Annotated in this window: 43 protein-coding genes (2 of these 43 running past the window's edge); 22 read left to right on the forward strand and 21 right to left on the reverse strand. The window is 61.2% G+C overall.

All coding sequences use genetic code 11. From position 1 onward, the window contains the following. The 7 genes from mnmG to rpmH all read right to left on the reverse strand — a co-directional run. On the reverse strand, positions 1 to 1,741 hold the 5' portion of the coding sequence (mnmG, locus tag E4633_RS04105; RefSeq protein ID WP_135868981.1) for a tRNA uridine-5-carboxymethylaminomethyl(34) synthesis enzyme MnmG. Its footprint begins 134 nt before the window's first position; the window shows 1,741 of its 1,875 coding nt (coding positions 1-1,741); it begins with the start codon at positions 1,739 to 1,741; its stop codon lies off the left edge, out of view. A 4-nt stretch (positions 1,742 to 1,745) separates the two neighbouring features. Next, positions 1,746 to 2,402, reverse strand: a complete 657-nt coding sequence (locus E4633_RS20500; protein WP_198419380.1) for a ribosomal eL19 family protein — start codon at positions 2,400 to 2,402, stop codon at positions 1,746 to 1,748. Between the two features lie 187 nt (positions 2,403 to 2,589). Beyond that, positions 2,590 to 3,957 carry a tRNA uridine-5-carboxymethylaminomethyl(34) synthesis GTPase MnmE gene (gene mnmE, locus E4633_RS04115; protein WP_135868982.1) on the reverse strand — a complete coding sequence of 456 codons (1,368 nt, stop codon included), beginning with the start codon at positions 3,955 to 3,957 and terminating at the stop codon, positions 2,590 to 2,592. 18 nt (positions 3,958 to 3,975) lie between these two features. Continuing rightward, a complete protein-coding gene (gene yidC / locus E4633_RS04120) occupies positions 3,976 to 5,589 on the reverse strand; it encodes a membrane protein insertase YidC (RefSeq protein WP_135868983.1) in 1,614 nt (537 codons plus the stop codon). A 23-nt stretch (positions 5,590 to 5,612) separates the two neighbouring features. Next, entirely contained in the window at positions 5,613 to 5,813 is a 201-nt protein-coding gene (yidD, locus tag E4633_RS04125) for a membrane protein insertion efficiency factor YidD (RefSeq protein WP_216629319.1), read from the reverse strand. A 1-nt stretch (position 5,814) separates the two neighbouring features. Then, positions 5,815 to 6,168: a ribonuclease P protein component gene (rnpA, locus tag E4633_RS04130; protein ID WP_135868984.1), complete on the reverse strand. Its 354-nt coding sequence runs from the start codon at positions 6,166 to 6,168 to the stop codon at positions 5,815 to 5,817. An 8-nt stretch (positions 6,169 to 6,176) separates the two neighbouring features. Continuing rightward, positions 6,177 to 6,326: a 50S ribosomal protein L34 gene (rpmH, locus tag E4633_RS04135; protein ID WP_135868985.1), complete on the reverse strand. Its 150-nt coding sequence runs from the start codon at positions 6,324 to 6,326 to the stop codon at positions 6,177 to 6,179. A gap of 284 nt (positions 6,327 to 6,610) precedes the next feature. Here rpmH and dnaA point away from each other — a divergent pair, with 284 nt between their 5' ends. From dnaA to E4633_RS04225, 18 genes are all read left to right on the forward strand, one after another. Then, positions 6,611 to 8,002, forward strand: a complete 1,392-nt coding sequence (gene dnaA / locus E4633_RS04140; protein WP_135868986.1) for a chromosomal replication initiator protein DnaA — start codon at positions 6,611 to 6,613, stop codon at positions 8,000 to 8,002. Between the two features lie 219 nt (positions 8,003 to 8,221). Continuing rightward, entirely contained in the window at positions 8,222 to 9,340 is a 1,119-nt protein-coding gene (gene dnaN / locus E4633_RS04145) for a DNA polymerase III subunit beta (RefSeq protein ID WP_135868987.1), read from the forward strand. Between the two features lie 40 nt (positions 9,341 to 9,380). Next, on the forward strand, positions 9,381 to 10,475 hold the full coding sequence (gene recF / locus E4633_RS04150) for a DNA replication/repair protein RecF (RefSeq protein WP_135868988.1): 1,095 nt from the start codon (positions 9,381 to 9,383) through the stop codon (positions 10,473 to 10,475). A 117-nt stretch (positions 10,476 to 10,592) separates the two neighbouring features. Next, positions 10,593 to 12,983 (forward strand): DNA topoisomerase (ATP-hydrolyzing) subunit B, encoded by a 2,391-nt coding sequence (gyrB, locus tag E4633_RS04155; protein ID WP_135868989.1) that lies wholly within the window; start codon positions 10,593 to 10,595, stop codon positions 12,981 to 12,983. Positions 12,984 to 13,113: 130 nt separating this feature from the next. Continuing rightward, positions 13,114 to 15,627, forward strand: a complete 2,514-nt coding sequence (gene gyrA / locus E4633_RS04160; RefSeq protein WP_135868990.1) for a DNA gyrase subunit A — start codon at positions 13,114 to 13,116, stop codon at positions 15,625 to 15,627. Between the two features lie 136 nt (positions 15,628 to 15,763). Beyond that, a complete protein-coding gene (locus E4633_RS04165; RefSeq protein WP_135868991.1) occupies positions 15,764 to 17,281 on the forward strand; it encodes a HEAT repeat domain-containing protein in 1,518 nt (505 codons plus the stop codon). Positions 17,282 to 17,419: 138 nt separating this feature from the next. After that, complete coding sequence (locus tag E4633_RS04170) at positions 17,420 to 18,427, forward strand: NAD(P)H-dependent glycerol-3-phosphate dehydrogenase (protein WP_135868992.1); 1,008 nt, start codon at positions 17,420 to 17,422, stop codon at positions 18,425 to 18,427. 81 nt (positions 18,428 to 18,508) lie between these two features. After that, positions 18,509 to 20,776, forward strand: a complete 2,268-nt coding sequence (locus tag E4633_RS04175) for an ATP-binding protein (protein ID WP_135868993.1) — start codon at positions 18,509 to 18,511, stop codon at positions 20,774 to 20,776. Then, positions 20,763 to 22,295, forward strand: a complete 1,533-nt coding sequence (locus tag E4633_RS04180; protein WP_135868994.1) for an ATP-binding response regulator — start codon at positions 20,763 to 20,765, stop codon at positions 22,293 to 22,295. The genes E4633_RS04175 and E4633_RS04180 overlap by 14 nt, the downstream gene beginning before the upstream one ends. A gap of 173 nt (positions 22,296 to 22,468) precedes the next feature. Beyond that, the gene (locus tag E4633_RS04185) at positions 22,469 to 23,545 is read left to right on the forward strand and encodes a PAS domain-containing sensor histidine kinase (protein ID WP_135868995.1); all 1,077 of its coding nucleotides are present in this window, start codon (positions 22,469 to 22,471) and stop codon (positions 23,543 to 23,545) included. A gap of 211 nt (positions 23,546 to 23,756) precedes the next feature. Next, positions 23,757 to 25,919 carry a hybrid sensor histidine kinase/response regulator gene (locus tag E4633_RS04190; protein WP_135868996.1) on the forward strand — a complete coding sequence of 721 codons (2,163 nt, stop codon included), beginning with the start codon at positions 23,757 to 23,759 and terminating at the stop codon, positions 25,917 to 25,919. A 19-nt stretch (positions 25,920 to 25,938) separates the two neighbouring features. Beyond that, on the forward strand, positions 25,939 to 26,865 hold the full coding sequence (locus E4633_RS04195) for an ABC transporter ATP-binding protein (protein ID WP_135868997.1): 927 nt from the start codon (positions 25,939 to 25,941) through the stop codon (positions 26,863 to 26,865). Positions 26,866 to 27,013: 148 nt separating this feature from the next. Then, positions 27,014 to 27,769, forward strand: a complete 756-nt coding sequence (locus E4633_RS04200) for an ABC transporter permease (protein ID WP_135868998.1) — start codon at positions 27,014 to 27,016, stop codon at positions 27,767 to 27,769. Between the two features lie 211 nt (positions 27,770 to 27,980). Then, complete coding sequence (locus E4633_RS04205; protein WP_135868999.1) at positions 27,981 to 29,057, forward strand: radical SAM/SPASM domain-containing protein; 1,077 nt, start codon at positions 27,981 to 27,983, stop codon at positions 29,055 to 29,057. Between the two features lie 253 nt (positions 29,058 to 29,310). Next, positions 29,311 to 30,330, forward strand: a complete 1,020-nt coding sequence (gene hemE / locus E4633_RS04210) for a uroporphyrinogen decarboxylase (protein WP_135869000.1) — start codon at positions 29,311 to 29,313, stop codon at positions 30,328 to 30,330. 120 nt (positions 30,331 to 30,450) lie between these two features. Further along, positions 30,451 to 31,404 carry a magnesium/cobalt transporter CorA gene (gene corA / locus E4633_RS04215; RefSeq protein ID WP_135869001.1) on the forward strand — a complete coding sequence of 318 codons (954 nt, stop codon included), beginning with the start codon at positions 30,451 to 30,453 and terminating at the stop codon, positions 31,402 to 31,404. Between the two features lie 116 nt (positions 31,405 to 31,520). Then, complete coding sequence (locus E4633_RS04220; RefSeq protein ID WP_135869002.1) at positions 31,521 to 32,744, forward strand: OmpP1/FadL family transporter; 1,224 nt, start codon at positions 31,521 to 31,523, stop codon at positions 32,742 to 32,744. A 279-nt stretch (positions 32,745 to 33,023) separates the two neighbouring features. Then, complete coding sequence (locus tag E4633_RS04225) at positions 33,024 to 35,894, forward strand: hybrid sensor histidine kinase/response regulator (RefSeq protein WP_135869003.1); 2,871 nt, start codon at positions 33,024 to 33,026, stop codon at positions 35,892 to 35,894. On the opposite strand, the gene E4633_RS04230 is transcribed toward E4633_RS04225, so the two are convergent. The 11 genes from E4633_RS04230 to E4633_RS04280 all read right to left on the reverse strand — a co-directional run bounded on the left by E4633_RS04230 (position 35,887) and on the right by E4633_RS04280 (position 48,366). Next, entirely contained in the window at positions 35,887 to 36,924 is a 1,038-nt protein-coding gene (locus E4633_RS04230; protein WP_135869004.1) for a cytochrome-c peroxidase, read from the reverse strand. The two genes, E4633_RS04225 and E4633_RS04230, sit on opposite strands and share 8 nt — an antisense overlap. 381 nt (positions 36,925 to 37,305) lie before the next feature. Further along, positions 37,306 to 38,715, reverse strand: a complete 1,410-nt coding sequence (gene gltA / locus E4633_RS04235; RefSeq protein WP_135869005.1) for an NADPH-dependent glutamate synthase — start codon at positions 38,713 to 38,715, stop codon at positions 37,306 to 37,308. Continuing rightward, entirely contained in the window at positions 38,712 to 39,560 is an 849-nt protein-coding gene (locus E4633_RS04240; protein WP_135869006.1) for a sulfide/dihydroorotate dehydrogenase-like FAD/NAD-binding protein, read from the reverse strand. Before E4633_RS04240 ends, gltA begins: the two co-directional genes overlap by 4 nt. Positions 39,561 to 39,749: 189 nt before the next feature. Continuing rightward, positions 39,750 to 40,625, reverse strand: a complete 876-nt coding sequence (locus E4633_RS04245; protein ID WP_135869007.1) for a DMT family transporter — start codon at positions 40,623 to 40,625, stop codon at positions 39,750 to 39,752. Positions 40,626 to 40,840: 215 nt separating this feature from the next. Then, positions 40,841 to 41,683 carry an FAD/NAD(P)-binding protein gene (locus E4633_RS04250; protein ID WP_135869008.1) on the reverse strand — a complete coding sequence of 281 codons (843 nt, stop codon included), beginning with the start codon at positions 41,681 to 41,683 and terminating at the stop codon, positions 40,841 to 40,843. Between the two features lie 134 nt (positions 41,684 to 41,817). Further along, positions 41,818 to 42,825: a 4Fe-4S dicluster domain-containing protein gene (locus E4633_RS04255; protein ID WP_135869009.1), complete on the reverse strand. Its 1,008-nt coding sequence runs from the start codon at positions 42,823 to 42,825 to the stop codon at positions 41,818 to 41,820. A 145-nt stretch (positions 42,826 to 42,970) separates the two neighbouring features. After that, the gene (locus E4633_RS04260; protein ID WP_135869010.1) at positions 42,971 to 43,915 is read right to left on the reverse strand and encodes a 4Fe-4S dicluster domain-containing protein; all 945 of its coding nucleotides are present in this window, start codon (positions 43,913 to 43,915) and stop codon (positions 42,971 to 42,973) included. A 210-nt stretch (positions 43,916 to 44,125) separates the two neighbouring features. After that, a complete protein-coding gene (locus tag E4633_RS04265) occupies positions 44,126 to 44,641 on the reverse strand; it encodes a hydrogenase iron-sulfur subunit (RefSeq protein WP_135869011.1) in 516 nt (171 codons plus the stop codon). A gap of 158 nt (positions 44,642 to 44,799) precedes the next feature. Then, positions 44,800 to 46,797, reverse strand: coding sequence for a CoB--CoM heterodisulfide reductase iron-sulfur subunit A family protein (locus tag E4633_RS04270; RefSeq protein WP_135869012.1), 1,998 nt, complete (start codon positions 46,795 to 46,797; stop codon positions 44,800 to 44,802). A 31-nt stretch (positions 46,798 to 46,828) separates the two neighbouring features. After that, the gene (locus tag E4633_RS04275) at positions 46,829 to 47,785 is read right to left on the reverse strand and encodes a CoB--CoM heterodisulfide reductase iron-sulfur subunit B family protein (protein WP_135869013.1); all 957 of its coding nucleotides are present in this window, start codon (positions 47,783 to 47,785) and stop codon (positions 46,829 to 46,831) included. Continuing rightward, on the reverse strand, positions 47,782 to 48,366 hold the full coding sequence (locus E4633_RS04280; RefSeq protein ID WP_135869014.1) for a 4Fe-4S dicluster domain-containing protein: 585 nt from the start codon (positions 48,364 to 48,366) through the stop codon (positions 47,782 to 47,784). The genes E4633_RS04275 and E4633_RS04280 overlap by 4 nt, the downstream gene beginning before the upstream one ends. 242 nt (positions 48,367 to 48,608) lie before the next feature. Here E4633_RS04280 and E4633_RS04285 point away from each other — a divergent pair, with 242 nt between their 5' ends. The 4 genes from E4633_RS04285 (at position 48,609) to selB (ending at position 54,657) form a co-directional block, all read left to right on the forward strand. Further along, entirely contained in the window at positions 48,609 to 48,881 is a 273-nt protein-coding gene (locus E4633_RS04285) for a hypothetical protein (RefSeq protein WP_135869015.1), read from the forward strand. 66 nt (positions 48,882 to 48,947) lie between these two features. Next, positions 48,948 to 50,657 (forward strand): ABC transporter ATP-binding protein, encoded by a 1,710-nt coding sequence (locus E4633_RS04290; protein WP_135869574.1) that lies wholly within the window; start codon positions 48,948 to 48,950, stop codon positions 50,655 to 50,657. Between the two features lie 161 nt (positions 50,658 to 50,818). Continuing rightward, positions 50,819 to 52,624 carry an ABC transporter ATP-binding protein gene (locus tag E4633_RS04295; RefSeq protein ID WP_135869016.1) on the forward strand — a complete coding sequence of 602 codons (1,806 nt, stop codon included), beginning with the start codon at positions 50,819 to 50,821 and terminating at the stop codon, positions 52,622 to 52,624. Between the two features lie 122 nt (positions 52,625 to 52,746). After that, positions 52,747 to 54,657, forward strand: coding sequence for a selenocysteine-specific translation elongation factor (gene selB, locus E4633_RS04300; RefSeq protein ID WP_135869017.1), 1,911 nt, complete (start codon positions 52,747 to 52,749; stop codon positions 54,655 to 54,657). A gap of 81 nt (positions 54,658 to 54,738) precedes the next feature. On the opposite strand, the gene E4633_RS04305 is transcribed toward selB, so the two are convergent. The 3 genes in view from E4633_RS04305 to E4633_RS04315 are tightly spaced (at most 9 nt apart) and all read right to left on the reverse strand, a layout consistent with a single transcriptional unit that may run on beyond the window. Next, a complete protein-coding gene (locus E4633_RS04305) occupies positions 54,739 to 56,691 on the reverse strand; it encodes a TraB/GumN family protein (RefSeq protein WP_135869018.1) in 1,953 nt (650 codons plus the stop codon). Positions 56,692 to 56,700: 9 nt separating this feature from the next. After that, a complete protein-coding gene (locus E4633_RS04310) occupies positions 56,701 to 57,519 on the reverse strand; it encodes an AAA family ATPase (RefSeq protein ID WP_135869019.1) in 819 nt (272 codons plus the stop codon). Positions 57,520 to 57,526: 7 nt separating this feature from the next. Beyond that, on the reverse strand, positions 57,527 to 57,671 hold the 3' portion of the coding sequence (locus E4633_RS04315) for a hypothetical protein (protein ID WP_135869020.1). It continues 35 nt past the right edge of the window; the window shows 145 of its 180 coding nt (coding positions 36-180); its start codon lies beyond the right edge, outside the window — the gene reads right to left on this strand; its stop codon occupies positions 57,527 to 57,529.

The following is a 57,671-nucleotide window of genomic DNA, read 5'->3' on the forward strand; positions in this document are numbered from 1 at the left end:
GGCCGGAAACGCTGCCGTAATCCATGTCGGCAGGGATCTTCGTCGTCTCCAGTTTGGCGGAGCGCTCCACCTGCTCAAGCTGGCGCTGAATGTACCCTTGATATTTGATCTGAATCTCGATCTGCTCGCGTACCTGTTCTGGCAGCGCCATGATCTCCGGGTAGATGCGGGAGAGGTCCTGACAGGTGAACTCGGGGCGGCGCAGCAACTGCTCATAGCTGATGGCGTTCTGCATGCCGACCAGCCCCCATTCCTCCAGCAATTCCTCACCAGCAGCCGACGGCGCCAGCCTTTCGCTGGATAGGCGCGCCAGTTCGGTATCGATCAGCTCTTTCTTTGCCAGGAAAGAGTTGTAGAGGAACTCCGGCACCAAACCGATCTCGTGCCCCTTCTCCCTCAGGCGCAAATCCGCGTTGTCCTCGCGCAGCAGCAGGCGGTATTCCGCACGGGAGGTGAACATACGGTACGGCTCTTTCGTGCCGAGGGTGACCAGATCGTCGATCATCACACCGATATAGGCTTCGCTGCGGCCCAGAACCAGCGGTTCCCTTCCCTGGACCCGAAGGGCTGCGTTGATGCCGGCCATGAGCCCCTGGGCAGCCGCCTCCTCGTAACCGGATGTCCCGTTGATCTGGCCGGCATGGTAAAGGTTGCGCACCAGCTTCGTCTCCAGCGAGGCGTGCAGCTGGATCGGGTTGACGTAGTCGTACTCGATCGCGTAGGCCGGTCGCATGATCTCGACGCGCTCAAGCCCCTCGATACTCCTGTAGAAGGCCCATTGGATATCAATGGGGAGCGAGGTGGACATGCCGCTCGGATAGACCTCGACCGTCTCGCGCCCTTCCGGCTCGATGAAGGTCTGGTGACGGTCCTTGTCCGGGAAGCGCACGACCTTATCCTCGATGGATGGGCAGTAGCGCGGCCCGATCCCCTCGATGATACCGGCATAGAGCGGGGAGCGATCGAGACCGCTACGGATGATCTCGTGGGAGCGCTCGTTGGTATAAGCAATGTGGCAGGGAACCTGGCTCTGTTCGATTCTCTCGGTCGAGAACGAGAACGGCACCGGGTTCTCGTCGCCGTACTGCTTTTCTAGCCTATCGAAGTCTATGGTTCTGCCGTCGAGGCGCGCAGGGGTACCGGTTTTCAGACGGCCCACGTCGAAACCGTAATCTTTCAGTCCGTCGGACAGGCCGATGGAGGGAAGGTCCCCTGCCCTGCCGCCCGGGTAATGGATCAAGCCGATATGAATCAGGCCGCGCATGAAGGTACCGGTGGTGAGAACGACGGTATTACCCATGAAGCGGACGCCGCCCTTGGTATCCACGCCGACCACCGCACCGTCTTCGATGACGAGCCCGGTTACTTCCACCTGCTTCAGATCCAGGTTATCCTGCTGCTCCATCACGTGCTTCATGCGCAGACGGTACATCTGCTTGTCCGCCTGGGCACGGGACGCACGGACGGCCGGCCCTTTCTTCGTGTTCAGCACGCGGAACTGGATGCCGGTCGCATCGATGTTACGCCCCATCTCACCACCCAGGGCATCGATCTCCTTCACCAGGTGACCTTTCGCCAAGCCGCCGATGGCCGGGTTGCAGGACATAAGGGCGATGGCGTCCAGGTTGATGGTGAGCATAAGGGTGGACTGCCCCATCCTGGAAGCAGCAAGCGCAGCCTCACACCCGGCGTGTCCCGCGCCGACCACAATCACGTCATATTTCTTGTCGTAAACTATCAAAACCTTACTCCATTCGCAGTTTGAGCCTTAGGAACGCATTACGAACCCGCCAGGGTTCCCTCAACGGGGATGTTACTGATCCCGATGCATGTTCCACGTGAAACAATGTTAAAAATACCTGTCTATTCAGCGTGTTGCACAACAACACCAAAAACAACAGCCTCATGTAACCGACGAAAGACTTACCCGGAACGATCAATGACTCATCGGATGCGTCCAACGACTCGTCATGTGCGTCCAACGACTCGTCATGTGCGTCCAACGACTCGTCAGGTGCGTCCAACGACTCGTCATGTGCGTCCAACGACTCGTCAGGTGCGTCCAACGACTCATCAGGTGCGATCAACGACTCGTCAGAAGCGATCAACGACTCGTCAGAAGCGATCAACGACTCGTCAGATGCGATCAACGACTCGTCAGATGCGATCAACGACTCGTCAGGCGCGATCAACCACTCGTCAGGCGCGATCAACCACTCGTCAGGCGCGACCAACGACTCATCAGGTGCTATCAACGACTCGTCCGGTGCGTCCAACGACTCGTCCGGTGCGACCAACGACTCGTCCGGTGCGACCAACGACTCGTCAGGTGCGACCAACGACTCGTCCGGTGCGACCAACGACTCGTCCGGTGCGACCAACGACTCGTCAGGTGCGGTCAACGACTCGTCCAACACGGCCGGTGATTCGTCACCACTGTTAACTGGTGAGCGAATCAGGTTCCGCAGTCATGTCCCTTCCCTTGGGAACTGGGCCGCCACAGCAAATACGTAATGCGTTAGAACCGGCGTAAGCCACTATAGTTTCGGTGAAAAGATAACCTGTTTCACGTGAAACATCAGCGTGCCTCTACTTCCCGATACAGAAGCTCGAGAAGATCCTATCGAGGATATCGTCCGCGGTGGTCTCCCCGGTTACCTCACCTACCGCGTCGAGCGCATCACGCAAGTCTACAGGAAGAACCTCCAGGTTCATACCGGCTTCAAGATTGCTGACGAAGGAGCGCAACGAGGTACGAGCCTTGAGCAGCGAATCCCGGTGCCGCGCCTTGGACACTGCGACATACTCGCGGCTGTCTATGGCGTGGCCATGCATGAAAGCATTGGTGATCGCGTCGCGCAAGGAAGGAACACCGGACCCGGTATGCGTGGAGATAGTGACCACGGGCGCGGAGAAATCTGACGGGAGCACAGCCACCGATGGCAGATCAGACTTGTTCTCTACCACGATACAACTCTTCGCACCAATGGCACGAAGAATGGTCGCATCGTCCTCATCAAATGGTGCGGAGCCGTCGATGACAAAAAGAACCAGGTCGGCTCTGGGTATGCGGTCCAGAGACAGCCGTACGCCTTCCTGCTCGACCTGATCATCCGACTCGCGGATGCCGGCAGTATCGAGGAGTTTGACGGGAAGGCCGTTTATGTTGACCACCTCTTCTATCAGGTCCCTGGTAGTGCCCGGTACCGAAGTGACGATGGCCCGCTTTTCCTTCAAGAGTGTATTGAGTAGACTGGATTTCCCTACGTTCGGCTTGCCGGCGATGACGACCGAAACCCCGTCGCGCAGCACCCTCCCCTCGTCAAACCCCTCTATCAATGAGTCCAGTTCAGCCAGTGCAGGCGAGACCTTACCGAGCACATCGGTTTCGACGGCAATATCGACGTCGTCTTCCGGAAAGTCGATAAGCGCCTCGACGTAGGCCAAGGCATAGACGATCCCGTCCTTCACCGTAGCGATCCGTTTGGACAAGAGCCCTTCGCGCTGGTGTTGAGCAAGTGCCAGGGAGGCATCGGTCCGGCTGGATATGACGTCCATGACGGCTTCCGCCTGTACCAGGTCGATCCGCCCATTAAGAAAAGCGCGCTTGGTGAACTCGCCGGGTTCCGCCAGACGTGCCCCTTCACTGATAACGAGATTGAGGATCCTGGAGACGACGAGAGTGCCACCGTGGCACTGGATCTCGACCACGTCTTCCCTGGTGTAGGAATTGGGCGCCTTCATATAGACAACCATGGCCTCGTCGACTAGGTCGCCACTTTCCGGAGTTACCACAGCGCCATAAGAAAAACGGTGGCTTTTTAGGCCACCGTTCGACTTAGCTTTGAAGATGCTCTCGGCGATCGGCAGGGAGGCAGGGCCGCTGATCCTTACGATCCCGATCCCCCCCTCACCTACCGCTGTGCTGATTGCTGCGATTGTGTCACGTACATACATTGTCGTATCCGTTTCGTGCTAGTCCGTTACCGTCTTGTTGATGTACATCTGCTGCGCGATGGTAAGCACGTTGTTAACCAGCCAGTAGATAACGAGGCCGGACGGGAAATTCAGGAACATGAAGGTGAAGACCACGGGAAGCATCAGCATCATCTTCGCCTGGACCGGATCCATGTTGGTCGGTGTCATCTTCTGCTGGATGAACATGGTGGCGCCCATGATGAGCGGGGTCACGTAGTACGGGTCCTTAGCGGAAAGGTCGGTGATCCAGAGGTAGAACGGCGCGTGCCTGAGCTCGATGGAGTACATGAGCGAGCGGTACAGGCCGAAGAACACCGGGATCTGAACCACCATCGGGAGGCAGCCACCCAGCGGGTTGACCTTGTGGGTCTTGTACAGTTCCATCACGGCGCGGTTCATCGCGTCGCGATCGTTCTTGTGCTTCTCCTTCAGCTCGTTCATCTTGGGCTGGATCTTCTGCATGTCCTTCATGGACTTGTAGCTCTTGTGCGTGAGCGGGAAGAACAGCGCCTTCAGGATGCAGGTGATGATGATGATGGCGATGCCGTAGTTGCCGGTGTACTTGTAAAGGAACTTGAGGAAGACCACGAGCGGCTTCGCAATGGCTGCGAACCAGCCGTAATCAATCACCTCTTCGAGCCGGCTCCCCTGCGCCTTCAGGATGTCGAGATCCTTCGGGCCGTAGTAAAGCGCGTAGCTGACGGAAGCGCTCTGCCCGGGGGCGACGCTGACGGCCGGAGATACGATATCCCTCAGCATGGAGTCGCTGCCGGGACGGGAGAGACGCACCTGCGCGATGCTCCCCTTCTCGGCGATGACGCTGTCCATGAAGTACTTGTCGGCGAAGGCGGACCAGAGAACACCCTTGTCGAATTGCACGGGGGCCTTGAGCAGGTTGTCGAGCTTCTCGCTCTTGACAGCATTGTCGGTGAGCGTGGACGGGCCGTAGACCTCGTAACGCCCCCCGCCGGCCTTCTGGTCAACGACACGTGCGTTCTGCAGCAGGTGCAGTGTACCGGATACCTGAGCGGCACCGGCATTCTGAACCTGCTCCACCAGGTCGATCCGGTAGGAATCACCGGAGAAGGTGTAGGTCTTCTTGAACACGACGCCTTGCGGGGTCGTCGTACTGAATTCGAGGGTCCCCTTGTTGGCGTTGGTCAACTGGAGATCATTGCCTGCTACGGCATACATCGAGTTCGGATTCAAACCGAGCTCGCGGGAGTCGCTCAGGAGGCTGAAGCGGTTGGCGGCTGTCTCGTCAACGAGAACGATCCCCTTACCCTTTGCCCCGGCAACGTCCTTGTACTTCTTAAGGACGAACTTCTTCAGACCGGCACCCTGGGTGGAGAAGACCGCGCTGTAGAGATCGGTGTCGACGGTGATGTCACGCGCGGTGGAAGCAGGCTGTGCGGGAACTGCTATGGGAGCAGTCGGTGCAGCAGCTTGCGGTGCCGCGGCAGTAGCTGAGGTGGCTACCGTAGCGGAACTGACGGCCCCCTGCTTGGCTACGTTACCGGTAGGTGCAGGCTTCGCGGGAGGAAAGACAAAGGTATAAGCGTACAGAACCCCGATGGAGAGCAGTATCGCTACGATAAGACGTTTTTCCATTATATGCTCCTGGAGAGACTAGACTATTTGACCGGATCGTAACCGCCCGGGTGAAACGGGTGGCATTTCAGAATGCGCACTGCCGTCAGCCACAACCCTTTCAGAGGGCCGTATTTTTCCAATGCTTGTAAGGAGTAATGCGAACAGGTGGGGTAAAAACGGCAGGATGGGGCCTTGAGCGGAGATATGAATCTCTGATAGAGAACGACAAGGCCTTTGAGTATGCTAGTGACCATGTTTTTTACGCAGCCGCCCGAAGGCGGCTGCGAGCTCGGTTGAGATCTGGTGAAAGTCAAGCAAGTCCGCCCCTTTCTTGGCAACGATGTTGAAGTCGGCCAAGATGAAAAGAGACTTGTTCTGCCTGTAAAACTCCCGCAGCCTTCGCTTGATGAAGTTTCTGGCTACGGAGTTACCCACCTTCTTGCTAGCGGTAAACCCGACCCTTGTGACGCCACCGTCTTTCACCTTCCATAACAGCAGAAAATGCGGCGTGTGCATCTTCGATGCGCCGTCATTGAACTGCAGGAATTCGGGGCGTCTGCGCAGGCGTTCAGCTTTGGGAAAATCCGAGCAGGACAAAAAGTAGATTACTTGGTAGCAATGCCTACGGAAAGGCGCTTGCGCCCTTTAGCCCTTCTCCTCTTGATGACGAGACGGCCGTTCTTGGTGGACATGCGAACGAGGAAACCGTGGGTCCTCTTCCTGGAGGTGTTGCTCGGCTGGAAGGTTCTTTTCATCTTTATCTACTCCTTAAGTCTTGAGGTAACAATGCTTTTAAAGGCAAGTGTCGAACTTAAACATAAACGCCAATTCTTGTCAAGGGCTTTTTACTGAGCCATTAGCTGCGTCAAGTTTTGCCTTGCCAACAAAGGGGACGGCATGTTAGTCTGACACGCTAAAAAAATTAACATAGGCTTAGACTGTTTAAAATCAGATAAGCCACTGAAATTACCTATCTTATTTCTTATCAACAGTTGTTGATAAAGCTGTTTAAAAACAGTGAAAAAAAAGGCCTCTCTCCATGGAAAACATTTGGCTGGAAGCCCAGGCAAATCTGAAACAAGTTCTAACGGAACAGACTTACACGACCTGGATCGAGCCGTTGAAGTTTCTCGGCGCCACAGCCGACACCGTAGTCATCGAAGTACCGAGCGTCTTCTTTCAGAAATGGGTTACCGAGAAGTACCTCTCCATGATCAAGGAAGTTCTCTCCGCGATCACCTCGAAGAACTACCACATAGAGTTCCACGTCGCCGACCCCCAGCCGGAGTCCGCCGAACCTAAGGTGGAAAAGGAACCGAAGGCAAAGGGGAAGGAAAAGGATAAAGAGAAGGAGCAGGACAAAGAAAGGGAAAAGGATAAAGAGCCGGTGAAGGACAAGAAGAACGATCTCGTCCCTAACCTCAACTCCAAGTACACCTTCGAATCCTTCGTCTCGGGGCCGAGCAACCAGTTCGCCTATGCCGCTTCACAGGCGGTGGCGAACAAGCCGGCCACGAACTACAACCCTCTCTTCATCTACGGCGGCGTGGGTCTGGGCAAGACGCACCTAGTGAATGCGATCGGGAATCAGATCCTGGCCAAGAACCCTAAGGCCAAGATCTGCTACTACTCGTCCGAGAAGTTCATGAACGAGATGATCAACTCGCTGCGTTACAAGAAGATGGACGAGTTCCGCAACAAGTTCAGGAAAATGGACCTGCTGCTCATCGACGACATCCAGTTCATGGCGGGAAAAGAAGCGACCCAGGAAGAGTTCTTCCACACCTTCAACGCGCTCTACGAGTCGCACAAGCAGATCGTGGTGACCTCGGACAAGTTCCCGAAGGACATCCCCGGTCTGGAAGAGCGCCTGAGATCGCGCTTCGAGTGGGGTCTCATCGCAGACATCCAGCCGCCGGGCGTGGAAACCAAGGTCGCCATTCTCAAGAAGAAGTCGGACATGCACGCGGTAAACCTCCCGGACGACGTGGCGCTCTTCCTCGCCGAAGGGGCGACGAGCAACATCCGCGAGCTTGAGGGGATGCTGATCCGCCTGGAGGCCTTCGCGAGCCTCACCGGCCAGGAGATCACCCTAGGCATGGCCAAAGAGGTGATGAAGGACATCATCGTCGAGAAGACCCGCGACATATCCGTTGAGATGATCCAGAAGACGGTGGCGGAACACTTCCGCATCAAGCTCTCGGAGCTCAAATCTGACAAACGCATCAAGACGCTCGTGGTGCCGCGCCAGATAGCCATATATATATGCCGGGAGCTCACCAAGGCGTCCTACCCGGAGATCGGCGAGAAGTTTGGCGGCAAGGATCACTCGACGATAATCCACTCGGTGAAGAAGATCGAGAAGCAGTTAGCGGCCGATGCGGACCTGAAAGCGACTGTGGAAGACATCAAGAAAAAGCTGTTCACTTAGTGGGGAAAACTGTGCATAACTCGGCGGGATAAAGCCGTGTCAAAAAAAGCTGTGCAGAAACTGGAAAAACGACTGAAGTTTTCCCGCACGATTTCCAGAGGCGAAAACGCAGCACTTTCAAAGGTTAAGCATGGTTGTCCACAGTATCAACAGGACACTATCTACTACTACGATCATTACTTATAAACATAATAATAAAAACAGAACCGGAGAGAAGACATGGAATTCAGAATCAGCAAAGAGATTTTTATGAAAGCCCTCCAGAGAATCCAGGGTATCGTAGAAAAGCGCAACACCATGCCCATTCTCTCCAATGCCCTGCTTGAGGTTCAGAACGACCAGCTCTTCATCACGGCCACTGACCTCGAGGTCGGCATGAAGAGCTCCTACCCGACCAAGGTCATCCGCGAAGGGAAGATCACCGTCTCGGCCAAGAAGCTTTACGAGATCGTCAAGGAGATGCCGGACGAAGAGATCCTCTTCACCACCAAGGACAACGACTGGGTAGAGATCACCTGCGGCAAGGCCCGCTTCAACATCGTCGGTCTCTCCTCCGAGGAATTCCCCTACTTCCCCAAGGTGAAGGAGGAGAGCTTCCTGATCTTCAAGAACGAGATCCTCGCGGACATGATCGAGAAGACCTCCTATGCCATCTGCTACGACGAGACGAAGTACAACCTGAACGGTGTCTTCATCAAGGCGTTCGAGGAGAACGGCGCCAATGTCCTCAAGATGGTCGCCACCGACGGCCACCGTCTTTCTGTTTCCCAGAAGGCGATCAACGGCAACATCACCGCCGAGCTCTCCAAGGGGGTCATCTTCCCGAAGAAGGGTATCTTCGAGTTGAAGAAGATGGTCGAAGAGGAAGACGGCGAGATCATGCTCGGCTTCATGGACAACAGCGCGGTGATCAAAAAGGGTAACACCGTAGTGGTGATGCGCCTCATCGACGGCGAGTTCCCGGACTACACCAAGGTCATCCCGATGAGCAACGACCGCATCGTGCAGATCAGCCGGGACAAGTTCCTCCATTCCCTGAAGAGGATGTCGATCCTCTCCAGCGAGAAGTTCAAAGGGGTGAAGATCGACGTGAGCCCCGAGCAGGTCATCATCTCCTCCAGCAACCCGGAGCTCGGCGAGGCGCGCGAGGAGATCGAGATCGATTACGAAGGCATCAACATCTCCGCCCGTTTCAACGCCAAGTACCTGATCGACGTCCTCTCCGTCATGGAGCAGCGCGAGGTTGAGCTGAAGCTGAAGGACGAGCTTTCCCCGGTGATCATGAAGGCGGTGGAGAGCGAGGAGTTCCTGGCGGTCATCATGCCGATGCGGCTGTAAAAGGGGTGAGAACTAGCCAGCCTGTGTTTTTAAGGCCCTGATGAAACTGATAAAACTCAAACTTGCTTCCTTCCGTAACCTGCAAAACTTGGAACTTGCTCCGGGCAAGAAGTTCAACGTTTTCTACGGCAACAACGGCCAGGGCAAGACCAACCTGCTGGAATCGATCTACCTCCTTGCGACGATGAAGTCTTTCAAGCAGGCGAAAAACGTCGAGCTGATCGCGTTCGGCTCGGAGTTTGCCCTGGTGAAGGGATCGGTCGAGCGGGACCGCGTCACACGCGAGATCGCGGTCCTTCTGGAGAAGCAGGGCAAAAAGGCGAAGATAGACAGCAAGCTCGCGACGCGTCTGGATGATTTCTTCGGCAACCTGAACGTGGTTCTCTTCACGCCGGAGGAGATCTCCATGGTGCGCGGGGGACCCGATTTGCGGCGCAGGTACCTGGACCGGGCGGTATTCACCTGCGATCTCAGTTACCTGTCCGCCTATCACGATTACTCGAAGATCCTTAAGAACCGAAACGCCCTCCTGAAGATCGGCGAGAGTTCCGGGATCGAAGTCTGGACCGAGCAGCTGATCCAGGCGGCGCAGCTCGTGATCGAGAGAAGAAAGGCGTACCTCTGCGAGATAGGAAAGCTGTTGCAGGGGTTCTACAGCGAGATTTCCGGCAACGACGAGACGGTGCAGATCGAGTACCGGCTGCACGGGGTGAACGAGGAAGCCTTCCTTCGCGATCCTGTGGCGGCGCTCGCCGATGCCCTGAAGGCACACGCGGCGGAGGAAAGGCGGCGCATGACCACCGCGATCGGACCGCACCGCGACGACCTCTACTTCGGCTTGAACGGTCGCTCGGCACGTCACTTCGCCTCGCAGGGACAGCAGCGCTCCTTCGTACTGGCCCTGAAGATGGCGGAGATCGAGTACATAACGAGATGTTTCGAGGCGCCTCCGGTACTCCTTCTGGACGACATGACGAGCGAGCTCGACCGGGAACGCAACAGGAACCTGATGGATTTCCTGAAGAAAAGGGAAATGCAGGTCTTCATCACCACGACGTCGCTTGCCAACGTGGCGATCGATGAGATGGAAGAGAACAGGACCTTCCGGATCAAGGAAGGAAGCATTTCGCAGTAGCTGTCCAAAAAGCATCCCCCTCCCTGCCCTCCCACTCCGGGCTACGCCCACCATAGGGCTTCGGTCCGCAGGCGGGGGGAGGAATTGGTTAACTGAAATTTCTTGAAAGAGGTAACGATGAGCTCAGAAGAACAAAGCGATTACGGGGCGGATAAGATCCAGATTCTCGAAGGACTGGAAGCGGTAAGAAAGCGTCCGGCCATGTACATCGGTTCCACCGCTGCTCAGGGTCTGCACCACCTGGTTTACGAACTGGTGGACAACGCCATCGACGAGGCGCTCGCCGGCTACTGCGATGCCGTGCAGGTCACCATCCATCTGGACGGGTCGGTTACCGTCGAGGACAACGGCCGCGGCATCCCGACCGACATGCACCCGACCGAGGGAAGGAGTGCAGCGGAGGTCGTCCTCACCGTGCTCCACGCCGGCGGCAAGTTCGACAACACCTCCTACAAGGTTTCCGGCGGTCTGCACGGCGTGGGTAGCTCCGTCGTCAACGCGCTTTCGACCAAGCTCGAGCTGGAGATCCGCAGAAACGGTCAGCTCTTCACCCAGAGCTACCGTAGGGGCGTGCCCCAGGCGCCGCTCGCCGTCACCGGCGAGACCAAGAGGCGCGGCACCAAGATCACCTTCCTCCCCGACGGCGAGATCTTCGAGACTACCGATTTCTCCTTCGATGTCCTCTCCAAGAGGCTCAGGGAGCTCGCCTTCCTGAACGCCGGCGTGCGCATCAAGATCCACGACGAGCGTACCGAGAAGGACCACGACTTCTTCTACGAGGGGGGCATCAGGAGCTTCGTCGAGTACCTGAACAAGAACAAGAACCTGGTCAACCCGGAGCCGATCTACATCAAGGGTGAGAGAAGCGGCGTCGATATCGAGATCGCCATGCAGTACAACGACTCGTATGACGAGAAGATCTTCTCCTTCGCCAACAACATCAACACCCACGAGGGTGGGACGCACCTGATCGGCTTCAAGGCGTCGCTCACTCGCACCATGAACAACTACGCGACCGCCAACAACCTGTTGAAGAACGTGAAGGTGGCGATCTCCGGGGACGACCTCAGGGAGGGACTCACCGCCGTCATCTCGGTCAAGATATCTCAGCCGCAGTTCGAGGGGCAGACGAAGACCAAGCTCGGCAACTCCGAGGTGAAGGGGTACGTCGAGACCATGATGAACGAAAAGCTCGCGATGTACCTGGAAGAGAACCCGGCGATGGCGAGAAAGATCCTGGAGAAATCGATCGACGCGGCGCGTGCCCGCGAGGCGGCCAGGAAGGCGCGTGAACTGACCCGCAGGAAGGGGGCGCTAGAAGTGGGGACGCTTCCGGGCAAACTCGCCGACTGCCAGGAGAAGGACCCGGCGCTTTGCGAACTGTTCCTCGTCGAGGGCGACTCCGCAGGGGGCTCCGCGAAGCAGGGGCGCGACCGCAAGTACCAGGCGATCCTTCCCCTCAAGGGTAAGATCCTCAACGTCGAGAAGGCGCGCTTCGACAAGATGCTCGCCTCCCAGGAGATCAGGACGCTGATCTCGGCCCTTGGCACCTCGATCGGCAAGGAAGACTTCGATATCGCGAAGCTTCGCTACCACCGCATCATCGTCATGACGGATGCGGACGTCGACGGCTCGCACATCCTGACGCTTCTGCTCACCTTCTTCTTCCGCCAGATGATGGAACTGATCGAGCGCGGCTACCTCTACATCGCCCAGCCGCCGCTGTACAAGATCAAGCGCGGCAGGAAGGAACAGTACCTGAAGAACGAGGCCGCGCTCCAGGCCTACCTCCTCGAGGAAGGGACCGAGGATATGACCCTGAAGCTCGGCTCGGGGACCGACGAGCGCGTCTACCGCGGCAAGCAGATCATCCCCATCCTGACCCAGCTCATCGACTTCAACGACCTGTTGGACAAGGTGGTCAAGAAGGGGATCAACGACCAGCTCTTGCGCGTGTTCCTCAAATCCGGCGTGAAGCAGGGGCTGGAGGAAATGGCGGACCTCGCGGCACTGCTGCCGAAGATGAAGGAGGCCTGCCCCGAGACTGACGCCCAGATCTACACGGACAGCATGCTGTTCGCCTTCGGGAACCTGCGCGTGAAGATCGACCAGCAGATTTTCGAGGTGCTCGAATCCTACGAGTACGGCATGCTGCTGGAGAACTACAAGAGGGTGCGCTCCCTCATGGGAGCGGGCCCCGCCGTCATCATGGGACCGGAAGACAAGGTCATCTTCGAGAGCGAGAGCCAGGGCGAGATCCTTGCCTGGTTCATGGAGAGCGCGAAGAAAGGGCTCTACATCCAGCGCTACAAAGGCCTGGGCGAGATGAACCCGGAGCAGCTCTGGGAGACCACCATGCACCAGGAGAACAGGGTGCTCCTGCAGGTGAAGATCGAGGACGCGGTCGCCGCCGAGGAGATCTTCACCGTGCTCATGGGCGACCAGGTCGAGCCGCGCCGCGACTTCATCGAGCAGAACGCGCTCAACGTCTCCAACCTCGACGTTTAAAGAAAAAAAATTTCCCCTCCCGCCGGGAGGGATAGCGTTTTGCATATATTCTCTGCAAATCAATTGTGATGGCATATTTCGGGGCATTTCACCCAAATCTGCCGCCTTTTGACCGGAAAGGGTTTTCTAAATGCTGAATCAACTGAACAAGGTATCGGTAAACATCGAAGACGAGATGAAGCGCTCCTACATGGACTACGCCATGTCGGTCATCGTCGGCCGCGCGCTTCCTGACGTACGCGACGGACTTAAGCCGGTGCACAGGCGCTGCCTCTACGCCATGTACGACATGTCCAACGACTGGAACAAGCCGTACAAGAAATCGGCCCGCGTCGTCGGCGACGTCATCGGTAAGTACCACCCCCACGGCGACACCGCCGTCTACGACACCCTGGTCAGGATGGCCCAGGACTTCTCGCTCAGGTACCCGCTGGTCGACGGCCAGGGGAACTTCGGCTCCATCGACGGCGACTCCCCGGCGGCTATGCGTTACACCGAGATCAGGATGGAGCAGCTCGCCCACGAGCTTCTGAACGACCTGGACAAGGAAACGGTCGCTTTCGGGCCGAACTACGACGACTCCTTGAAGGAGCCGCTCGTCCTTCCGTCCAAGTTCCCGAACCTCCTGGTGAACGGCTCCGCAGGCATCGCGGTCGGCATGGCGACCAACATCCCGCCGCACAACCTCTCCGAGGTGATCGACGCGATCGTCGCCATCATCGACAACCCGCAGCTCACCTTTGAGGAGCTGGTGGAACTGGTACCCGGCCCGGACTTCCCGACCGGCGGTTTCATCTATGGCCGCGAAGGGATCATGAAGGCCTACTCGACCGGGCGCGGCATCATCCAGATGCGCGCCAAGGTACAGATCGAGACCCAGAAGAAGACCGAGCGCCAGTCCATCGTGGTCACCGAGATCCCGTACCAGGTGAACAAGGCGAGGCTGGTAGAGAAGATCGCCGAGCTGGTCAAGGAGAAGAAGATCGAGGGAATCTCGGACCTCAGGGACGAGAGCGACCGCGAGGGTATGCGCGTCGTCATCGAGCTCAAGAAGGACGAGAACCCGACCATCATCCTGAACCACCTGTACAAGCAGACCCAGATGCAGTCCTCCTTCGGCATCATCATGCTGGCCATCGTGCACAACCGGCCGCGCGTCCTGACGCTCAGGGAGACCATCGACTTCTTCATCGAGCACAGAAAAGAGATCGTCACCCGCCGTACCATCTTCGATCTGAAGAAGGCCGAGGCGAGGGCCCACATCTTGGAAGGCCTGAAGATCGCCCTCGACAACCTGGACGAGGTGATCGCCCTCATCAAGGCGAGCGCGTCGCCGGCCGAGGCGAAGGTCGGCCTCATGGAGAAGTTCGGCCTCTCCGACCTGCAGGCCCAGGCCATCCTAGACATGAGGCTGCACCGCCTGACCGGTCTCGAGCGCGAGAAGATCCTCGAGGAACTGCGCGAGATCCTGAAGTACATCGCCCGCCTGAAGGAAATCCTCGCTTCCGAGGCCGAGATCCTGAAGATCATCGTGGGCGAGTTGCTCGAGCTCAAGGACAAGTTCGGCGATAAGCGCAGAAGCGAGATCGTCATGCAGACCGCCGACATCTCGCTCGAGGACACCATCGTCGAGGAAGACATGGTTGTCACCATCTCCCACACCGGCTACATCAAGCGTAACGCCGTCACCCTCTACCGCGCGCAGCGCCGCGGCGGCAAAGGGAAGACCGGGATGAAGACCAAAGAGGAGGATTTCGTGGAGCAGCTGTTCATCGCCTCCACCAAGGACTACCTCATGTTCTTCACCGATGCCGGCAAGGTGTACTGGCTCAAGGTGTACGAGATCCCGGAGGCGGGTCGCGCCGCGCGCGGCAAGGCGATCGTGAACCTTCTGAACCTTGCCAACAACGAGAAGATCACCACCATCCTCCCGGTGAAGGAGTTCGTGGACGACAAGTTCATCATGATGGCGACCAGAAACGGCGTCGTGAAGAAGACGAACCTGATGGAGTACTCGCACCCGAGGGTGGGGGGCATCATCGCCGTCAACCTTGACGAGGGGGACAAGCTCATCTCGGTGGCGCTCACCGACGGCAAGCAGGACGTGCTCTTAGCCACCGCCACCGGCAAGGCGATCCGCTTCAAGGAAGACGACGTCCGCACCGTGGGTCGTGTCTCCCGCGGCGTGCGCGGCATGACGCTGGAGGATGACGACGTCGTGATCGGCATGGAGATCCTGAACGAGAACTTCACCGACTCCACGATCTTCACCGTCACCGAGAACGGCTACGGCAAGCGCACCGAGATCAGCGAGTACCGTACCCAGACCCGCGGCGGCAAGGGTGTCATCACCATCAAGACCACCGAGAGAAACGGCCAGGTGGTCGACATCAAGCAGGTGGTGGACGACAACGACCTTATGCTGATCACCGACCAGGGCAAGATCCTGCGCGTGTCGGTGGCGGGCTTCTCCATCATCGGCAGGAACACCCAGGGGGTGCGCCTCATGGTGAAAGAAGAGAACGAGCGCGTGGTAGCCGTGGCGCGTCTCGCCGAGAAAGAAGACCAGGACGAGAACGAGGACGACTCCGAGCTCGACGATATCGTGGAACTGGAGTCGGAGGGTGGTGAAGGGGAGGAGTAAGCACCTCCCTCACCCCGACCCTCTCCCAAGGGGAGAGGGAGAACAACCAGAAGCACAGACAGTAACCAGCAGCAGCCGGACATGCAATTTTTGCCCTCCTTTGGAGGGGTGCCATGCAGTGACAAAAGGTAGGCCCATGCAACAGAGCGAGAAGGTGGATAACTCCCTGAAGGAGCGCCGCGACATTCTGGATCTTCTGGGGCGGCTCAAAGGGGAAGGCATCTCCATAGAGGAGATGGAACAGATCGGACGCAGGTTCCAGGAGGCAGGGAAAAGGGCGCTGCGCCCGCTCGTGCGCGAACTCTGGCGCGAAAATTCCGGCGAACTGATCGCTAAGTACGCCTACATCCTGGACTTCTTCGACTCGGAGCACTGGCTGGACCAGCTGATCCAGATCGCCCTGAAGCGCCAGGATCTCGCGGCGGACGGCAAGGCGGCCCTCATGATCGCCTTGGAAGGGTACGGCGTGGACGTCGGTTCGGCACCCTTCAGCGACGGGAAATCCGGTCCCGGTGCAAGCTCTCTGGGGCAGCAGGTGCAGGGAGCGATGCAACTCGGCGAGGAGGGGATGGTTACCTTCCTTGACGATTTCCTCTCGCACCCTCCCGAGGTGCAGCAGATCGTCATCCGCGAACTGTACCGCTCCGGGGACCCCCACGCACCGCTCATGCTCCAGGCGATGCTCTGGCACCCGGAGCTTGAAGTGGTGCATGCCGCACTGCAGGCGCTCGGCCGGATCAGGGACCCGCAGGCCGCAGGCGTGCTGCAGGACTTCATCGCACAATGCGACCAGGACCTCCTACCCGTTGCCGACAAGGCGCTGCGCCGCCTGCGTTTCCTGGGCGTTGCGGTACCGCCTCCGCGCGAATACCTCCCCTTCCATGCCGGTTACGCCACTCCGCCGGACGGCGACGGCTACCGTTCCCTGCTCCTGTCACGCTGGGCGGGTGCTGACACGGTGAGCGTCCTTTACATGCAGGTACACGAACGTCGCGGGGTACTGGCGGCGTGGGGCGCCGGGGAACTGACGGTCGAGAATTTTCTCGCCGAGGTGGAGGGTTTCCGCTTGCAGGACGACCTGATCGAGGTCGCTCCCGAATACCTCATCGACCTGATTCGCGACGCCCTGCACTGGAGCCGCGATCTCTGCTACCTTCCCGCCGACTTCTACATGAGGCGCGGCATCTTCGCCGGCGTCGACCTCTCCCCTGCCCCGCTGGCCGAGCGGCTGACCGGGCTTCCAGCGCCGCGTGCCCTTAGCTTTCAGGAGGGAGAAAGGCTGGCCCAGCGCCTGTTCGAGGATCCCTTCTTTTCGGGGTGGTACATGGCGGCCCAGCGCGTCTACGACTTCGCCGAGGATTACCGGAAAGGGAAGGATTGCGAGCAGGTCCTGGAGCACTTCTGCGCCGAACTGATCACGCCGGAGCTGGAACTGATCCGGGAACGCCTCCTTATCAGCGCGGACCTCATGCTGCATTGCGGCAGGGACTTAACCGAGGTTGCCAAAGTAGTGGGTCTCGCGGACAGTATGGTCGACAACCCGCTGCCGGCATACCTGCACCCTTTCCTGCGCCGCTTCGCCCTCGAAAGCATGGAGATCGCGCGCGAGTCCCTCGAGCGGGGCGACGAGTTGCCGCTCAGGGCGGTCGAGTAGACCCCGGAGCGCCGCTCACAACGGTAACTTCTCGTAAAATCACTTCCCCCTCCTTGACGGGAGGGGGAATTTTCATTATATCTGCTACGGTAAATGTCCTCATGAAGGGCTACGGATACAACGAGAGGGCTTGAAGACATGCTGGAAAAAATCGCCGTCATAGGAGCGGGAAGCTGGGGCACCACCCTTGCCGACCTCTTGGCCAAGAAGGGACACCAGGTAACCCTGTGGGCGTACGAGCCGGAGCTGGTGCAGACCATGCGCGACACCCGGGAGAACAACCTCTTTCTCCCAGGCATCACGCTCGATGAAAAGCTCGCCTACACCAACGACCTCGTGGAGGCCTACCGCGAATGCACCATGGTGCTTAGCGTGGTGCCGTCGCAACTGGTGCGCCGGGTGATGGGGCGGTCCGTTCCCTTTATCCCGAGCGATGCGGTGATCGTCTCCGCTTCCAAGGGGATCGAGGTCGACACCCTCGCCACCGTTTCCGAGATCTACCGGGATATCCTCCCCGAAGCGATGTACCAAAGGTTCGCGGCGCTCTCCGGTCCGAGCTTCGCCCGCGAGGTCGCGCAGGAGATGCCGACCGCGGTTACCGCTGCCGCGGCATCCGAAGAGATCGCCCGCCGTGTGCAGGAGGCCTTCACTACCAACTTCTTCCGGGTCTACCGCAACAGCGACGTGGTCGGGGTTGAGCTTGGCGGGGCGATCAAGAACGTCATCGCCATTGCCGCAGGTATCTCCGACGGTCTGGGCTTCGGCAGCAACACGCGCGCCGCCCTGATCACCCGCGGCCTTGCCGAGATGACGCGTCTGGGCGTCGTCATGGGGGCGCAACCCGCCACCTTCGCTGGGCTTGCCGGCATGGGCGACCTCGTGCTCACCTGCACCGGCGATCTCTCCCGAAACCGCAGTGTCGGCATCCAGATAGGCCAGGGGCGCCGCCTCGAGGAGATCCTCGGCGAGATGCGCATGGTGGCCGAAGGGGTGAAGACCACGGAATCCGCCTACAACCTGGCGAAGAAGCTCGGGGTAGAGATGCCGATCATCGAGCAGATGTACCAGATGCTCTACCAGGACAAGCCGGCCCGCGAAGCGGTTCTTGAGCTCATGACCAGGAACCTGAAGGCCGAAGGAGCTTAGCCACAGATCAAGATCGAGCCCCGGATCGGGACGGTTTTCCGCCGCGACCCGGGGCTTGGTCCGCCTTTTAAGGATGGGTTGATGCAACCACGCTTTGGCATAAGATCCAAACTGCTCCTCTCCATCCTCGCCATCCTGCTCATCTCGTATTCCACCCTGATCTACTCCACCATGACGACCATGAGCGCCTCGCTGCGCTCGGAAATCGACCGCAATCTCGAGACCTACCTCACCTACGCTCGCAGCCAGCTTTCCGACCGCGCGAAGATCGTCAAGTATTCCCTGCTGCAGCCGGCTACTTCCAGGACCGTTCACGAACACATGAAGGACCGGGACCGCGCGTGGCTGACGGACCGGTTGCGGGGGGTGCACAAGGTGCTCCCCTACCTCGAATTCCTCGTGCTCCTCGACGCGGACAAGCGTGTGATTGCGAGCCTTAAGGATGACCAGCCTGACGAGAGACTGGAAGTGCCGGGGGTGGTGGAACAGGCCCTCGTCGGCAAACGCGTCGTCATCTCCACCGAGATCCTGTCGGGGGCGCTCTTGTGCAGGACGGGGGTGGAGCGTTACTGCGACCGGGGCGGGGAAAGCGAGGCGTTCGTCACGACGGTGGCGGTTCCGGTCCTTGCCGAAGACGGCCGGGTGCTTGGGTGCATGGTGGCCGGGGAGGTGCTGAACGACCGCCCTACCCTCCCCGACGAGCTTCAGGAAGTGTCGGGCCGCGACGTGGAGATTACCATCACCCAGCGCGACCTGCGCATCGCGAGCAGCCTCCCGAGCACCCTGCGCGATTCTTCCACGCTGGAGCCGGAGGTCATCGACGTGCTGGAACGCGGAGAGGTGTACCGCGGCGAGGCCATGATCGGCGCCAGGTCGTTCGAAACCGTCATCGATCCCATCCTGAACAGCCGCGGGGAGTTCGTCGGTTCGCTCTCCGTTGCGGTCGCCACGGAAAGGTTCAAGCAGAACAGGAGGCAGAACCTCGAGAACATCCTCGCCGCCGCCGCGGTCGGGATACTCTGCTCCTTCGGCCTTGCCTTCCTCGCCTCCCGTCACCTGACCCGCCCGCTAAGGGAGCTCGCCTCCAGCGCGAGCAGGATCGAGGAAGGGGATTTCGACCAGCGGGTCGAAGGGGACCAGGACGACGAGGTCGGCATGCTGGCCTCCTCCTTCAACCAGATGGTGCAGGCCCTCAAGGAGCGCGACGCCATCATCAACAGGAAGACCTCGGATCTCCAGGAGTTGAACGAGCAACTGGAGCGGATGGTCGACGAGAGAACCTCCGCCCTCGCCATGGAGATGGGGCGGCTCGAGGCGGTGCTCACGAGCCTTGCCGAAGGGGTCGTGGTGACGGACCTCGACAACAAGGTGGTTCTCTTCAACCCGGCGGCCCAGCAGCTTTTCGAGATGGTGCCGCACAGGGTGGTAGGAAAGCCGATCGAGCAGGTCTGCGAACTGGTGGGCTTCACCCCCCTTCTCGCGCGCATCAGGGAGTTCACCCAGGCGGGAGCCGGAGGGTGCAGGGAAGAGCTGACCGTAAAGGGGAAAAGGCTCCACGTCTACCTCTCCTCGCTCACCGACGAGAAGGGTAACTTCGCGGGTATCGTCTTTTCCATACGCGACGTCACCGTGGAACAGCAGGTGGACAAGATGAAGACCGAGTTCATCTCCACGGTGTCCCACGAGCTGAAGACACCGCTCACCTCGATCAAGGGATCGCTGCAGCTCCTTTTGACCCGCAGCAAGTGGCTCACCGACACCGAGAGGCAGCTCCTAACCGTCTGCTTCCGCAACACCCAGCGCCTGATCCGGCTCATCGGCGAGATCCTCGACATCTCCGGCATCGAGTCCGGCGGCATGGTTTTCAAGTTCAAGCCGGTGTCGATCGGGGAGCTCACCGTTTACGCCGTCGAGGAGATCAAGTCCTACGCCATGGGGCGCGACATCACCATCGTCAACACGGTCGGGGAGCACCTCCCCATGGTGTACGGCGACAGCGACCGCCTGATCCAGGTGCTCACGAACCTCCTCTCCAACGCGGTGAAGTTCTCGCCGGAGGGAAAGGTGGTCATGATCAGCGCCGAGCAGGAAGGAAACTACGTGGTGGTCTCGGTCGCGGACAAGGGGCGCGTCATCCAGTGGTCGGATCGCGACAGGCTTTTCAAGAAATTCCAGCAGATAGAGTGCCAGGAACGCGGCAAGGTGGGTGGGACAGGGCTGGGGCTCGCCATCTGCAAGGAGATCGTCGAGCGCCACCACGGCAGGATCTTCTACACCGCGGCGCAGGAGCGCGGCAACACCTTCAGCTTCACCGTTCCAATCATAGGGGAGACCGATGGAAAAAAATAAGATACTGATCGTCGACGACGAGGCGGACATCGCCCTCATCCTCAAGCTGCAACTGGAGGATGCCGGGTTCGAGACGGTCCGCGCCCGCGACGGCGTGGAGGCCCTGGAGGCGGTCGCCGCGGAGCGGTTCGCCCTCATCATGCTCGACATCAAGATGCCGCGCATGGACGGCCTCGAGGTGCTGAGCCGGATAAGGACCGACGAGACGCCGGTGGTGATGATGACCGCCCACGGCAGCGAGGACATCGCGGTGGAGGCGATGAAAAACGGCGCCCTCGACTACATCTCCAAGCCCTTTTCCGCCGACGACATGCTGCAAAAGGTGGAGCGGGCCATAAGCATCGACAGGACCCGCAAGGAGAACGCGAGGCTGCAGCGCCAACTGGACGAGGAGCGCCTGAAAATGGCGGCGGTGCTGCAGGGGATGGCCGATCTCCTGCTGGCGGTCGACCTCGAAGGGCGCATCATCACGGCAAGCCGGGAGGCGGAACGCGTCCTGAGCGCGGAGGGGAGCATCGGCGGTAGACCGCTCGAGGAGGTGCTGCATGCGGAGGTGCCCGGCGGCGAGCTGCCGGCGCGGACCGTACTCAGAACCGGCGAGTCGTGCCTCGACGTCTCCTACACGTTGCACGTGGGAGGCCGCGCCGTTCCGGTACTTTCCTCGGCGGCGCCGCTTAGAAACGCCGAGGGTGATCTGGTGGGAAGCGTCGAGATCATCAGGGACATCTCCAAGCTGAAGGAACTGGAGCAGGAGAAGGAAGATTTCGTCAGCATGCTCTCCCACGACCTCAAGTCCCCTATTACGGCCGTGGTCGGTTCCATCGACCTCGTGCGGGAAGGAAAGCTCGGCACGGTGACCCCGGACCAGCGCGAGTACCTGAATGCCGCCATCGAGAGCTGCGAAGAGATGGTGGAGATGATCGACACCCTGCTCGGCATCCACAAGTTCGAAGCGGGCAAGATGAAGCTCACCTTCAGGGAGGAGGCGCCCGGTGCCCTCGTCGGCCGCAGCGTCGGCAAGTTCCAGACCGTCGCCGAGCGTGGCGGCATCCGGCTCTTCACCACCATCGTCCCGGATCTCCCGGCGGTTTCGGCGGACCGCTCCTCCTTCAACCGCATCATAGGAAACCTCCTCTCCAACGCGGTGAAGTTCACCCCCGAAGAGGGGGAAATCGAGGTTTCCGCCGATCTCGTGCGGGATCCCTCCTCCATCACCGGAGAAGTTCCCGAGGAGATCTACGCGGACGATCAGCTCCCGAAAGAGGGGGACTTCGTCAGGATCCGCGTGCGCGACAGCGGCGTCGGCATCCCGGAGGAGGCCATCGGCTCCATCTTCGACCGTTTCGTGCAGGCAAGAAACCGGCGCCAGGGAAAGACCCGCGGCACCGGCCTCGGCCTCGCCTTATGCCGCAAGGCTGTGGACGCCCACGGCGGCTACATCTGGGCCGAGAGCGAAGCCGGAAAGGGGAGCGTCTTCACCATCCTGCTTCCGGCGCTTCCCGAGGAGCCTGAAGAATAGGGTTAATTAGCCACGCATCCCCCAAAGCCCCATAGGGTTTTTCGAAGGTACTTTTAATTATTCTATTTTTTGTTTTGTGATTTGTAGTAAAGTATGTCCTCGTCCGAGAGGGGGTACCTTCTCATGGGAAAACCCGGCACTATGCAGATGATCCTGGGAGTATAGGGGGATAAGTGGCGCTGCGAGAAAGCGACGCGGGTTACCGCGAGTTGTTCGAGGAAAATCCCGAGCCGATGTGGGTATGCCGTCGGGAGGACGGCCGGATCCTTGCGGTGAACGAGGCGGCGCTCCGCCTGTACGGCTACGCGCGCAGCGAGTTCCTTGCCCTGGGGCTGTCGGGGCTGTCCGTCGATCCTTGTTCCGCCCCGGCCGGCGAGGGGGCTCTTGAGCGTACCTGCAGGCAGCGTCATCGGGACGGGAGGGAGCTGGAGCTGAAGCTCACCTGGCGCCCCTTGTGGTTTCAGGGGGAGCCGGCGCACCTGGTGCTTGCACGCAGCAATCCCGCCGTTTCCCCCGGCGAGGAGTCGCTGCGTCGGCAGTTGGAGGAGAGGCTCGTGCAACTGGAGGCGGCCCACCGGGAGATGGAGGCGTTCAGCTATTCCATCTCGCACGACTTGAGGGCACCGCTAAGGCACATAGACGGCTTCAGCCGCGCCGTTTTAGACGACTTCGGCGCTACGCTGGGAGATCAGGGGCGGGAGTACCTGACCCGCATCTGCCAGGCCACGGGAAAGATGGCGCAGCTCATCGACGCCATCCTGCAGTTTGTCCGGGTGGGGAGGTGCGAACTGATCCGCCAGCCCATCGACCTGAGCGTGAAAGCCCAGGTGATCTCCCTCGAACTCAGGCACAACGATCCGGCGCGGCAGGTGGAGTTCGATATTCCGGAGGGGATCAAGGGTGAGGCGGACCCGAAACTCGCGAGGCAGCTCCTCGAGGTGCTGATCGGCAACGCCTGGAAGTTCAGCTCGAAGGTGAGCTCGGCGCGCATCCGGCTCGGGGGCAAGGAGGAGAACGGAGAGACGGTCTACTTCGTTGCCGACAACGGCGCCGGCTTCGACATGGCGTACGCGGGCAAACTCTTCACCCTGTTCAACAGGCTGCACCGCACCGACGAATTCGAGGGGAGCGGTGTCGGGTTGGCCATCGCGCATCGCATCGTGACACGCCACGGCGGCAGGATCTGGGCGGAGAGCACGCCCGGCAAGGGCACTACCATCTTCTTCACCCTGGCGCCGAGAGGAAATTGACGACGGATGCTAACAGTGACGCGGGTGATTGACAAATGACGATTGACAATTGACAATGGAAAGCCCGGCACTGAAACGAACAGCTTTTATTGGCGGTACGAAGGCGGGAATGGAGTCATGGTGATGGGGCAAGTGACAGTGGAGGCCGTTGGTGCTGCCATTGTCAATGGACCATCATCAGCTGTCAATTGCTGGAGGTAGTGCGTTGTCAATGGTCAATCTTCAATCGTCAATTCCCTTGAAGGTTCTGCTCGTCGAGGATTCCCTGGAAGACAGCCTGCTCCTGGTACGCGAGCTGGTGCGCGGCGGCTATCAGCTGGAGCACCGCCGTGTCGAGACCGCGGAGGGGATGCGCCAGGCGTTGCAGGATAACAAGTGGGACGTGGTGATATCCGATTACCGGATGCCCGCCTTCGACGCGCTCGGCGCCCTGCAGATCCTGCACGAAAGCGGAGAGGACATCCCCTTCGTCATCGTCTCCGGCAAGATCGGCGAAGACCTGGCTGTAGCCGCCATGAAGTCGGGGGCGAACGATTACCTGATGAAGGGGAACCTGGCGCGCCTCGTGCCGGTCGTGGAGCGCGAGCTTCGCGAGGCGGAGGAGCGCCGGACGCACCGGCTCACCCAGGACAAGGTGCGCCGCGGCAAGGCGGAATGGGAATCGGTCTTCGACGCGGTCTCCGACCTCATCATCATCACCGACAACGAAGGGGTCATCTCGCGCTGCAACGGCCGGGTCTTCTCCTACTTCCCCGGCGGGTACGACGCCATCCTCGGCAAGCGCATCGACGAGGTTTTCTTCGGATCGGAGGTTCCCGAGGGGAAAATCTTCCGCTTCCTGCACATGCAGGGTGAAACCGAAGAGGACATCCGCTTCCCCAACCTGAGCGGCTGGTACAACGTGGCGAGCTACCCGATGCGTATCGAGGGGAACGACCGCGCCGGCTTCGTGCACATCATAAAAGACATCACCAAGAGGCGCGAAGTGGAGGAAGAGAAGCGGACCAGCGACCGCGAGCTCCTCACCCTCTACGCGGTAGCCTTCCGCCTGCAGTACACCAAAGGGGTGGAGAAGGTGATGGGCGACCTCCTCTTCCAACTGCACAACATGCTGCAGATGGACTTTTCCTGCATCCATCTCTTCGAGGGGGGGGAGCGGCTCAAGATGCGCGCCTCGCTCGGACTCTCCGCCCCCTTCGAAAAGGCGATGAAGACGCTTCCCGCCGATGCGGAGTGGACGAGACTCGCCCAGGTCGGGCGCCCATTCCTCGGCGAGGAGCCCGATTCGCGCTTTCCCGAGAAGGCGAAGAAGGCGGCCGTCGCCATGGGGCTGCACTCCTGGTGCACGGTGCCTTTGAAGATCGGTCAGGAAGTGATGGGGGTGATGACGGTCGGGACCATCTCCGGGCGCAACTACAGCGACCGCGACGTCTTCCTGCTTTGCTCCATCGCCGGACAGCTCGCCGTGCTCATCGACAACTACAGCCTCTACGACAAGATGAAGGAGAAGGCGGAGGAGCTCTACAAGAGCAAGATGGAGCTCAAGGAGAACCTGCAGAAGGTCAAGAGGGCCAACATCGAGCTTGGGCGTCTCAACACCGCCAAGAACAACTTCATCGGCATCGCGTCCCACGAGCTCAAAACCCCGATCACCTCGATCATGGGAGGGGTTGAGTTCCTCCTGAAGTACGCGGGGATACCGATGACCCCCGAACAGCACAACATCTTCACCTCGGTGTACGAAGGAACGGTGCAGTTGAGAAAGCTGGTCGAGGATCTCCTTTCCATCTCGAGGATCGAGGCCCAGGGGCCGCTGGCGCAGAAAAGGCCTGCAAACCTGATCCAGCTCTGCCGCGAGGTGCACGACCTCTTCGCGCTGCCGCTTTCCGAGCGACACATCGCCGTGAAGATCACCGGCGAGGAGAGCTTGGTTCCGGTGGACGAAGGATTCGTGACCCTGGCGGTGCGAAACCTCATGGAGAACGCCATCAAGTTCACGCATGACGGCGGCGAGGTACGGCTCACCGGGCGGACGCTGAAGCATGCGCGCCTGAAGGAGTTGACCCCTTTAGTGCGCCAGTTCTACTCCTCCTTCCCCAACAACATCGCTGCGGTGAAAAGTTACTACCTGCTGCAGGTGAGCGACAACGGCATCGGCATCCCCGTCGACGAGCGGGTCCGCGTGTTCGACAAGTTCTACGGCGTAGGCGACATCGCCCACCACTCGAGCGGCGACACCGCTTTCATGTCCAAGGGGAGCGGGCTCGGGCTCTCCATCGTGCGGGGCATCATGGATGCGCACGAGGGTGTGGTGTGGGTGGAAGCGGCCGAAGGAGGCGGGAGCACCTTCTCCCTGCTTTTCCCGCTGGAGTAACAAAAAGACCGGGGCAATCATGAGCCACGCCATCAAGCTCCACGAGATCACCAAAAGTTACGACGGTTTCACCGCGGTGGAGCGCTTCTCGCTCGAGGTAGCGCGCGGCACCGTCTTCGGCCTTCTAGGCCCGAACGGCGCCGGCAAGACCACCCTCATCAAGATCCTCACCACCCTCATGCGTCCGACCTTAGGGGACGCCTTCGTAGAGGGTCACAGCGTGCTGACGGCAGGCAAGGAGGTCCGGCGCCTGATCGGCGTGGTTCCCCAGGAGAACAACCTGGACCGTTACCTGACCGCGCGCGAGAACCTCACCCTGCATGCGAGGCTGCACGGCATGCGCCCCGCTTCCTACAACCCCCGCATCGACGAGCTTTTGGAGATGACCGGGCTCGCCTCGCGCGGGAACGACTTCCCCGACACCTTTTCCGGCGGCATGCAGCGCCGTCTCGTGGTGGCGCGCGCCCTGGTGCACGAGCCGCGGGTGCTCTTTCTCGATGAACCGACCACCGGGCTCGATCCCCAGTCCCGGCGTGCGCTTTGGGATTACATCCGTGGTCTGCGCCACAAGATGACCGTGTTTCTCACCACGCACTACATGGACGAGGCCGACGCGCTTTGCGACCGGATCATGATCATGGATCACGGCGAGTGTCTCGCCGACGGGACCGCCGCGCAGCTGAAGGACGCCTATTCGAGGGCGCACACCTACCAGGTGGAGTTCAAGCGTGATGCCGAGCGGTACGAGGGGGTGCTGGCCGGGTTGTCGTTCGTGAAAGGGGTGGAGAGGGAGGGAGCCGTTTTCCAGATCACCCTGGCCGACGAGGAGTCGATCAAGCCGCTCATGGACCATCTGGGCGGTGCCGACATCCGCAGGATCTGTCTCAAGGAGCCATCCCTGGAGGATGTGTTCATCGCGCTGACCGGGGAGAGGGTCAGGGAATAAAGGCGGTTCAACGTTCGGCGTTCGACGTTCGGTGTGAAACCGGTTTCCCCCCCCGGGGCCTGCGGCAATGTCGCGGCACCGAGGCTTGGTGGTTGGGGATTGTACGCTTGAAAAAACGTTGAACGTTGAACGTTGAACGGAGGTTTCGGTGTTCAAAGGTGCGTTTTCCATCTGGGGCAGGGACATGCTGGTCTTAAGGCGCAGCATCGTCTCTGAGCTCGTCTCGGTGGTGGCATACCCCCTCACCCTCTACCTCGCCTTCGGCTTCGGGCTCAAAGGGTACATCACCGCGGTGAACGGGGTCCCCTACCCTCTCTTCATCGCCCCCGGCCTCATCTCGATGACCGCGGTCAACGCGGCCTTCGACGAGAGCTCCTGGAGCATGTGGTTCCACCGCCGCGTGCAGCGCACCATCGAGGAGTACCGCGTCACCCCGGTGACCGTCTACGACATCGTCATCGGCAAGATCTTCTCCGGCTTCTCACAAGGGGCGGTAAAGGGTTCGGTCGTCTTCCTGGTGATCCTCGCCCTCACCCCCTTCCGCATCGACTACACGCACCTCCCAAGCTACTTAGGCTGCATCGCACTCTCTTCCATGACCTTTTCCTGCCTCGGCACTATCTGCGGCACTGTCATAGACAAGCCGGAAAACATAGGCCGGGTGCAGTCCGTGATCATCGTCCCGCTCATCTTCATGGCGGGTATCTTCTTCCCTCTCTCATCCTACCCTTCATCCATACTGCCACTGATTGAGCTGCTTCCCACCACGGCTATTTTCGAGGGGGCGCGCGACGCTCTCCTAACTGGAGCCGTCCCCACTCACTACCTGGTCAATCTGGTTCTGAGTGCGGCCCTATCTTTCGCCGTCGCCGTATACGTCTTCAACCGTAAAATGGCGGAATAAGCGATTCTTCTTGAGTTCGTCGCGCCTTTCATAGTAAAGTTCGCAGTAAACTTTTTACCTCCTGGATGCCCCTTGCGACGCCGTGTCGGGAAGGAGGCAGCCGAAGCGTTCCTTGTCGCAGAGCCGACCGTTTTTGGCGCGAATTCGTTCCCTGCCCCCGAGTCGATTCCCCCCCGCACTGCACGCTTTCCAGGGTCACATTGGAGATACCATGGCCGAAGAGTTCGTACCGAAATGGATCGCCTGGGAGACCACCCAGCGCTGCAACCTCAAATGCGTGCACTGCCGCTGTTCGTCCGAGCTGACCTCGTCGGAAGGTGACTTCACCACCGAGGAAGGGAAGAAGCTCCTGAAGGAAATCGCCGATTTCTCGAAGCCGGTCGTGGTACTCTCCGGCGGCGAGCCTCTCATGAGGCCGGACATCTTCGAACTCGCCGAGTACGGCACCTCGCTCGGCCTCAGGATGTGCATGGCGACCAACGGCTCCCTCGTGACCGACGAGGTGTGTGAGAAGATGAAGAAGGCGGACATCAAGATGGTGTCGCTCTCCCTGGACGGCTCCAACGCCGCCGTGCACGACAACTTCCGCCAGTGCCCGGGCTCCTTCGAAGGCGTGATGAAGGCCGCCGAGCTCTTCAGAAAGCACGGCCAGAAGTTCCTGGTCAACTCCTCCTTCACCAAGCGCAACCAGACCGACATCGCCAACACCTTCAAGGTGGCGAAGTCCATCGGCGCCACCGCCTGGTACATGTTCATGATCGTTCCGACCGGTCGCGGCGAGGACATCATGAGCGAACTGATCTCCAAGGAAGACTACGAGGAGATCCTCGACTGGCACTACCACCAGGAGAAAAACGAGGACGACATCCTCATGCGCCCGACCTGCGCGCCGCACTACTACCGCATCGTGCCGCAGAAGGCGAAGGCGGAGGGTGAGAAGTTCGAGCGTCGTTCCCTCACCTTCTCCACCGGCGGCGGCAAGGGGTGCATCGCGGCCCAGACCATCTGCCTCATCGACTGCTTCGGCAACCTGAAGCCCTGCTCCTACTTCCACAGGACCGCAGGGAACGTGAAAGAGACTCCGTTCAAGGAGCTCTGGGAAAACTCGGAGATCTTCAAGGACCTGCGCGACTTCAAAGCCTACAAGGGTAAGTGCGGCGAGTGCGAATACCTGAACGTCTGCGGCGGCTGCCGCGCCCGCGCCGATGCGGTGTACGGCGACTACATGGAAGAGGAACCGTTCTGCAACTACGTGCCGATCAAGGTGCAGAGAAAAGAGCAGAAATAATTTGACGATTTGCTCCCGCCCCCCTTTGCGAAGGGGGGCGGGGGAGATTTGCCTCTCCCCAAGCAAAAGCAAATCCCCCTAAATCCCCCTTCGCAAAGGGGGACTTTTAAAGCGGCCCCTCTCTAGATGGGAGAGGGACCGGTTGTGCCATGCTCTCATTGAGCTTTTTTTGACGATGGCAATCAAAGTTGTGGAATGTGTGTCTCACAACTTTGATACTTGATCCCTCAAAATTTCACCCAGGAGGATTACTATGAATACTCGATTTTTAGACGCATGTTGGGGTAAGCCGGTCGACATCGTACCGGTATGGCTTATGCGTCAGGCCGGCCGTTACCTCCCCGATTACATGCGCGTCCGCTCCAAATGCACCTTCCTGGAACTCTGCAAGACGCCGGAACTCGCCGCTGAAGTCACCATCCAGCCGGTGGACATCCTGGGCGTCGATGCCGCGATCCTCTTCTCCGACATCCTCACCCCGATCGAGCCGATGGGTATGGAGCTCGACTTCACCCCGGGGCCGGTGTTCACCAAACCGATCCGCACCATGGCCGACGTGGAGGCGCTCAAGATCCCGAAAATGGAGACCGACGTCCCCTACGTGCTCGACGCCGTCAAACTCCTCAGGAAAGAGCTTGCCGCCAAGGTACCGCTGATCGGCTTCGGCGGCGCCCCCTTCACCCTCGCCTGCTACATGGTCGAAGGCAAGGGCTCCAAGGACTTCGCCGCACTCAAGAAGATGATGTACGCCGAGCCCGAGATCTACGCGGCGCTCATGGACAAGATCACCACCATGGACATGGAGTACCTGAACGCCCAGATCAAGGCCGGCGCGCAGGCGATCCAGATCTTCGACACCTGGGGCGGCATGCTCTCCCCCGCCGACTACGAGCGCTACGTCCTCCCGTACACCCAGCGCCTCATCAACGGCCTGAACCGCACCAACGTTCCGGTGATCCACTTCGTGAAGGGCGCAGGCACCATGCTCGAGATCGTGAAAGAAGCAGGCGGCGACGTCATGGGCCTCGACTGGCACGTGAACCTCGGCAAGGCCCGCGACATTCTCGGCGACATGGCGGTACAGGGTAACCTCGATCCGACCGTCCTCTTCGCACCGGAAGAGATCATCGAGCGTGAGGTGAAGCGCGTGCTCGACGAAAACGCCGGCAGGCCCGGTCTCATCTTCAACCTGGGGCACGGCATCCTCCCCACGGTACCACCGGAAAAGGCGATCTTCATGGTCGACTGCGTGCACAGGCTGTCGCAGAAATAATTCAGGACCACAGACTGGGGCGGCCGATAAGGCCGCCCTTCTTGTTTCAACCGGGCAAGGGGGCCGGTGCCAGCAGTGCCACGGCCGGCACCGAGGGCGCGGACCAGGCAGGAGCGCATCATGCTGAGGCTTTTCAAGATAGAAAGCGGACTCATCACGGAGATGGAGTTCGAGCGGGAGGACCTCCCCAACCAGATCCTAAAGGCCGACTGGATCGACGCCCACGAACCGGACGACGAAGAGAGGGATCTGCTGGAGCTCCTCCTGCATACCGACATCCCCGAGTACGACGAGGTCGACGAGATCGAGATCTCCGCCCGATGCTTCGTCGACTCCGCCGGGATCCATGTCCACCCGCTCTTCCTCTCCCAGAGCGAGGGGCGTCACATGACGCTTACCGTCGCCTGCATCCTGCAGACGAACCACCTGATCACCATCCGCGAGGGAGACTTAGCGGACTTTCGACTGCTGCGCATGCGCGCCCGCCGCGGTCACGTCGAGTGCCGTTCCGCAGCGGAACTGCTCGTCATCCTGCTGGATCAGAAGGTGGAGAACCACGCCGACACCCTGGAGGACATCCATCGCCAGCTCGAGGGGGTGAGCCACATGGTGCTCGAGGACGAGGACGCGGAACTCGAGGACGCCATCGACAAGCTGGCGCGGCTCGAGGACAGTAACGGAAAGATCCGCCTCTGCCTCATGGATACCCAGCGCGACATCTCCTTTTTGCTGCGCCACTTGCGGGATCGGACCGACCAGGCCGAAACGCTCAGGGAGATCGCCCGCGACGTCGAGACCCTCATGTCGCACACCACCTTCCTGTTCGAGAAGATCAACTTCCTGATGGACTCGACCCAGGGCTTCATCAATATCGAGCAGAACCAGATCATTAAGATCTTTTCCATTGCTGCGGTGGTCTTCCTCCCCCCTACCCTCGTCGCCAGCATCTACGGCATGAACTTCGACTACATGCCCGAGCTGAAGATGGGGCTCGGCTACCCGTGGGCCCTGGCCCTGATGATCCTGTCCGGCATCGCACCTTACTGGTATTTCAAGCGGAAGGGGTGGCTGTAAGTCTTTTTTCCCGCGTCTAATGGTTTTTATATCTGTATACGGAAAAATGGATTATTTACACCCTGTAAGAAAAGTGCTATAAGGTCCGCTTGAAATTCATTAATTGAGGCGGGCTTATGGCAAAGAAGGCGGTACTTGCGGCAGCAGCACTGTTACTTTCTATCTCCTCACCCGAAGCATGGGCAACCAACGGCGATACCCTGATCGGCGTGGCGCCTGCGTCTCGCGCCATGGGAGGGGCCGGCGTCGCCGCCCCACAGGACGCCATAAGCGCCATCTTCGCCAACCCCGCCGCGGTCTGCATGGGGCCCTACTGCCCCGGCACCGAGGTGGTCTTCGCCTCGACGATCTACAACCCGTCGGTAAAGGCCACCGTGACCATGGGGCCCCAGGTCGTCAGCGCGAAGAGCGACATGAGGCCGTTCATCATCCCCGCTGTCGGTATGGTCACTCCGATCAGCGACCGGTTCCGTTTCGGTCTCGGCATGTTCGGGATCACCGGTATGGGGGTCGACTACCGGAACAAAGGGATCGACCTCAACCCCGGCTCCCCCGGGGCCGAAGGTGACATCTACACGCAACTCCAGATCCTCAAGTTCGCCCCCAACATCGCCTTCCTGGTCACCCCGAATTTCTCGATAGGGTCTTCACTGCACCTTTTGTATGGCTCTCTTGACCTCGGCGAAGGTACCTCGCACAACTACGGCATCGGTGAGCAGCTTGGCGCCATCTACCGCATGGGTCCCTGCTCCATCGGTGCCAGTTACACCAGCGCGGAGAAGCTTTCGCACGAGAGGGTATCGGACTTCGGTAGTGGAGAGAAGAAGGAGCTGGAGATGGAGTCCCCGCGTACCGCTTCGGCGGGGATCGCGTGGCACGCCACCGAAGACCTGCTCCTCGAGGCCGATGCCAAGTGGCTAAACTGGAGCGATGCCGACGGTTATCGGGAGTTTGACTGGAAGGACCAGTGGGTCTACGCGCTGGGCATGCAGTACAAGGACCCGGACGGTCTTACCCTGCGCCTTGGCTACAACTACGGCAAGAACCCGGTGCGGCTACACAAGAACTTCGACCTCATGGGGACGACGCAGATCCAGGGGGCCACGGTCTCCAATGCGGCGTACGAATACCTGCGCATCATCGGATTCCCGGCGATAGCCGAGCATCACTTCTCATTCGGGGTCGGCTACCAGTTCACCGGCTCGTTCGAAGCGCATCTAGGCGGGATGTGCGCGCTCAGCAACCACGTGAGCGAGAGCGACGCGAGCGGGACCTACACCTTCTCTTCGAAGGTGAGGGAAACCTCCTACGATATCGGACTCATATGGCATTTCATGTAGCGTGAGTGCATATTGCAACAGAAGCCCCCTCAGCCAGAGGGGGCTTTTTTTTTTGCCTGCCCAAGACACCCCCCCCTACCCCGCCACAAACATTGACTCAAGAAAGCGCCATATATGCCGATAAAGTCGGTGGAAAAGATCCGAATAAGTAACACGTTGCCCCTACGGTACGCAGCCATTTATCCTCCCCTCCCCCGCCAGGCTGCCTAACCGGGCGAACGGCGCACTGCAAGATCCGGTCGCCGTAAATGCGGAGCCGCCAGGTTCCAACCACCAACCATGACCATAAAAGAAAAACCATACCCCGCCTCGTGCGGCATGCGCGAACGGATCATAGCCTACTTCAGCGTCATCTCGCTTGCCGGTTCGGCGGCGTTGATCCTCGTTCTCGTGTACGGCTCGGCCCAACTGGGGATCGAAGGGATCTACCCGCTTAAGCAGAGCGAGATCGTGCGTGCGCTGGAGGACGCGGCGGACTTGAAGGTGGAGTCGGTAGTGACCTGGCTCGCCTCGAGGCGTGCCGAGCTCGCCGTCGTCGCCAACTCGCGCGACTTCGTGAGGACGACCGAATCGGCCCTGGCGGGAGGCGACGAGCCGGACTCGGCGGATATCCAGTCACTCTCACAGAATCTGCGCACCCTAAAGATCATCTCTCCCGACACCTACACATCCGTGGTGCTGGTGGGCCCGGCAGGGAAGGTCCTGGCTGCGAGCGAGATGGACCTTGTCGGCGCCCGTTACCGCAACAAGGCTTTCATCGCGGCCGCACTCGCCGTCGGCGCAGCCGAGCACATCGACATCGTCCGCGAAGGGGGGGAACCGGTGATCCTCATCGGACGGAAAGTACTGGTCCGGGACAGGGCGGGGAAGGTGACCGGGGACGTTGCGGGGGTGGTAGTTGCCGAGGCCGGACCGAGACCGAGTTTCGAAGCTCTTACGCTGCTTCCCGGCACGGCCGGTGCGCAAAGCATCATGATCCTCGTGGGCCCGCGCGGCGAGCTGCTCGCATCGGTGCCGGAACAGAGTCGGACCCAGACTAGCAGGGATCCTCTCACGGAAAAACTGACCGGGCGGGTCCTCGGGAAGTCGGCGTCATCACAATTGGAGACGCTGAGTGACGGCAGAAGGTTCTTCGCCACCTACCGTTACCTGGAGGTCGGTGGCACCGGGAGGTGGGGGATCGCCGTCGCGGTCGACGAGGAGACCGCCTTCGCGCCCCTGGCAGCCACGAGGAGCCGGGCGGCCCTGTTCGGACTCGCCATGATTTCGGGAGCACTGCTCTTCGTGTGGTGGGGAGCCGGCAAGATTGCGAGCCCTATCCGGGAGTTGCGCAGAAGCGTCGCCGCCCTCGAGGGAGGAGATTTTTCTGCTCGAACGGCTACAGGTCACGGTACCGCCAAAGAGATCGCCGAGCTTGGCGCGGCTTTCAACAGCATGGCCGAACGCATCGCCAACTGGCACGAGGAACTGGAGCGGCAGGTCGCCGAGAGGACCAGGGACCTGGAACGGGAGAAGGAGAATGCCCGCCGCTACCTCGATGTGGCCGCGGTTATGCTGCTTCTCGTGGATACCGGCGGACGCATAGCGATGATCAACCGCACCGGTGCCGTCCTGCTGGGGGGGACGGTGGAGGAGCTCAGCGGTATGGACTGGTGTGAAAACTTCGTCCCGGCGGAGGAGAAGAGGGAAGTCCGCCAGATCTTCGACGGTCTGGTGCGCGGTGAGCACGAGTTTTTGGAGTTCTTCGAAAACCGCATAGTCACCAGGGACAAGGGGACGCGCCTCATCTCGTGGCACAACATCCTGCTGCGCGACGACCAAGGCCAGGTGCAGGGGGTGCTGAGCTCCGGAACCGACATCACGGAGAAGCGCCAGGGGGATTTGCAGCGACGGGAACTGGAGCGACAGCTGCTGCACACTCAGAAGCTGGAGAGTTTGGGCGTACTGGCTGGCGGGGTGGCCCACGACTTCAATAACCTGCTCATGGTGATCGGCGGGAACCTGGAGCTCGTCCGTCACGTGGTGGAACCTGAGAGTCCGGCCGTTAAATACCTGGACAACGCTTACCAGGCGGCCAAGCGCGCCGGCGATCTCACCCGCCAGATGCTGGCGTACTCGGGCAAGGGCGGCTATACCCTGCAGGTGGTCGACCTGAACCGACTGGTAGGGGAGAACGTGGATCTGATGAAGGCGTCGGTGCGCAAGGGAGCGGTCCTCACCGCCCAGTTGCAGCCAGGTGTTCCCTCGTTCGAAGCCGACCCGGGGCAGATGCAACAGGTGATCGTGAACCTGATCACCAACGCCCTCGAAGCGGTAGGGGAGGGGGGCACCGTGACGGTCAGCACGGGCGTAGCCGAGGTGGGGGCTGCAGAGCTCGCCATCAGCAGGCTGGACGAAAAGCCGGTAGCGGGGAGCTTCATCGTCCTTGAGGTTGCCGACAATGGTGCCGGCATGGACCGCGCCACCTGCGACCGTATGTTCGACCCGTTCTTCTCAACGAAGTTTACGGGGCGCGGGCTGGGACTTTGCGCCGTGCAGGGGATCGTACGCGGGCACGGCGGAGCCATCCTGGTGCGGTCTGAAACAGGGGAGGGGACCAGCGTCAAGGTGCTGTTACCCGCTCCCGAACAACAACTGATTGAGAAGAGCGTTGCGGCAAAGCTGGCACCGACGACGATCGTTGAGAGAGCGGTGGCGCGGGAAGAAGCGGCTAAGAGCTCACCTGGCGCAGAGGCGGGGATACCGCTCAAGGTCCCGGAGGAGGCAGGGGAAGAGGGGACGGTGCTCATTGTCGACGACGAGGAGATGGTGCGACTGGTCTGCCGGGCCATGGTGAGGGGGCTTGGCTATCCGACCTTGATCGCATGTGACGGTGCGGAAGCGGTCGCCCTGTTCCGGGAGCACGCTGAAAAAATCGCCGCGGTGATCATGGATCTATCCATGCCTGGGATGGACGGGATCACCGCGGCGGATGAGTTACGCCGCATTCGGCCTGGCGTGAAAATCGTGCTTTCCAGCGGTTACAGCGCGGCGGAGGAGGCAAGAAGGCTCTCCGGCCAGAAGGGGGCGCAGTTCATACAGAAACCGTACGACCTGGAATCCCTGAGGAAGGCCTTGGGCGCGCTGTCCGGTGGTACCACTGCTACTTGAGCTTTGGCTGCGGTGTCGTGTCGGAGCTCGGCGGAAGGAGCGGGTAAGCGATCCTCGGCTCCTTTCCGGTCAGCGCATGCAGGAAGGCTACGGTATCGTCCACCTCATGGTCGGATAATTTGATCCCGAGTTGAGCCGAAGCCATGACCGCCACCGCGTCGCGCAGCTTCCAGACCTTCCCGGAATGGAAGTAGGGCTGGGTCGCGGCCACGTTGCGCAGGGAAGGGGCTTTGAAGACGTAGCGGTCGCTCTCGGTGTTGGTGACCATGAAGCGGCCGGTATCGCCGGATGGGCGGATCTCGGTAGCGGGGGCTTCCCGCACGCCGAAGGGGTAGTAATCGGCGCCGCCGACGTTGACCCCGGCGTGGCACGGGGCGCACCCCTTGTTCATGAAGACCTTGAGCCCTCTTTTCTGCGCTGCGTTCAGGGCCTTGGTGTCTCCTTGCAGGAAGCGGTCAAACGGGGAGCTCGGGGTGATAAGGGTCGCCTCGAAGACCTCGATTGCCCTCGCCATGTTGTCGAAGCTTACCGGATCCTTCTGCCCGGGAAAGGCCGCCCTGAATAGAGGTCCGTAACCCGGGATGCTCTTCAGCGTCTTCACCACGAGTTCTGGGTTGCTGTTCATCTCGACGTTAGCTTGAACCGGCCCCTTCGCCTGCGTCTGCAGGTCCTTCGCCCTTCCGTCCCAGAACTGCGCAGCATCAAACACCGCGTTGAAGACGGTGGGGGAGTTGCGTGGTCCTTTCTGCCAGCCGTGTCCAACTGCAGTTTCCTGTAGATCCGCCCCGAACAGCCCGACGTTATGGCAGGTGTTACAGCTGATGAGCTGTGAGCTGGAAAGCCGCGGATCGAAGAACAGTTTCCTTCCGAGGTCGATTTTCGCGGCGGTGGCTGGGTTCTCCTTCAGGGATGGGGCCTTGGACGGGATTGGTTTGAAGAGCTTCTTCGCCTGCGTCGTCAGATCATCGGCGGCGAACGCGGAGTTGCCAAGGCAAAGTAGTGCGAACAACAATAACGCCCTCTTTTTCATGACTGCCTCCTATTAGAAAGGTGAGATCAGCAAAACCATTAAAAGGTACCCCCGACAGCCGAGGTGTCAACCGCAGGCAATAATGAGGAAAGCGGGAAAAGCTGCTCACGCAGCACTACATGAGCCCCGGCGCTCCCCTTTTAGCTAAGAATTCCGGGTACTAGGCGGATGTCTCCTCGAAGCGGTGAGCACGGCAGAACGTCCTCTCCTTTTCGAAGGAGGAGCTTGTCCCCCTTAGCGAACTTTGCGAAGGGGGGACAGGGGGATTTGCCCTTTCCTTCGCGAGCGAGCGCAAACTGTGCTCACTGGAATCTCAAGAACTAAAAAAAGGGGGAGGGCCTATGGCCCTCCCCCTTTGTGCGGCAGACGTCACCGCGTAACTTAGCGTTTCAGGTAAGCATCGATGGAAGCGGCGGCGCGCTTGCCGTCGCCCATGGCGAGGATGACGGTGGCGCCGCCCCTGACGATGTCGCCGCCGGCGAAGACGCCGGGGATGCTGGTCTGGCCGTTATCGTCGGTGACGACGTTACCCCACTTGTTGAGGTTGAGGTCCGGTGCGGTGGCGGTGAGGAGCGGGTTGGCGTTGGTGCCGACCGCGTTGATCACTATTCCCGCCGGGATGTCGTACTCGGAATCGGGAATCGCCTGCGGACGACGACGACCGGAGTCGTCGGCGGGACCAAGCTCCATGCGCTGGCAGCGCAGCGCCTTCACCCAGCCGTCTTCGGTGGCGACGATCGCCAGGGGGGCGGTGAGCATGATGAACTCGACCCCTTCCTCCTTGGCGTGCTTGATCTCCTCGACCCTCGCCGGCATCTCGGCCTCGCCCCGGCGGTAGATGATCATGGCGCGCTTGGCGCCGAGCCTTTTCGCCGTTCTGACGCAGTCCATCGCCGTGTTGCCGCCGCCGATGACGGCGACCTCGTCACGCTGCAGGATGGGCGTGGCGCTGTCCTCCCTGCGCCCAGCCTCCATGAGGTTCACGCGGGTGAGGAACTCGTTGGCCGCGTACACCCCTTTGAGGTTCTCCCCCGGGATGTTGAGCATGGTGGGGAGCCCGGCGCCGTTGGCGATAAAGACCGCATCGAATTCGCTGCGCAGCTCGGCGACGGTGAGCGTCTTGCCGATGATCACGTTGCACTCGATGGTGACGCCCAACTGGGCGAGCACGGCAACCTCGCTGTCGATGATCTCCTTGGGAAGGCGGAACTCCGGGATGCCGTAGCGGAGCACGCCGCCGGTGTCGTGGAGCGCCTCGAAAATGGTTACCTTGTGACCCTGGCGTGCGAGCTCACCGGCAGCGGTCAGCCCGGCAGGGCCGCAGCCGACCACGGCCACCGACTTGCCGGTCGGCTCGGGGGCGGGCTCGGTGAGAAGGCGGTCCGGGTGCTGCATGGCCCAGTCCGCCACGTAGCGCTCGAGGTAGCCGATGGCCACCGCGTCACCCTTCTTGCCGCGGATGCAGAGCGCCTCGCACTGGGTCTCCTGGGGGCAGACCCTGCCGCAGACGGCGGGTAGCGCGTTGTCGCCGCGCAGGATCTGCGCCGCACGCGGCATGTCCTCGCACGCGAGCGCGTCGATGAATTCCGGGATGGAAACACCTACCGGACAGCCCGCGACGCAGTTTCTCGTCTTGCACTGCAGGCAGCGCTTCGCCTCGGAGAGCGCCTGATCCCCGGAGAGTCCCAGATTGACCTCCTCGAAGTTCTTGTTCCGCTCGTCCGCCGGCAGCTCCGGCATGTGTACCCTGTCTATCGCCATCCTCTCTTTGGGGGAAAGGTCGTTGCTCACTTTGCTACCTCCTTAGCCAGTTTGCAGCCCTCGGCTGCGTGCCTTGCCGCCTCTTCCTTGCGATAGCTGGTGAGGCGGTCGGAAAGGCCGTCGAAGTCGACCAGGTGCGCGTCGAACTCCGGTCCGTCCACGCAGGCGAACTTGGTCTGGTTGCCAACCTGCACGCGGCAGCCGCCGCACATCCCGGTGCCGTCGATCATGATCGGGTTGAGGCTCACGATGGTCTCGATGCCGGGCTCGCGGGTGATGTTCGCCACTGCCTTCATCATCGGAACCGGGCCGACCGCGAAAACCGCCTGCGGCACGCGCTCGGGGTCGGCGAGGATCTCGGAAAGAGGACCGGTCACGAACCCCTTGTAACCCTGGCTGCCGTCCTCGGTGGTGATGATGAGGTTTTTCGAGAGAGCCCCAAGCTCGTCGGCCAGGATGACGTACTTCTCGGAACGACCGCCGATGATGGTGGTGATTTCGTTGCCCGCCTCGGCGAGTGCCTTCACCAGCGGGAAGAGGACCGCGGTACCGACCCCGCCACCGACGCAGACGACTCTGCCCCAGTTGGTTATGTGGGTTTCCTTGCCCAGGGGGCCGGCGACGTCGCGGATGAAGCCGCCTTCAGGCGTTGCCACGATTTTCCGGGTGGAGGCACCGATGGCCTGGATGAAGAGGGTGATGGTCCCGGCGGCCTGGTCGGCGTCGCCGATGGTGAGCGGGATGCGTTCCTCGCCCTGGTCGAGGCGGACGATGACGAACTGTCCAGCCTTCCTTGCCCGCGCGATGCGGGGGGCGACCAGCACCATCTTGTGGAGGTTTTCCGCGAGAATCTCGTTGCTTACAACTTCGAACATTGGGGTCACCTTCTTGGGGAAGAGATATGCTGCAGCTGTTTTAGCGTAGTGAATACGATATCAGCAGCGAGGGGGGGAGGGCAAGGAAGTATACGGAAAAGCAGGGGTAATGAACAATTGACAATGGATAATTGACAATGGACGACTCGACTGCCTCAAGCGGCTTGCAGGGAAGGGCAGGGGAGGGGGCTAGGCCTTTACTTTATAGGTTGCGCAGATGATGCCGGCGAAGATGAGCACGATGCCTGCGATGTGGAAGCCCTGCAGCGTTTCGCCGAGGAACATCACCGCCATGATGGTGGAGAAGGCGGGCATCAGGTGCACGAACTGCCCGCCTATGTGGGGGCCGACCCGGCGCAGACCGTGGTTCCAGGCGGTGAAGGCGACCACCGACGCGAGGACGCCGACGTACAGGATGCTCAGTACGGTAGGGAGGTTGAAGGTCATGTGGTGTCCTGCGGAGATCTCCCAGGCGTAGAACGGGACGAGGAGCACGAGGCCGACCACGGTCATGGAAAACAGGAACACGAACGGGTTTAGCCCCTGGGGGTAGCGCTTGATCGCCACCGAGTAAAGCGCCCACGCGATCGCGGCCAAGAGCACCAGGAGGTCGCCGCGGTTGAAGGTGAGCGTCAGGATGCGGGCTGGGTCGCCGCGCAGGATGATGGCCGCGACGCCGACCAGGGAAAGGAAGACACCCGCGTGCTGGCGCAGCATGACGCGCTGCCCGTAGAAGATGCGGGCGAACATGATGATGAAGATGGGGATGGCCGAGTTGACGAGGGCCGCGTTGATCGCGGTGGTCCAGTGCATCGCCATGTAGATCAGGTAATTGAAGAGGGTGACGGCGAAGAGCCCGGAGATGCCTATAAGCGGCAGGTTGGCGCGCAGGATGGGCCACTCGCGACGCAGGCGCGGCAGCGCGATCGGTAGGAGCACCACGAGGGCGACCACCCAGCGCCAGAAGACGAAGCCCGCGGGGGGAATGACGCTGTTCATCGCCCGGCTGATCACGAAGTTACCGGACCAAATCAGAGCGCTCAGGGTGAGAAGGAGGTACGGCATGGATACCCGCTGTGGCGGAGATTTCGTCCACCCCGGCCCTCGCCCTTTGGGAGAGGGCCGGGGTGAGGGCGGCGCCAAAGCGGAAAGACTCGCTCATTTCGCGCAGTTGGTCAAGCAATTTGAACAGGGATGAAGGGGATAAAAGGGATAAAGGCGATAGAGGCGGGGGCAAGAAAGGGGGCAGGCACCTGACGGAGCCAGTCCCCTTTGCGCAGCTAGAACTCCTGCGACATCGCCTTCACTTCCCGGGCGGTGAAGACCGGGCCGTCTTTGCAGACGTAGACGTTGCCCACGTTGCAGCGGCCGCACTTGCCGACGCCGCACTTCATCCTGTTCTCCAGCGTGGTGTAGATGTTGTCGTCGGAGAACCCAAGACGCTCCAGAACAGGCAACGTGAACTTGATCATGATCGGGGGACCGCAAACAAGGGCGATGGTGTTCTCGGCGCTCGGCGCCGCCTCCTCGAGGACGGTCGGGACGAAGCCTACCTTACCGTCGAAGTCGGGGCCTGCGCCGCCGGGATCGACGCACTTCACCAGACGCACGTCGCCGCGCTCCTGCCACTCCTTCAACTCGTGCTTGTAGACCAGGTCCGCCTCGGAGCGGGCGCCGTACACGATGGTGATGTCTTTGAACTTGTCGCGCAGGTCGAGACAGTTCCAGATCACGGTCCTAAGCGGCGGAAGGGCGATGCCGCCGGCGATGAAGACAAGGCTCTTGCCGTAGAACTCTTCGATCGGGAACGAGTTGCCGTAGGGCCCGCGCACACCGACCGTATCGCCCACCTCAAGCCTTCTGAGCGACTCGGTCACGCGCCCGACGCTCCTGAAGCAGCACTCGATGTAACCCTTGCGGGTCGGTGCCGAGGCGATACAGAAAGTCGACTCGCCGAAGCCGAAAGAGGAGTACTCGGCGAACTGGCCGGCGCGGAAGGTGAAATTTTCCCGGACCGCCTCGTCCTGGAAGACCAGGCGCAGCGTTCTGACATCCGGGGTCTCGTCGACGATGGCCTCGATGGTGGCGAGGTTGGGGAGGTAGATGTTCTTTGATTGGCACATAGATCGGTTCTCTCGTACCCCCTCCCCCCTTGCGGGGGAGGGTCGGGGTGGGGGGGAAGCGGCCACAGGCGTTGCCGTCGGCATCTTCACCCACCCCCCGACCCCCTCCCGTCAAGGGAGGGGGAGAGATAGGGTTAGTCCTGCTTGGCGTTGATGGTTTCCAAAATCTCGGCGATGTCGATGCCTACAGGGCAGGCGCGGATGCAGCGGCCGCAGCCGGTGCAAAGCGTTTTGCCGAACTTGTCGTCGTAGTACTTGAACTTGTGCATGATGCGGTTTCTGTAGCGCTTGTTCTGTACGTCGCGCGGGTTGTGCCCTGATGCGTGGTTGGTGAACTTCGCGAAGCCGCAGGCGTCCCAGTGCTTGCGCCGCACACCGTCGTCGGTGCTCCCCTCGTCGTTGATGTCGAAACAGTGGCAGGCCGGGCAGATGAAGGCGCAGGCGCCGCAACCGACGCAGATGTCGGCGATTCTCTCCCAGAGCGGATCCTCGAAGTGCTCTTCCAGCCACTTCTTGATTTTGACGAGGTCGAGCTTCTGGACGGCCTGGTCCACGAACGGCACGGGCTCGGCACCCGCCGCTTCCGCGAAAAGGTTCTTGTGTGCGGCAACCAGGGCCTGTCCCTTTTCGGTCACCGCGTTGCAGGCGTAGGAGCCGTCCTTGAGCGGGGTCAGGAAGAGATCGCTGCCGTTCTCGGCATCCGGCGCCAGTCCCACCGCGCGGCAGAAGCAGGCGTCGTCACCCTTGGTGCAGGCGATCCCGACGATGGTGCTCTTCTTGCGGCGCTCCAGGTAGAACTCGTCCTTGTAGTCCCAGGACATGACGGCATCCAGGATGGAAGGGGAGCCGGCATCGCAGGGGGGCGCGCCGATCAGCACCGTTTCCGGGAATTTGGAACGGTCCACGTCGGTCACCTTCATGCCGCCGCCTTCCCGCTTGTAGGAGAGGATGTCCTCGCAGACGGGGAAGAACAGCTCTTTCGAGGAGCGGCGCGGCAGTGCGTCGAGGGTCAGCTCGGTCCCCGCGGTGAGCGGTTCGTAGAGGACCACCGATCCCGACAACTTCGGGCCGACGACGAGTTTGGCTTCCTTGACCAGGAGGTCGATCAGACTGCGAAGGTTCTGTTCCGTAATGATCTGCATAGGGTTCTCTTTCATGGCGGCCGTTGCAGGGCCGCCGTTGATGGTGTCAGCTCCGCCCCCCGGAGGGGGGAGGCTGGGAGGGGGGAAGCTAGCGGTGAAAAGCCCCCTCCCTGTCCCTCCCCCTCCAGGGGAGGGGACCTTGTGCCTACTTGATGAACGACTGGTCGTCGTCCTCCTTGTACTGGTTGAGCGGCCCCTTTTCCACCGGGGCGAGGCCCGCCTCGTAGTCGTAGAGCTCCTTCAGCTCCTTCGCCATGCGGCGGTTCAACAGGTTCAACGGGATGTCCATCGGGCAGACGCGCTCGCATTCGGCGCACCCGCCGCAACGCCCGGCGAGGTGCATGGCGCGCACGAGGTGCCAGGCCATGTTGCCGGCGGGACGCGGCGAGCTCTCCACCGCCTGCGGTCGGTTCTTGTCGCACAGGCACTGTTCACAGTAGCAGAAGGGGCAGACCTGGCGGCACGCCATGCAGCGGATACAGCGCGAGAAATGTTCCTTCCAAAAAGCCCAGCGCTCCGTCTGCGGCATCGCCTCGATGCGGGCCATCTCCTCCGCCTCTTCCGGGGTCAGGTCGGCGAGCTCGGCGTGGGTTCCGGCGGCGACGTCGGCCCCCTCCGGCATGTGCACGGTGCACTCGCGGCACTTGCGGGCGATATTGGCCTCGGTCAAGGTCCCGGTCCGCTCCACGCCGAAACCGTACACGCCGGGGCAGACCACGCCGATGATGAAAAGGTCCTCCCGCTGGAGCTGCGATTCCGTCATCAGACCGGCCAGGGCGCGCATGTCGCATCCCTTGGCGACGATGCCGACCTTACCCTGCTTCAGCACACCCTTCTTCGCCTTCGTGAGGTAGACCGAGAGGTTGTTGACGCAGGCGGGCGAGAAAATGAGTTTTTCCGCTTCTTCCACCGAGGTCACCAGCGCAGGGGTGGCGGTCCCTTTGCGGCGACCGGGGAGGTAGCCGACCACGCCGACCACCGTCTCTTCTTTAAGGATCTTCACCGCTTCCTTGCGGATCGCCTCGGTGACAGCCTCGTAGTAGGTCGGCTCGATGCTCGTCAGTTGGTTCTTGTTTGCTTTTGCGTTCATGTCGTTGTCCGTAGGCGCCGCTGCTGGCGCGGGTGGAGATTGTTGGTACGAGAGGTAGAAGCGGTTCCCCCTCCCTGATTCTCCCCCTCCGGGCCTACGCCCACCGAAAGGCTTCGGTCTGCAGGCGGGGGCGGGGACTCAATTGGCCGGTCCATTCTCCTCTCCCTGGAGGGGGGAGGTTGGGAGGGGGGCTCCCTCATCAAACATTACCTACCCTATACTGTCGTACGCCTCTTTCAGCTCCGGAGAACTGAGCACCTGGGATTTGCCCGCCGTAGCCTCGGCGAAGGTGGACCACAACTCCTCGTGCTCGAGTTCCTTGAACTCCGGCATCGGCCCCATGGTGCGCACCCGCTCAGTCAGATCGGTCACCACCTCGACCCACTTTCCCCCCTCCGCGGCGGAGACCCAGGAGAACTGGAGCCGGTTCAGGTCGACCCCGATGAAGTCGAGCAGGGCGCGGAAGGCGGCGAAGCGGCGCCGGGCGTGGAAGTTGCCGGCCATGTAATGGCAGTCGCCCGGGTGGCAGCCGGAGACGAGCACCCCGTCCGCCCCTTTCTGGAAGGCGCGCAGGATGAAGACCGGATCGATCCTCCCGGTGCAGGGGAACTTGAGCACCCGGACGTTGGGCGGGTACTGCATCCGGCTCGTGCCGGCAAGGTCCGCCCCCGCGTACGTGCACCAGGTGCAGACGAAGGCGACTATCTTCGGTTCAAAATCGTGCATGGAAACCTCTGGAGCCGTTCAACGTTCAGCGTTCAACGTTCGAGAACGTGATCGCCCTGACGGAACGGGGTGTTGACTGTCTTGTCACTATCCAAAAAATCGCTTTAGGGAAGAACCCGCTGAACGTTGAACGCTGAACGCTGAACGGCCTCTCGCCTTTACAGCGCTTCTATCATCGCCATGATCTGCTCATCGGTGTAGCCGTCGAGCTCGATGGACTTGGAGGGGCAGGTGGCCTGGCAGGTGCCGCAGCCGCCGCACACGCCGGGATTCACGTAGGCCACCTTCTTCACCAGATTCCCCTGGCGGTCCCTGATCTCCTTCTCCTCGATCGCTCCGTATGCACAGACCTTCTTGCAGGCGAAACAGCCGACGCAGTACTTCTCGTTCACCTTGGCGACCACCGGATCGCGCTCCAACTGGTCCTTCGCGAACAGGGTCATCACCTTCGCCGCGGCCGCGGAAGCCTGGGAGACGGTGTCCGGGATGTCCTTCGGCCCCTGGCACGCGCCGGCAAGATAGATCCCGGCGGTGGCGCACTCGACCGGCTTCAGCTTCGCATGGGCCTCGGAGTAGAAGTTGTACTTGTCGTAGGAGATGCCGAGCTTCTGCGCCAAGAGGTCGGCGCCGTCCTGGGCCTGCACCGCGGTGGCGAGGACGACCAAGTCCGCCTCGATCTCGACCTGGACGCCGACCTGGATGTCGCTCCCCATCACGACGATCTTGTCCCCCTTCTGATACATGCGGGAGACCATGCCCCTGATGTAGACCGCTTCCTCTTCCTCGACGGCACGACGCCAGAACTCGTCGTAACCCTTGCCCGGAGTACGCGCGTCCATGAAGAAGACGTAGGCCTGCCCGTCGTGCACCTTGTGGTGGTAGAGCATGGTGTGCTTCGCGGTGTACATGCAGCAGACCTTGGAACAGTAGGAGATCCCCTTTTCCCTGGCGCGCGAACCGACGCACTGGATGAAGACCACCTGTTTCGGTTCCTTGCCGTCCGAGGGGCGCAGGATCTTGCCGCCGGTGGGGCCGGAGGCGGAGGCGAGACGCTCGAAGGTCATGCCGTCGATGACGTCGGGGATGGTGCCGTAGCCGAACTCGCCGTAACCCTGGATCGGGCTGTCCTCTGGCTTCCTGTCGATGGTGTAGAGCTTGAAGCCGGTGGCGACCACGATGGCTCCCACGTCCTCGACGGTGAAGCTGTCCGTCTGCTCGTAGTCGACCGCGCCCGGTCCGCACACCTTGGCGCAGACGCCGCACTTGCCGCTTTGGAACATGGTGCAGTTTTCCCGGTCGATGACCGGCGTGTTGGGAACCGCCTGCGGGAAGGGGACGTAGATGGCGGGGCGCATGCCGTGCCCCTGGTCGAACTCGTTGGGGATCTTCTTCTTCGGGCACTTGGTCATGCAGACGCCGCAGCCGGTGCACTTGGACTCGTCCACCGAGCGCGCCTTGTGCTTCACCTTCACCTGAAAGTTGCCGATGTAGCCGTCTACCTTCTCGATTTCCGCATAGGTGTAGAGGGTGATATTCGGGTGGTTCGCCACGTCGACCATCTTCGGGGTCATGATGCACTGGGAACAGTCGAGCGTTGGGAAGGTCTCGGAGAGCTGCGCCATGTGGCCGCCGATGGAGGGGTCGCGCTCGACCAGCACCACGCGGTGTCCGGCGTCGGCGATGTCGAGCGCGGCCTGGATCCCGGCGATGCCGCCGCCGATGACGAGCGCCCGCTTGGTCACCGGGACGGTGATCGGCGCGAGCGATTTACCCTTGCGAACCCGCTCCACCATGAGCTTCACGATGTCGGTCGCCTTCTCGGTCGCCTTCTCCCGGTCCTCGTGGACCCAGGAACAGTGCTCGCGGATGTTCGCCATCTCGCACAGGTACGGGTTGAGCCCGGCGGATTCGGCCGCCTTCCTGAAGGTCTTCTCGTGCATGCGCGGGCTGCAGGCCGCTACGAGCACGCCGTCCAGCTTGTGCTCGGCGACCGCCTTCTTCAGAAGGGTCTGTCCCGGGTCCGAGCACATGTACTTGTAATCGCAGGAATACGCTACCCCGGGGATTTCACCCGCGGCCTTGGCGACCTGCTCCACATCCACAGTGCGGGAGATGTTCTCGCCGCAGTGGCAAACAAAAACGCCGATTCTGGACATAAGCTCCTCAATCCGTTGCTGCCGCCGGGGGCTAGAGCAGCTGTTTATCTCTTAACAGCGGTTTCGGGTCGATGATGACGCTCTCGAAACCGAGGCTTTGCGAGGCGACGCCCATGGCGAGGGCCGCAAGCTGGGTGATGTAGAAGATGGGGAGGTCGCGCCGGTCTTCGCTGGTGGTGCTAAGCGGCAGGTCGGAGCCGAAGATGCTGCCGAACAGGGTGGAGTCGGGAGCGCCGTAGGCTTCCTTGATCTCCTTCTGCCGGATGTCGAGGTTGCCGTGGCACAGGGGGCAGGCAACCATGATGCAGTCGGCCCCGGCAAGGCGCGCCGACTCGAGGATGGCGTTGGAGAGCTTCAGCACCACGCCCGGTCGGGAGAGGGTGAAGTTTGCGCCGCAGCACTCCATGCGGTGCGACCATTTGACCGGTTCGGCGCCGAGCGAGCGCAGGATGTCCTCCATGATGCTCGGGTCCTCGCAGTCGTCGAGTTCCGGTACTTCCGGCGGGCGGGTGAGGAGGCAGCCGTAATAGGCCGCGACCTTGAGCCCCATGAGCGGCTTCTTGACGCTCTCCTCGAGCTTCGCCAGGCCGTACTCGCGGGCGAGGATCTCCAGGATGTGCTTTACCGGCTTGTTGAGCGATGCCGGGCCGTCGATGGCGTACTCGACCTGCTTTCTCTTGGTCTCGTCCTCTTTCAGGTGGTGCTGCGTGGTCTTTAAGCGCGAAAAGCAGGCGGCGCAGGCGACGGCCAAGTCCCCCTCGACCTGGTCGGCCAGGGAAAGGTTCTTCGCGCAAAGCGAAAGCGACAGGAGCTCGTCCACGTTGTGGGCCGGGGTCGCGCCGCAGCAGAACCAGTCCGGCACCTCCTTGAGCCCCACGTTGAGCGCCTTGAAAAGGGCACGGGTGGAGATATCGTACTCGCGGCCGGAGGCGTGCAGCGAACAGCCGGGATAGTAGGAATAACTGAGTTTTTTCTTGCCGGGCGTCACAGTGCCTCCCCCTTCTTGCGCATCTCCTCGATTCTCTTGAAGATCCCCTCGATGTCACCGATGTTGCGGTTCTTGGAATGGAACATCTTCAGCTTCCCCTTGGAGAGGAGCTTCGGTCCGAGCATGAGGTCCTTCAGGAACTGGCCGCTCTTCATGTTGAAGATGGCTCCGAGCCTCAACTCGTACTGGCGACCGTAGGTGCGGATGTTCTCGATGAAGAGCCGGTTGGCGAGCTGCACGTAGCTTTCCTTCGAGGGGCCGTCGGCGTCCCAGGAGAGTTTTCTGAGCGCGTCCATGATGGCGGCGAGGTCTACCTTGTTCGGACAGCGGGTGGTGCAGGTCTCACAGGAGGCGCAGTACCAGATGGAGCGGCCGGCGAGGACGCGCTGCCCCTGGCCTAACTGCAGCAGGCGCACGATCCGGTTGGGCGGGTGCTCCATGAACGTCGACATGGGACAGCCGGCGGAACATTTGCCGCACTGGAAGCAGCGCCGGACCGAGCTGCCGGAGAGCGCTTCCACCTTTTTCACGAAACCGACGTTCATGGTCTCGTTGGAGAGGTGCATCAACTTGTTTTTCACTGCGGACCTCGTGACTGGTTAATGGCCAGCGACCATTTTGTTAATAAACAGCTCGAAATCATACGCCCATGGAAAGGGAAAAGGCAAGCCCTTAACGGGCAGTTTTTCTGTTTTGCGGGAACGATGTTTTAAAATAGACGAAATTTTTGTCATACACGAAATTGGGGAGGACTATACGCCATTTTAAAACAAAAAAGCAAGCTTTTGTTTGCTTTGGAAGGCACTGAAAAACAAAGGTATTTATGAAATTAGCTGCAGAAATCGGCTTTCTCTGGCGGGATTTGGGCTCCGAAATTATACAAAAATGCGTCATTTTAAAACAACAGGGTGTGTGCGGGAATTTAACGTGGAAGTCTCTGAAGTTTCGTGGGAATTGGTTAAAAGTTGCCTATCCGGCGGTCGGCGGGGATGAGGCGGGTCTAAGGGGACATGGCGCGCGTGTTTACATTTTTTTAAAACAATCAAACATCGAGATTGGAATTCGCAAATACTTTGACAGAAAATGTCAAATGTAATAAGAGTACCGGGGCGTTATCCGTGCGAGGTGAACCATCGGCGAGTTGAGAAGACTATACCGCTACATGCGCGATTGCCGGGGGGCTTACCTGCTGGGAGCGCTCCTCCTGGTGGGGACCAACCTGTGCGGGCTTGCCATCCCGTGGCTCATGAAGCTCGCCATCGAGGCGCTGCAGGCCCCGGCGAAGGCGGGATATTCGCCTGCGCAGTTCGGCGGCATGATCGCGGCCGCCGCGGTCGGGCAGGGGGTGATCCGGGTCTTCTCCCGCACGACGCTCCTGAATGCGGGGCGGCGCATCGAGTACCGGCTGCGTGAGGACCTCTACGCGAGGCTGCTCACCCTCGACCGTACCTATTTCTCCAACTGGCGCACCGGCGACATCCTATCCCGCCTTTCCAACGACCTCACCAACGTCAGGATGCTCCTGGGCTTCGGTGTGCTCAGCTCGCTCAACACTGTCATCATCTACACCGCCTCCCTCATCCTGTTGACCCGCATCTCCCCTTTCCTCACCCTTTGCGCCGTCGGGCCGTTCCCGGTCATGGTGCTTATCGTGAAGCGGCTGAGCTCCTCCATGTTCCGCTCCTCGAAGCTCATGCAGGAAGCGCTCGCGCGGCTCACCACTTGCGTCGAGGAGAACGTGTCCGCTGCCGCCGTGGTGCGCGCTTACAGCCGTGAGGAAGGGGAGATCGCGAGCTTCGGGGCCGCGTGCGACGGCTACAGCGAAGCGAGCATGGCGGTCGCGAAGATCCGGGGGCTCATGCTGCCGGTGATGGCGGCGACCGGCGCCCTCGGGACGCTGGTCGTGCTCTTTGTCGGTGGCAACCTGGTGATCAGCGGCGGTTTGACGCTCGGCGGTTTCGTCGCCTTCAACGGTTACCTCGCCATGCTGGTCTGGCCGACCATCATGTTCGGCTGGATCCTGAACCTGATGCAGCGCGGCGCTGCCTCCATGGGACGCCTGGGAGAGATCCTGAACGCCCACGCCGAGGTGGTCGAATCGGCCGAACCGATCGACCCCGGGCATATCGGGGGGCATATAGAGTACCGGTCCCTCTCCTTCTCCTACGGCGGCACCGACATGCTGCGCGGCATCGACCTGAAGATCAGGAAGGGGGCCCGCATCGGCATCGTGGGGGTGGTCGGGAGCGGCAAGTCGACCCTGGTGCGGCTCATCCCGCGGCTTTTCCCCGTTGGCGACGGGACGCTCTTCATAGACGGCATCGACGTGAACCGTATTCCCCTGCAGCGCATCCGCTCGGCGGTCGGCTTCGTGCCGCAGGAGAGCTTTCTCTTTTCCCGCACCATCGCCGACAACATAGGTTATGGAAAGCCCGGCGCGACCCGCGAGGAGATCGAGCGCGCGGCGCGCATCGCTGGGCTTTCCGGGGACATCGCCCGTTTCCCGCAGGGGCTCGACACACTGGTGGGGGAGCGGGGTGTCACCCTTTCCGGCGGGCAGAAACAGCGCGTCTCCATTGCCCGGGCGCTGATCAAGGAGCCGAGCATACTGATCCTCGACGATCCGCTTTCCGCCGTCGATGCCGATACCGAGGAGGAGATCCTCTCCGCCCTGTCCGGTTATTACGGAGAGCGGACCGTGCTCATCGTTTCGCATCGTCTCTCCCCTCTGCGTGGCTGCGACGAGATCATAGTTTTGGAGCAGGGAGCGATTGTGGAGCAGGGGAGCCACGCGGAGCTCCTGGAGCTGGGCGGCCGCTACGCAGCGATCCACATGGAAGAGCAGTTGAAGGCGGAGATAGAAAAGCTTTAAAGACAAAGGCAAAGGCTTCGACGCAAAGACGCAAAGGCGCGGAGACGCAAAGAAAGTCTTTGAGGGGTAAAACCTTCGTCTGTTTCTGGTTTCCTTAGCGCCTTGGCGGCTTTGCGTCTTTGCGTTAAGTCGTTAGGTTTCTAGGTTTTAAAAGGAGAAGCATGCACTTCGGCGGCATATACGAGGACGAAGTAGTAGGCAAGATGTACGATCGGCGCCTGATGGGACGCTTCTTCGCCTACATCCTGCCGTACCGGCGCACGCTGGTGTCGGCGCTCGCCCTGCTTCCTTTCATCGCCGTAACCAAGCTGTCCCAGCCCTGGATCCTCAAGATGGCCATCGACGGCCATATCGTTAAGGGGCAGATGGAAGGGCTGCCGGCGCTGGCCGCCGCCTTCCTGGGCATCATCTTCGCCGAGTCCCTTCTCATGTTCGCGCAGGTCTACATGCTGACCTGGGTCGGCCAGCGGGTCATGTACGACATCCGCGTGCAGCTCTTCACCCACATCCAGCGTCTCTCCGCCCGCTTCTTCGACCAGACCCCGGTGGGAAGCCTGGTCTCGCGCCTCACCAGCGACATCGAGGTGCTGGGCGAGATGTTCGCGGCGGGGATCGTCACCGTGGTGGGCGACATCCTCGTGCTGGCGGGCATAGTCGGCATCATGCTCTGGATGAACGTGAAGCTCTCCCTGGTCACCTTCTCGGTGCTGCCGCTGCTCATCTGGGTCGCCTTCTCCTTTAGGAACTGGATGCGCGTCGCCTTCCGGCAGGTGCGCTCCCGCCAGGCGAACCTCTCCGCCTTCCTCACCGAGAGCCTCGGCGGCATGGCGGTGGTGCAGCTCTTCAACCGCGAACGGGACGAGGCCAAGGAGTTCCAGAGGCTGAACAAGTCCTACGTGGAGGCGAACCTCCCGGTGATCACCTGGGACGCCGCCCTCTACGCCGTCGTCGAGTCGCTCTCCTCGGTGGCGGTGGCTCTGATCATCTGGTACGGCGGCGGTGAGATCATCAAGGGGACGCTCTCCTTCGGTGCACTGGTCGCCTTCATACAGTACATAGAGAAGTTCTTCTCCCCGATCCGGGACCTCTCGGCCAAGTACTCGGTGATGCAGGGGGCGATGGCGTCGCTCGAGCGCGTCTTCACCCTCCTCGACAACAAGGAGTGGGAGCCGGGTGCGGTTCCTGCGCCGAAGCGGGAGGAAGTCGCCGCACCCGCCTGCGTGTCGGCGCCGCAAAACGCGCTGCAGAGCATCTGCTTCAACGACGTCTGGTTCGCCTACAACGGTGAGGACTACGTGCTCAAAGGGGTCTCGCTGCAGATGAAGCGCGGCGAGAAGGTGGCGCTTGTGGGAGAGACCGGCGGCGGCAAGACCACGGTGACCCGGCTTTTGTCACGGCTCTACGATGTGCAGCGCGGCTCCATCACCATCGACGGGACCGACCTGCGCGACATGCCGCTGCAGCAGCTGCGCCGCAGGATCGGCGTCGTGCTCCAGGACCCGTACCTCTTCTCCGGGACGATAGCCTACAACATCTCGCTAGGCGACCCGGAGGCGATGAAAAGGGTGGAACAGGCGGCGGCGGTGGTCGGCGCGGACCGTTTCATCCGGGAGCTCCCGAAGGGGTATGACGAGGAGGTGCGTGAGCGCGGGGTGAACTTCTCGGCGGGAGAACGCCAGCTTATCTCGTTCGCCCGGGCCGTCGCCTTCGACCCGGAGATCCTGGTCCTGGACGAGGCGACGGCGAGCGTCGACACCGCGAGCGAGCGGCTCATCCAGCAGGGGCTTGAGGGGCTCATGCAGGGGCGGACCACGCTCGTCGTGGCGCACCGTCTCTCAACGATCCGGGACGCCGACCGTATCGCCGTCATCCACCGCGGCGAAAAGGCCGAGGAAGGAACCCATGCGGAATTGATGGCCGCACGCGGGCTCTATTACCGGCTCTACCAGCTGCAGTTCAAGGATTAGTGCCCCCGTTCCTGACATCTTTCGCAGGCTCGGCATAAACGAATCGCTAGTTCATGAAAGAGCGGTTGACCTTTCATAGAAAAATTGCGATATAGGAAAGAATTTTTTCACGGAGCCTCCTGATGAAGCATCTGATACTCGGCACCGCCGGGCACATTGACCATGGTAAGACCTCGCTGGTGAAGGCGTTGACTGGCGTTGACACGGACCGTCTCAAAGAGGAGAAGGCCCGCGGCATCACCATCGAACTCGGCTTCGCGCACCTGGAACTGGCGAACGACCTCCGCTTCGGCATCGTCGACGTTCCCGGACACGAGCGCTTCGTCCGCACCATGGTCGCCGGGGTGGGGGGGATGGACCTGGTCCTCCTCGTCATCGCCGCAGACGAGGGGATCATGCCCCAGACCCGCGAGCACCTGGAGATCTGCCAGCTCCTCGGCGTGAAGCGCGGCATCGTCGTTTTGACCAAGAAGGACATGGTGGACCCGGACTGGCTCGACCTGGTGACCGAGGAGGTGCGCGAATATCTCGCCGAGAGCTTCCTCGCCGGAGCGCCCGTCGTGGCGGTTTCCTCCCGTACCGGGGACGGCATCGACGCGCTGAAGGCCGAACTGATAAAGATGGCGAAGGAGATCGAGCAGAAACGGGTCGATTCGCCTTTCCGCCTCCCCGTTGACCGCGTGTTCACCGTGACCGGCTTCGGCACCGTGGTCACCGGTACGCTTCTGTCCGGTGCCGTCACCGTTGGCGACGAGGTGGAGATCCTCCCCTCCGGCATCGCCTGCCGCGTGCGCGGAGTGCAGTCCTTCGGCTCCAAGGTGGAGAAGGGTGGGGCGGGCGAGCGCCTCGCGGTGAACCTGCAGGGTGTGGATCACACCGAGGTGCAGCGCGGCGACGTCGTCGTGCCGAAAGGGCTCTACAAACCGACCAGTGCCGTCGATGTCCGGCTCAACTACCTCGCCTCGGCCCAGAAGGAGCTGAAACACCGCGCCTCGATCCGGCTCCATTCCGCCACCTACGAGGTCCCGGCCAAGATCATCCTCTTCGACCGTGATGCGCTGCAGCCGGGCGAAAGCGCCTACGTGCAGCTGCGTCTCGAGCATCCGGTGCTCCTGTTGCCGGGTGACCCCTTCGTGCTGCGTACCTACTCGCCGCAGGCGACCCTCGGGGGGGGCACCGTCCTCGACCCCGCACCGCCGCGTCGCCGTCGCCGTTCCGCCGAGGCCCTCGAGCTTCTGGCTGCCGTCGAGTCGGGCGTCGACCAGGACCGCATAAGGCTTCTCGTCGACTCCTCGCTCCTCTCCGGCATCTCCATCCAGGAGATGGTGAACCGCTCCGGTATGTCGGGCAAAAGGATCGAGGGGGCGCTGGCGCCGCTTCTTTCCAGCGGTGCCGTGCTGCAGGTGGTGAAGGAGCCGCGCATCTTCCTCAGCAAGGACGCTTTCGCCATGCTGAAGAAGAAGCTCTCCGACGAGCTGGTGGAGTACCTGCAGGAGAACCCGATGCAGGAGGGTATCGGCAAGGAAGAGCTGAAGTCGCGCATCCCGAGGCGCAGCGACGCGCGCTTCTTCGGGCCGGTGCTGGCGAGCCTCGAGAAGGACGGGCTGGCGCTTTCCGACCGCGAACTCGTCAAGCTACCCGGGCGCAAGGTGGGGGTAACTCAGGACCAGGCGAGCGTGCAGCGCACCCTCGAAGAAGCCCTTACCAAGGGGTGGTTCGAGCCGCCGACCCTGAAGGAGCTTTGCGATCTGGTCGGCGCCACCGAGAAGCAGGTGCTCGATCACACGAACATGATGTTCCGCGAGGGTAGGGTGGCGAAGATCAAGGGTGACATCTTCTACGCGCCCGGCGCAGTCTCCGAACTGCGCGAGAAGCTCGTCGGCTTCCTGAAGGAGAAGAAGGAGATCACCCCTCCCGAGTTCCGCGAGCTGACTGGGCTTTCCAGGAAGTTCATGATTCCGCTCCTGGAGTATTTCGACTCAGAAAAACTTACCATCCGCATGGGTGACAAGAGGATCCTCCGCAAAGGATAAAAAAAGGCCCCTGAATTTCGGGGGCCTTTCGCTTTGTAGGGGCGGATGTCTGTAGATGCCACGCTGGCGCCTGCCGATCCATCACCAAATGTAATCCCTAGCGATGTCACGCTTGTCGCGACCGTAGAGGATATGGAAGGCCCTTAGCTTCTTCAGCGCGACCGGGGAAAGACTCCCGAGCGGCAGGTAGATGATCCTCTTGTTAAGCCGCGCGGCGTGCTGCTTCATGAAACTTCTCGGCGGCTTCGCCGCGGCATAGACCACGTCCTTCTCCAGCGAATAGTCGAGCGCCGCCAGCAGGAGCAGCTCTCCTTTGCCGGTGGCGTGCCGGTAGTCCGGATCATGCCAGACGTCGACAATGCGGCGCGGGGGATAGCTCAAGAGAAATCCGCCGTACTCGCAACGCGAGATCCCGGGACCGACGATGTTGTCGGTGGGCGGGGTGGCGTAGAAGGCCATGTCGGACTCTTGGGCGTGCTCGCCAAGCCAGGTCATGCAGTACGGGTATCTGCTCCCTTCCTTGTCCTCGTCGAAGATCACCACGACGCAGCCGACGCCGCTCTTCAGCCGCTTGTTCTCCTTGACGTAAATCTTCCCCTCATGCAGGTTCCGGAGCGTCTCCCGCATGTCGACCCCGTCCAGAAGGGACGACGTGAAGGGCTCGCTTTTGCTCCCCTCCTCGCTCAGCTGCCGCGCGCCGATCCGCTTCAGGTTCCGCCCGTACTCCTCGATGCTCAGATCCTCAGGGGGATAGGAGCAGATGTACGGATCGTCGAACCCCTCCAGCCAGTCCCCCGGGCGCTTCTCCTTTTTCCGGTTCATCATCTTCAGGTGCGAGAACCCCTTGGCGCGCACCCGCTCGCGCGGCCGGAAACGGATTCTCTTCGTGGAGGACCAGAGCTCGTCGGCGGAAAGCCGTATCGTCGGGAGATCGCTCGTCTCGCGCTGCCAGTGATAACGGGCGGCGAGCCGGAAGAAGGCGTAGGCGAAGTTGTCGTCCAGGCAGCCGCGGGCGGCAGCCAGCATCTGGAACAGGTCGGGAAGGAGCATGCGCGTCATGAGCGCGTAGTTGCGGGCGAACCTGAAGAAGGCGCGCTTCTGCCAGAAGTGCACCTTGTCACCGGTCTCCTGGCGGTAGTGCCGGGCGGCCTCGAGGAACAGGCGCAGCATGATCTTCTGCCGGTCGGGGAACTCCCCTTCCTCCCCGATCCGGTGGGCGCTCCTTTGCACCGATTCCGCCAAGGCCTCTTCCTCGGGGATGCTCTCTTTCCCACCCAGGATCAGCTCGAAGGCGTTGAAGCTCTTTCTGAGGGAGTGCCCGTTCGCGGGGGGCTCTGGACCAAGCGCCGTCCTGCGCGTCTCGTAGACCGCGGAGAGGAAGGGGTACTCGGCGAGCACCTCGTGGAGGCATTCCGGGTGCAGGTTGAGGATGGTGATCCCTTCGCGCCGGGTCCTGGTGAGCGGCTGGGCGAGCGGCGCGTCGAAGGAGTGCCGGATCCTTTCCAGGTGCGACATACCGCAGATGAAGAGGACGCGTTCGTGCTGCGCGGAGAGTTGCTTCAGGCGGTAGGCCATGCCGCGCTCGCGGCGAAGGTCCTCCTCGCAAGGCGGGATGTCCCGGTAGAGTTTCGCCACCTCCCGGTAGAAGGGTTCGAGGCCGATGCGCTGCACCGAGTAGGAGTCCGGCAGGTGATCCGGGTGCGACGGGTAGGAGTCGAGGTCGATGTCGACGAGATGCAGCGGGACCTTACGCTCCAGGGCGAGCCTGGCCCCTTCGATCAGCGGATCGGCGGGTTCGATGAGCAGGAAGACGGACTGGGCGGCGACGTGGTAGGCGAGGACGGAGAGCTCGGGGAGGCGCCGGATGCCGCGCAGGAACTGTTCTTCCAGCGTTTGCGGCAGCTCGAGGGCGACGCAGTCGGGCTTCACGCGGTCGAACGCCTCGCGCACCAGGTGGGCGAACTCCATCCGGTAATGCAGGACGGGGAGGGCGTGGACGTTGCCGAATTGTTCCAGGTAGAGTCGGTCGGGCATAAGTCCAGCCTACTTCAGGTAGCGCAGCGCCTCTTCGCCGAGGATCCGCTCGACGGCGAGCGGCAGGAGCTCGTGCGGATCCTTGTTGGCCGCCGACATCATCTTCAAGGCGTAGCGTGCGATGTTGATGCCGTCGCGTACCGAGTACGGCTCGTCGGCGGCATGGCCGCGCTGCAGGAACTGCACGACGTAGTTGAGGATAGAGCTCCCGGCGAAGGGGAGGTTCTCCTTCAGGATCGCCAGTTCCTCGTCCGCCTCGGGGAAGTCGATGAAGAGCTGGGGCTGCAGGCGGGAGTGGATGTACTCGGGGACCTCGAAGGTGGAGGAGTCCTCGTTCATGGTGACGACAATGCGGAAGTCGGGATGGGCCTTGATCCGCAGGCCGGTGATGATCGACTCGACGTAGCGGCGGTCGTCCAGAAGCGGCGCAAGGGAGGCCCAGGCCTTCTCGCTCATCCGGTTCCCCTCGTCCAGGATGAGCACCCCGCCTGAGATCATGGCTGAGACGAGCGAGGACGCGGCGTACTGGATCGCCCCCTCGGGACCGATCACCGGCGTCACGATGAGGTCCTCGGGGCGGGTGTCCATGGTCGCCTGGAAGAGGTACACCTGGCGCCCAAGCCTCTTTGCGGCGGCGTAGGCGAGGGTGGTCTTCCCGACGCCCGGTTTCCCGATCAGGCGCGGGTTGAAGGGGATGTCGCGCTCGTCTATCACCATCCAGGCCGCCAGAAGCTGCCGGAGCAGTTCCTCGTCCCCCACCCAGCGCAGCGGGAGCTCTATGGGGTTGGCGAGGGTGAGATTTATGCCGTCTATCGTGGTCCTGTCCATGTAAACCTCAGGTGTTCATCTCGTGTCCGTACATCATCACCAGCCGGGCGCGGTTCTCCCGGCAGGTGCGGCAGAGTTCGCCCGCGTCCTTCCAGAACTCCTCGGCCAGCCACTGCCCCGCCTCCCCGTAGAGGGAGTCGGGCTCGTTCTCA

Source organism: Geomonas terrae, from assembly GCF_004791675.1.
GTDB classification, from domain to species: Bacteria; Desulfobacterota; Desulfuromonadia; order Geobacterales; family Geobacteraceae; genus Geomonas; species Geomonas edaphica.

What these genes read in the sequence shown, in the direction of transcription:
- mnmE (WP_135868982.1), bottom strand. Translation starts at nt 3,957, where the DNA reads ATGTATGTACGTGACACAATCGCAGCAATCAGCACAGCGGTAGGTGAG.
- yidC (WP_135868983.1), bottom strand. Translation starts at nt 5,589, where the DNA reads ATGGAAAAACGTCTTATCGTAGCGATACTGCTCTCCATCGGGGTTCTG.
- rpmH (WP_135868985.1), bottom strand. Translation starts at nt 6,326, where the DNA reads ATGAAAAGAACCTTCCAGCCGAGCAACACCTCCAGGAAGAGGACCCAC.
- dnaA (WP_135868986.1), top strand. Translation starts at nt 6,611, where the DNA reads ATGGAAAACATTTGGCTGGAAGCCCAGGCAAATCTGAAACAAGTTCTA.
- dnaN (WP_135868987.1), top strand. Translation starts at nt 8,222, where the DNA reads ATGGAATTCAGAATCAGCAAAGAGATTTTTATGAAAGCCCTCCAGAGA.
- recF (WP_135868988.1), top strand. Translation starts at nt 9,381, where the DNA reads ATGAAACTGATAAAACTCAAACTTGCTTCCTTCCGTAACCTGCAAAAC.
- gyrB (WP_135868989.1), top strand. Translation starts at nt 10,593, where the DNA reads ATGAGCTCAGAAGAACAAAGCGATTACGGGGCGGATAAGATCCAGATT.
- gyrA (WP_135868990.1), top strand. Translation starts at nt 13,114, where the DNA reads ATGCTGAATCAACTGAACAAGGTATCGGTAAACATCGAAGACGAGATG.
- E4633_RS04165 (WP_135868991.1), top strand. Translation starts at nt 15,764, where the DNA reads ATGCAACAGAGCGAGAAGGTGGATAACTCCCTGAAGGAGCGCCGCGAC.
- E4633_RS04170 (WP_135868992.1), top strand. Translation starts at nt 17,420, where the DNA reads ATGCTGGAAAAAATCGCCGTCATAGGAGCGGGAAGCTGGGGCACCACC.
- E4633_RS04175 (WP_135868993.1), top strand. Translation starts at nt 18,509, where the DNA reads ATGCAACCACGCTTTGGCATAAGATCCAAACTGCTCCTCTCCATCCTC.
- E4633_RS04180 (WP_135868994.1), top strand. Translation starts at nt 20,763, where the DNA reads ATGGAAAAAAATAAGATACTGATCGTCGACGACGAGGCGGACATCGCC.
- E4633_RS04190 (WP_135868996.1), top strand. Translation starts at nt 23,757, where the DNA reads ATGGTCAATCTTCAATCGTCAATTCCCTTGAAGGTTCTGCTCGTCGAG.
- E4633_RS04195 (WP_135868997.1), top strand. Translation starts at nt 25,939, where the DNA reads ATGAGCCACGCCATCAAGCTCCACGAGATCACCAAAAGTTACGACGGT.
- E4633_RS04205 (WP_135868999.1), top strand. Translation starts at nt 27,981, where the DNA reads ATGGCCGAAGAGTTCGTACCGAAATGGATCGCCTGGGAGACCACCCAG.
- hemE (WP_135869000.1), top strand. Translation starts at nt 29,311, where the DNA reads ATGAATACTCGATTTTTAGACGCATGTTGGGGTAAGCCGGTCGACATC.
- corA (WP_135869001.1), top strand. Translation starts at nt 30,451, where the DNA reads ATGCTGAGGCTTTTCAAGATAGAAAGCGGACTCATCACGGAGATGGAG.
- E4633_RS04220 (WP_135869002.1), top strand. Translation starts at nt 31,521, where the DNA reads ATGGCAAAGAAGGCGGTACTTGCGGCAGCAGCACTGTTACTTTCTATC.
- E4633_RS04225 (WP_135869003.1), top strand. Translation starts at nt 33,024, where the DNA reads ATGACCATAAAAGAAAAACCATACCCCGCCTCGTGCGGCATGCGCGAA.
- E4633_RS04230 (WP_135869004.1), bottom strand. Translation starts at nt 36,924, where the DNA reads ATGAAAAAGAGGGCGTTATTGTTGTTCGCACTACTTTGCCTTGGCAAC.
- E4633_RS04240 (WP_135869006.1), bottom strand. Translation starts at nt 39,560, where the DNA reads ATGTTCGAAGTTGTAAGCAACGAGATTCTCGCGGAAAACCTCCACAAG.
- E4633_RS04245 (WP_135869007.1), bottom strand. Translation starts at nt 40,625, where the DNA reads ATGCCGTACCTCCTTCTCACCCTGAGCGCTCTGATTTGGTCCGGTAAC.
- E4633_RS04250 (WP_135869008.1), bottom strand. Translation starts at nt 41,683, where the DNA reads ATGTGCCAATCAAAGAACATCTACCTCCCCAACCTCGCCACCATCGAG.
- E4633_RS04255 (WP_135869009.1), bottom strand. Translation starts at nt 42,825, where the DNA reads ATGCAGATCATTACGGAACAGAACCTTCGCAGTCTGATCGACCTCCTG.
- E4633_RS04260 (WP_135869010.1), bottom strand. Translation starts at nt 43,915, where the DNA reads ATGAACGCAAAAGCAAACAAGAACCAACTGACGAGCATCGAGCCGACC.
- E4633_RS04265 (WP_135869011.1), bottom strand. Translation starts at nt 44,641, where the DNA reads ATGCACGATTTTGAACCGAAGATAGTCGCCTTCGTCTGCACCTGGTGC.
- E4633_RS04270 (WP_135869012.1), bottom strand. Translation starts at nt 46,797, where the DNA reads ATGTCCAGAATCGGCGTTTTTGTTTGCCACTGCGGCGAGAACATCTCC.
- E4633_RS04285 (WP_135869015.1), top strand. Translation starts at nt 48,609, where the DNA reads ATGAAATTAGCTGCAGAAATCGGCTTTCTCTGGCGGGATTTGGGCTCC.
- E4633_RS04290 (WP_135869574.1), top strand. Translation starts at nt 48,948, where the DNA reads ATGCGCGATTGCCGGGGGGCTTACCTGCTGGGAGCGCTCCTCCTGGTG.
- E4633_RS04295 (WP_135869016.1), top strand. Translation starts at nt 50,819, where the DNA reads ATGCACTTCGGCGGCATATACGAGGACGAAGTAGTAGGCAAGATGTAC.
- selB (WP_135869017.1), top strand. Translation starts at nt 52,747, where the DNA reads ATGAAGCATCTGATACTCGGCACCGCCGGGCACATTGACCATGGTAAG.
- E4633_RS04305 (WP_135869018.1), bottom strand. Translation starts at nt 56,691, where the DNA reads ATGCCCGACCGACTCTACCTGGAACAATTCGGCAACGTCCACGCCCTC.
- E4633_RS04310 (WP_135869019.1), bottom strand. Translation starts at nt 57,519, where the DNA reads ATGGACAGGACCACGATAGACGGCATAAATCTCACCCTCGCCAACCCC.